The following is a 57,501-nucleotide window of genomic DNA, read 5'->3' as shown; positions in this document are numbered from 1 at the left end:
GCGGCATCACGGCAGGAGCGGTCAAATGAGTTCTTCCGCAAATCCGATCCGCGTGCTCGTCGCGGGCCTCGGTAATATGGGCCGCAGCCATGCGCTGGCGTATCACGAGAATCCCGGCTTCGAGATCGCCGGCCTGGTCAACCGCTCGAAGGTGGAATTGCCGGAAGCGCTTGCCGGTTACGAGATCCTGCCCTCGTTCAACGAGGCGCTGCTCGAACTCCGGCCGGAGCTCTGCTCGATCAACACCTATTCGGACAGCCACGCGGCCTATGCGGTCACCGCCATGGAGGCCGGCTGCCACGTCTTCGTGGAGAAGCCGCTGGCGACGACGGTCGCCGATGCGGAGCGGGTCGTCGCCTGCGCCCGGGCGAACGGCCGCAAGCTCATCGTCGGCTACATCCTGCGCCACCATCCCTCCTGGATGCGGCTGATCGCCGAGGCGCGCAAGCTCGGGCCTCCCTATGTTTTCCGCATGAACCTGAACCAGCAGTCGAGCGGGGCGACCTGGGCGACGCACAAGTCGCTGATGCAGACGACGGCGCCGATCGTCGATTGCGGCGTTCACTATGTCGACGTCATGTGCCAGATCACCGACGCGAAACCCGTCGAGGTACGCGGCATGGGCCTGCGGCTCTCCAATGAGATCGCCGCCGACATGTACAATTACGGCCACCTGCAGGTGATCTTCGAGGACGGTTCGGTCGGCTGGTACGAGGCCGGCTGGGGACCGATGATCTCGGAGACTGCTTTTTTCGTGAAGGACGTGATCTCGCCGAACGGGTCGGTGTCGATTGTCATGGATCAGGCCGCCAAGTCGGACGACATCGACGTCCACACCAAGACCGCGGTCATCCGCCTGCACAGTGCGGCGACCGGGCCGGACGGACGTTTTGTCAAGGCCGACGAGGACCTCGTTATGGAGGGCGAACCGGGCCATCAGGAGCTCTGCGACAGCGAGCAGGCCTTCGTGCTCAAGGCCATTCGCGAAAACATCAATCTCGACCGGCACATGGACGATGCGGTGCAATCGCTGAAGATCTGCCTGGCGGCGGACGAAAGCGTTCGCAGCGGCAGGCCGGTCAAGCTTTAATTTGAAGAGGGCGACACGTGGGATCACTGCAACTCCAATCCATCCGCAAGGCCTATGGCGGCCATGAGGTGCTGAAGGGCATCGACCTCGAGGTGAAGGACGGCGAATTCGTCATCTTCGTCGGCCCGTCGGGCTGCGGAAAGTCGACCCTGCTCCGCACCATCGCCGGTCTCGAGGACGCGACCTCCGGCAGCGTGCAGATCGACGGCGTCGAGGTCGGCCATGTGGCGCCGGCCAAACGCGGCATCGCCATGGTCTTCCAGTCCTACGCGCTTTACCCGCACCTGACGGTGAAGGACAATATGGGCCTGGGCTTAAAGCAGGCCGGCGTGCCGAAACCCGAGATCGAGGAGAAGGTCGGCAAGGCGGCCGGCATGCTGTCGCTAGAGCCCTATCTCGCCCGCCGTCCGGCGGAGCTTTCAGGCGGCCAGCGCCAGCGCGTCGCGATCGGCCGGGCCATCGTGCGCGAGCCGAAGCTGTTCCTCTTCGACGAGCCGCTGTCGAACCTCGATGCGGCGCTGCGCGTCAACACGCGCCTCGAAATCGCCCGGCTGCACCGCAGCCTTAAGGCGACGATGATCTATGTCACCCACGACCAGGTCGAGGCGATGACGCTCGCCGACAAGATAGTGGTGCTGAACGGCGGACGCATCGAGCAGGTCGGCTCGCCGATGGAGCTCTATAACCGGCCCGCCAATCTCTTCGTCGCCGGCTTCATCGGCTCGCCGCAGATGAACTTCATCGACGGCGAGCGGTTCGGCGACGGCGAGGCCAAGACCGTCGGCATTCGCCCCGAACATATCGGCCTGTCGCGCGAGAGCGGCAAATGGAAGGCGAAGGTGATCCATGTCGAGCATCTCGGCGCCGACACCATCGTCTATCTCGAATCCGACGAGGTTGGGCCGCTGACGGTGCGGCTCTTCGGCGAACACCGCTACGCGGCCGACGACATCGTCCATGCCACCCCGGTGATCGGCGGCATGCACCGCTTCGACAGCGAGGGGCGGGTGATCAATTCCGGGCAGTAGGCGCAATCCAAGTTACGCTCGAAAGCGGCTCGGGGTTCAAGAGGGAGGGGCATGCGATACCGCGCTCGCCCCGTTCATGCGGGTCCGCATTCTCGGGGGCCTAAGACGACATTGGCGCGGCAGCAGATGCGTGCCCCTCCTGGGGAGGGTCGCTCTGAAGCAATCACACATGCGTGATCAACCAAGGGCCGAAGCGACGAAGAGCCTGGGGCAATTGGCTTTTCTGCGGTTCCCCGCCTGTCGCCCCAGGCGGTTGCACTGCGCCCGAAATTAACATACATTCCTGTTTGTATATTAGCTTTCCGGTATCTTCCTTCGATTCCGGCTCCGCTTCATCTCCCTGACGGACCGCGCGGCAGGCGCCGCGAGACGGTCCCTTTGCATATTGGACATTGCGATGCATATGACCCGACCGATACTGGCCGCCTCGCTGACAGCCGTGCTGCTTCTCGCCGGCTGCCAGAAGAACGACGAGCAGGCCGCGGCCCCGGCTTTTCCTCCGGCGGCGGTCGCCGTTTTCACGACCGCGGCGGAGCCTTTGCCGATCACCAACGAGCTGCCCGGCCGCATCACGCCGACGCGGATCGCCGAGGTTCGGCCGCGCGTTACCGGCATCGTCGTCGAACGGGTGTTCGAGCAGGGCACGATGGTCAAGGAAGGCGACGTGCTCTACCGGATCGACCCGGCGCCGTTCCAGGTCAAGGTCGACAGCGCCGAGGCGACGCTGCAGCGGGCAATTGCCGTGCGCGACCAGGCCAAGCAGACCGCCGACCGGCAGTCGCGGCTGAAGGAGGCGCAGGTCGCGGCCGTCCAGCAATATGACGACGCGATCGCGACGCTCGCCCAGGCCGAGGCCGACATCGGCATTGCCGAGGCGGGCCTCGCGGAGGCGAAGCTCAACCTCCAATACGCCAATGTGACTGCGCCGATCAGCGGCCGCATCGGCCGGGCGTTGATCACCGAAGGTGCGCTGGTCAGCGCGAGCGACACACAGAACCTCGCAACCATTCAGCAGCTCGATCCCGTCTATGCCGACTTCACCCAGTCGGCGACCGACCTCATCCGTCTGCGCAAGGCGCTTCAGGACGGCCAGCTGATCAGCGGCAAGAACGAGGCGGAGGTGCAGCTCATCCTCGACGACGGCACGCCCTATGGGTTGAAGGGCCGGCTGCTCTTCTCCGAGGCGGCGGTCGACGCGACCACCGGCCAGGTGACGCTGCGCGGCGAATTTCCCAACCCCAACAACGATCTGCTGCCGGGCATGTATGTGCGCGTGCAGATCCAGCAGGGGCTGGAAAAGGACGCGATTACTGTCCCGCAGCAGGCGGTGCAGCGCAACAATGCCGGCCAGTCCCAGGTCTATGTCGTGACCGCCGACAAGAAGGTCGAGTTCCGCAACGTCACGCTCGGGCGAACCGTCGGCGAGCGCTGGCAGGTTACCGCGGGCCTCAGGGCCGGTGAGAAGGTCATCGTCGAAGGCTTCCAGAAGATCGGCCCCGGCGCTCCCGTCGAACCCACCGATTGGAAGCCGGGCGCCAAGCCCGGAACCGAACAGCAGAGTGCGGCGGCCGCCGGCGACAAGTCCGCCACCGCAGTGAAGTGAGAGCCTACCCATGCCCAGCTTTTTCATCGACAGGCCGATCTTTGCCTGGGTGGTGGCGATCTTCATCATGGTCGCCGGCATCATTGCGATCCCGCTCCTGCCCGTGTCGCAATATCCGGACGTCGCGCCGCCGCAGATCTCGATCAACACCACCTATCCCGGCGCCTCGTCGCAGGACACCTATCAGAGCGTCACGCGGCTGATCGAGGATGAACTGAACGGCGTCGAGGGCCTGCTGTACTTCGAATCGACCTCGAGCGCGTCGGGCTCCGTCGAGATCAATGCGACCTTCGAGCCGGGCACCGACCCCAGCCAGGCCTCGGTCGACATCCAGAACCGGGTGCAACGCGTCGAACCGCGGCTGCCCGATTCGGTGAAGCAGCAGGGCGTCCAGGTGGACGAGGCCGGCTCCGGCTTCCTTCTGATCATCTCGCTGACCTCGACCGACGGATCGATGGACGCGATCGGTCTCGGCGACTATCTGAGCCGCAACGTCTTGAGTGAAATCCAGCGCGTTCAGGGCGTCGGCCGCGCCCAGATGTTCGCGACCGAGCGCTCGATGCGCGTCTGGCTCGATCCGGACAAGATGCTCGGCCTCAACCTGACCGCCGCCGACGTGACGGCGGCCATCCAGGCGCAGAACGCCCAGATCGCCTCGGGCTCGATCGGCGCCCAGCCGAACCCGATCACCCAGCAGATCAGCGCCCCAGTGGTGATCAAGGGCCAGCTTTCGTCGCCGGAGGAATTCGGCGCCATCGTGCTTCGGGCGAACGCCGACGGCTCGGCCGTCCGGCTGCGCGACGTCGCCCGCATCGAAATCGGCGGCGAGAACTATTCCTTCTCGACCCGCCTCAACGGCAAGCCCTCGGCCGCCATCGCCGTGCAGCTCTCGCCGAGCGGCAATGCGATCTCGACCTCGCAGGCGATCAAGGCGCGCATGGACGAGCTCGCCGAGTTCTTCCCGCCGGGCCTCGAATATTCAATCCCCTACGACACCTCGCCCTTCGTCGCCGTCTCGATCCAGAAGGTGGTGGAGACGCTCGTCGAAGCCATGGTGCTCGTCTTCCTGGTGATGTTCCTGTTCCTGCAGAACATCCGCTACACGATCATCCCGACGCTGGTCGTGCCGGTCGCCCTGCTCGGCACCTGCGCGGTCATGCTGGCGATGGGGTTCTCGATCAACGTCTTGACCATGTTCGGCATGGTGCTGGCGATCGGCATTCTCGTCGACGATGCGATCATCGTCGTCGAGAACGTCGAGCGCATCATGTCGGAGGAAGGGCTGACGCCGAAGGAGGCGACCCGCAAGGCGATGAAGCAGATCACCGGCGCGGTGATCGGCATCACCCTGGTGCTCGCCTCGGTGTTCATTCCGATGGCCTTCTTCCCGGGTGCCGTCGGCGTGATCTATCGCCAGTTCTCGCTGACCATGGTGGTTTCGATCCTATTCTCGGCCTTCCTTGCCCTGTCGCTGACGCCGGCGCTCTGCGCGAGCTTCCTGAAGCAGGTCCCTAAGGGCCATCATCACGCCAAGCGCGGCTTCTTCGGCTGGTTCAACCGCAGCTTCGACCGGACCTCGCGCGGCTATACCGGCATGGTCGGACGCCTGGTGACGCGCACCGGCCGCTTCATGATTATCTACCTCGCACTGCTCGGCGGCCTCGCCTGGGCCTTCATGCAGCTCCCTTCGTCCTTCCTGCCGGACGAGGACCAGGGCTTCGTCATCGTCATGATGCAGCTGCCGTCGGAAGCGACCGGAAACCGCACGACGGAGGTCATTGAACAGGCGGAGCATATCTTCGGCCAGGAGCCGGCGGTCGACACGATCGTCGCCATCAACGGCTTCTCCTTCTTCGGCACCGGCCAGAACGCGGGGCTAGCCTTCGTGACGCTCAAGGACTGGAGCGAGCGCGACGCCAACAACGCGGCCCAGTCGATCGCCGGCCGCGCAACAATGGCGATGAGCCAGATCAAGGACGCGATCAGCTTCGCGTTGTCGCCGCCGGCAATCCAGGGCCTCGGCACGACCGGCGGCTTCTCCTTCCGGCTGCAGGACCGCGCCGGGCTCGGCGAAGCGGCGCTGGCTGAGGCACGCGACCAGCTTCTCGGTCTTGCCGCCCAGAGCAAGGTGGTGACGGGCGTTCGCTTCGAGGGCATGCCGGACGCGGCCCAGGTCAGCGTCAACATCGACCGCGAGAAGGCCAACACCTTCGGCGTGACCTTTGCCGACATCAACTCGACGATATCGACCAATCTCGGCTCGTCCTATGTCAACGACTTCCCGAATGCCGGCCGCATGCAGCGCGTGACGGTGCAGGCGGACGAGAACGAGCGCATGCAGACGGCTGATCTCCTGAACCTCAATGTCCGCAACTCGAACGGCGGCATGGTGCCGCTGTCGGCCTTCGCCAATATCGAATGGGTCAAGGCACCGACGCAGACGGTCGGCTACAATGGCTATCCGGCGGTCCGCATCAGCGGCGAGGCGGCTCCGGGCTACTCCTCCGGCGATGCGATCACCGAGATGGAGCGGCTGGTGGCTGAGCTTCCGCCAGGCTTCGGCTATGAATGGACCGGACAATCGCTGCAGGAGATCCAGTCGGGCACACAGGCGCCGCTGCTGATCGCGCTCTCCTGCCTGCTCGTCTTCCTGTGCCTTGCGGCGCTCTACGAGAGCTGGTCGATCCCCGTCTCGGTCATCATGGTCGTGCCGCTCGGCGTCATCGGCGCGGTGCTGGCGGTGATGATGCGCGACATGCCGAACGACGTCTACTTCAAGGTCGGCCTGATCGCGATCATCGGGCTTTCGGCGAAGAACGCCATCCTGATCATCGAGTTCGCCAAGGAGCTGCGCGAACAGGGCAAGCCGCTGATCGAGGCGACGCTCGAAGCCGTGCATCTGCGCTTCCGCCCGATCCTGATGACCTCGCTCGCCTTCACCCTCGGCGTCTTGCCGCTCGCGATCGCGACGGGCGCGAGCTCCGGCAGCCAACGCGCCATCGGCACCGGCGTCATGGGCGGGATGATCTCGGCAACGGTGCTGGCGATCTTCTTCGTGCCGGTGTTCTTCGTGTTCGTCATGAAGATCTTCGGGTGGAGAAAAGCAAGGGGCGCGGCACCTGTGGCCGCATCCGAGAGTGCCACACCCGCCGAGTAAGCGTATCAACGGCCCGCCCTCACCGGCGGGCCGTCCAGCAAGGAGAATGACATGCGCCGAACCAAGGCCGATGCCGAGGAAACCCGAAAGAAGATCCTGAGCGCCGCCGAGCGCGTCTTTTACAAGAAGGGTGTTTCGGGCACGACCCTCGACAAGGTTGCCAGCGAAGCGGGCGTGACCCGCGGCGCCATCTACTGGCATTTCGCCAACAAGACCGATCTTTTCCTGGCGCTCTACGATGCGGTGCCTTTGCCGCAGGAAGACATGATCGCCCGCGAGATCGAGACCGAGGCCTCCGACACGCTGGCGATCGTCGAGGCAGCGACCGGCGACTGGCTCGAAATGCTTGCGGTAGACGAGCAGCGGCAGCGCGTTCTCGCAATCATGCTCCGGTGCGACTACGACAATGAAATGTCCGCCGTGCTCGACCGCCAGAAGGAGATGAAGGAGCGCCACACCGCCATGCTCGAACTCGCCTTCGCCCGCGCGCTCGAGCGCGGGCAATTGCGCGACAACTGGACGCCGACTTCCGCCGTCCGCACGTTGCACTGGATGATGACGGGCCTCTGTACCGAATGGCTGCTCTTCGGCCGCCGTTTCGATCTCGCAGCCGAGGGGCGCGACGCCCTCAAGCGCCTCTTCGCCAGCTTCCGGCAGACTCTTCCCGCCCAGTCCGCCGCCTGAAGCGAACAGAAACCTCAGGCCGTCAGCATGCTTGCGGCGGCGCCAACGAGGTCCTGCTGGGTAGCCGGCTTGTCGACCACCACCGCGCCGTCGCATTTCCGTTGCATCGCGTCGGGCAGCGCTTGTCCGCTGTAGAACAGGAAGGGGATGCCGCGTTCGGCCAGCAGATCGCTGACATTCTCAGTCGTCGCATTCCCGAGGCGTATATCAAGCACGGCGAGAGAAAGCGGCTCGTTTCTGGCCGCATCCAAGGCGGCTTCCAGCGTCATGCATGGCCCGACAATGTCGGCGCCGGCGTCGCGGAATGCGGCCTCCATGTCGAGCGCGATCAGAAGCTCGTCTTCGGCGACCAGAATTCTGGCGCCGGCAAGAGGCAGGTTATGATCAGCTTTCCGCTCCATTTTGCGGGCTCTCCGGGAGCTTGATCTCGATTGTGCAGACGACGCCGTCTGGCCGGAAATCACGGTGCACCGTCGCTCCTGGCAAGCTCTTTTCGATCAACACGCCGCCGAAACCCTGTTCGGCCGGCGATTCGACCGGCGGACCACCGCGTTCCTCCCAAGTAACCGCCAGCCGCCGGTCCTTGTTCCCCACCTTCCAGCGGAGGCTGACCTGCCCGTCTGCCGTGGCGAAAGCGCCGTATTTGGCAGCGTTGGTGGCAAGCTCGTGAAGGACGAGACCGAAGGGCGTGGCGATATCCGGCGTCAGCATGACCGGCTCTCCCTCTATCTGCAGCCTGCGCCCGTCGGTGCCCGTGTGGGCCTCGAGCTGGCTGAGCGCCAGGGCGCCGAGCTCGGCCCCGCTCCATTCCGAATCGACGAGAAGCTTGTGAGCGCTCGCCAAGGCGTCGAGGCGCCCTTCAAAACGCTCGACGAAGTCCTCGCTCGAATGAGTGGTGCGCAAGGTCTGGCGCGCCAAAGATTGCACGACGGCGAGCGTTGTTCTTCACGCGATGGCTCAATTCGTTCAGCAACAGCTGCCGGCGCCGTTCCCAGCGCTTGCGATCGGTGATGTCGCGGGTGCTTTCCAGGACAAGCCGACGGTCGCCGAGGGGAACGAGCTCGATCTGGCTTTCCACCGTCAGCACCTGGCCGTCTTTCGTCGTGTGATGCAATTCGCCGCTCCAGCGGCCGGTTTCGAGCAGGGTTTTCCTCAGCTTGTCGAAGGATGAGCCCGGAACGGCAGTCTTGAGGAGCTGTTCTTTCTGCTTGCCGAGGGCTTCCTCGCGCGAATAGCCGTAGAGCTCTTCGCTGCCGCGGTTCCACTGCTTGATGCCGTCGTCGAAGTCCCAGACGAATATTGGCGAGCGAGACAGCTCGACCAGGCGCATTTCCTGGTCGAGGCGCTGTTCGCTTTCCCTCACTGCCGCTTCGGCATGACGGCGCTCGGAAATGTCGACAAAGGTCGCGACGACGCCATCAATCTTGTCGTCGATCGTGCGATAGGGACGCATTCGCACAAGATACCAGCCGTTGTCGTTGCTCTTGATCTCGCGTTCGATCGGCGCAAGGTTCTCTAAGACCGAGCGCGCATCCTCGGCCAGGCCGTCATATTTCAGATGATGGGTAAAGTCGGTGATCGGCCGTCCTTCGTCATTCTGGGTGACGTTGAAAATCTCCATCAGGCGCGGCGTGAAACGCTTGATACGGAGCGACGGGTTGAGGAAGAGCGTCGCGACGTCTGTTGCCGACATCAGGTTCTGCAGGTCGCTATGGGCTCGCGAAACGCTTTCGAGCTTCAGCTTGAGCTCGTTGTTGACGGTCTGCAGCTCTTCGTTGATCGACTGCAGTTCCTCCTTGCTCGTCTCGAGCTCTTCCGCCGTCGACCGATACTCCTCATTCATCGACTGAAGTTCTTCGTTGGCGGCACGCAGTTCCTCCGTGGCCGCCTCCGATTCTTCCCTCGTCGCGCGAAGCCGACTTTGCGCAAGTTGCAGTTCTTCCTGCAGTTGCCGCACGGCCTGCGTGGACGGAGGATGGCCGTCCACCCTCTCGGCGGGACCTGCGGATGGGTCGATCACATCGCCTTCGATGAACAGCACCAGGGCATGCCGGGTCGGGTCGCTTCCGTGGAGGACCGGCTTCACCTGAACGTAGACACGATGCGGCTGCCCGTCGAGTTGGGCGAGGATCGGCATGCTCAGGGTCGCTTCGTTCCGCTCGAAGGCGCGGTGGAGCGCTGCCCGAAGGTCGAATCGGAACTCCTCGCGCACGAGGTCCGTCGCATCGGTACTGACCGGCCCGCCCGATGGCCGTAGAAAGCGACCGGCGTTCTCGGAAAGATGTATGGCGCGATGGCTTTCATCCACGAGCATGCTCGGCGGAGCGATCTTCTCGAGCATCTGCCTGTGCAAAGCGACGTCGCCGATACTGCCGGTCGGCATCGGCGGCCGCGCGCTACTCGGCGCTCGCTCCAGCCCATGGTGGGGACCGACCAGCACGGGTAGAACCGGACGCCGGTCGCCGGCGCCTGGCACCGACCTGTAGATGCGTGCCTCGCGATCGACCATGCGGAAGAGCCCGTTCGGGTTGTCGGCGCTTTCCGACGATCCGAGGAAAAGGAAGCCTCCCGGATTGAGGGCGTAGTGAAAGATGGTGCATGCCTGCTGCTGGAGCTGTCGATCGAGATAGATCATGAGGTTGCGGCAGGAAATCATGTCGAGATGGGAAAAGGGCGGCTCTCGGAGCAGACTGTGGCTGGCAAACAGAACGACATCGCGCAGTTCGCGGCGCACCCGGTAGTGATCGCCTTCACGCTGGAAGAACCGCCGCAGTCTTTCCTCGCTAAGGTCGGTTTCGATCGTCACGGGAAAGCGCCCTTCACGGGCGATCGCGAGAGCGCCTGCATCGAGATCCGAGCCGAAAACCTGAATCTCCGGCGCGAGCTCGCGACGCGCCGCCTCCTCGAGGAGGAGGATGCCAATCGTATAGGTCTCCTCCCCCGTCGCGCAGCCGGGAACCCAGACCCGGATGCTGTCACCGGCCTCCTTTCCGTCAAACAATTGCGGAATGACTTTATTCGCAAGCGATTTGAAGGCCTCCGGATCGCGAAAAAATGTCGTAACCGATATTAGAAAGTCGCTGAACAGCGCCTGCGCTTCCTCCACGTTCTCGCGCATATAGGCGTAGTAATCGGCGAGCGTCTCCTTCCTGGTCACCTGCGCCCGCCGTCCGATGCGCCGAAGAATGGTGGCGCGCTTGTACTGCGAGAAATCATGTCCGGTCCGCACGCGCACATGCGCCAGGATCCGCCCGAGGAGGTCTTCATCGCCGGATAGCACATGGCCGGGAGGAAGGTGGTCGCGGCTGGCCAGCAGTTCGCTGAGCCTCTCGGGAAGTTCGCGGATGGGAAGGACGAAGTCGGCGACTTCCGTGGCGATGGCATTGCGAGGCATCGAAGCATATTCCGCCTCGCGCGGATCCTGCACGAGCACGATGCCGCCGGCCTCCTTGATGGCCTTGACGCCGATCGAACCATCCGCCCCTGCGCCGGTGAGAACGACGGCGAAACCGGTTCCGTGCTGCTCGGCAAGCGACCGAAAGAAAACGTCGATCGGAGCGCGGGCTGCACGGGGCTGCTCGAATGGAAGCGCGGAGATGGAGCCGTCGGCGATCTTCAGCCGCCGATTTGGCGGGATGACATAGACGTGGTTGCTTTCCAGTTCCGCCTGGTCCTCGATCTGCGTCACAGGCATCTGCGTGCGAGACGCCAGGATGCTGGCCAGTTCGCTCCGGGAGCGCGGATCAAGGTGGATGATGACAACGAAGGCCGCACCGGTATCGGTCGACATGTGTTCGAAGAAGGTCTGAAGTGCCTGCACGCCCCCTGCCGAGGCTCCGATGCCAACTATCGGCGGATCGAATTTCTGATCCATGCTCAATCTCCCCGACAACGTTGCCCGATCAGCCACGCTCTTGGCTCGACGTGTCTTCCACTCCGGATTCGGATTTTGCGGCCATTCTACTTCGAAAGGCGACTCCAGTGTAATTTGTTATGACAGCGGATCAAGCGGCCCAACAGAGGTGTTGGGAAAATCTTCCCCCTTACTCTTGCCATGGGGCACGGCACAATCCGACCGTCGAACCTATCCGCACGTGGAACGTTGTGGGAAGAATGGAGCATGCCATGGGCAGCCGCGACGTAATTGCTATTGGAGGGTCGACGGGGGCAATTGGCGCCGTCAAGCAGCTGCTTCGCGCGCTTCCTCCCGAATTCGCCGCCACCCTATTCATCGTCATTCATGTCGGCGCGCGCGGAAAGAACCTGCTCTCAGAGATCTTCAAGGAACACATCGCCGTTCCAGTGACGACGGCGAGCGACGGCGAGCGGATCGAAGCCGGTCATGTCTATGTCGCGCCCGCTGACCATCATCTTCTCGTCGTCGACGGTATCGTCAGGCTCGGCCGAGGACCGCGCGAGAATCTGGCTCGACCGGCGGTCGACCCGCTCTTCAGATCGGTTGGCATGACTTACGGCACCCGAGCCGTCGGAGTGGTCCTGACGGGGATGTTGAACGACGGCGCGGCGGGTCTTGCCGATCTCAAGCGCTGCGGCGGCGTAACCGTGGTGCAGAACCCGCAGGATGCGGCTGCACCCGACATGCCGCTCGGAGCCCTGAAGGCGAGCGACGTCGACTATCGCGCTTCGCTTGCGGATCTGCCTCAGCTGCTCGTCCAGCTCACGAGCGAGGCGGCCGGGCCGCCGGTTGCTATACCGGATGACCTCAGACTCGAGGTCGATATTGCGCTGGGCCGGCAGATCGACCCTGAAGCGATCGCCACCATTGCCGACGCCGTTCCCCTGTCCTGCCCCGCTTGCGGAGGCGTTCTTTCACAGATGAAGAGCTGGCCGCCGCTCCGCTTCCGTTGTCAGGTCGGTCATGCCTATACGTCAGATACGCTGGCGGCCGAGTCGGAGGGTTCCGTCGACGAGGCGATGCGGGTGGCGCTGCGGATCATCGAGGAAAGGGTGACACTCTGCGAAAAGATGGCCGACGATGCGCGGCGCAGCGGTCGAGACGCCGCAGCCGCCGCCAACACCCGGCGGGCCGACGAGGGCCGCGAGCATGCGGAAACCTTGCGCCGTGCCATTCTCGGCAAGACCGCCGGCGCGGCCGACGAGGTCGAGGAAGTCGAATAGTGCCGCTTGCAAGACCCCTCCCCAACCCTCCCCGCAAGTGGGAGGGGCGAGGCCATCGCGAGCGACTTCCATGTCCAACCGCCGGGGATGCACAAGGTTGCTGCAATACTTTGCAGGCGGCGGTCCGAGACGAATGTCTGTGGTGAAGGCAACGCGGCCCGCTAAGCCCCTCCCCCTTGTGGGGAGGGTTGGGGAGGGGTTAACTTAACTCCGTGGTCGCCTAATGCGCCTCGTCCCAATTCTGCGCGGCGCGCGCGTCGACCTTCAGCGGCACCTTCATGTTGAGCGCCGGCATTGCGGCATTCTCCATCACCGAGACGATCACCGGAAGCGTGCGCTCGATTTCGCTCTCCTCGACCTCGAAGATCAATTCGTCGTGGACCTGGAGCAGCATGCGGGCGGAAAGCTTCGCCGCTTCCAGCGCCGGTTCCATCTTCACCATCGCCCGGCGGATGATGTCGGCGGCCGAGCCCTGGATCGGCGCGTTGATCGCCGCGCGCTCGTTGAAAGCGCGGTGCGAGGGATTGGAGGAGCGGATATCCGGGTAGTGGGCGCGGCGGCCGAAGATCGTTTCGACATAGCCGTGCTCGCGGGCAAAAGCCTTGGTGTTCTCCATATAGTCGCGAATGCCGGGGAAGCGCTCGAAATATCTCTTGATGTACTCGCCCGCTTCCGAGCGCTCGATCGAAAGCTGGTTGGCGAGCCCAAAGGCCGAGATGCCGTAGATGATGCCGAAATTGATCGCCTTGGCGCGGCGGCGGATCTCGCTCGGCATCCCCTCCACCGGCACGCCGAACATCTCCGATGCGGTCATCGCATGGATGTCGACGCCATCGGCAAAGGCTTGGCGAAGCTGCGGAATCTCGGCCACATGCGCCAAGACCCGCAGCTCGATTTGGCTGTAATCGGCCGACACCAGCCTGTGGCCCGGGGTCGCGATGAAGGCAGTCCGGATCTTGCGGCCCTCGGTGGTCCTCACCGGAATATTCTGGAGGTTCGGCTCGGAGGAGGAAAGCCGCCCCGTCGTGGTGGCGGCGAGCGCGTAGCAGGTGTGGACGCGCTTCGTCTCCGGATGCACGAAGCCGGGCAAGGCGTCGGTGTAGGTCGATTTCAGCTTGGTGAGCTGGCGCCAGTCGACGATCTTGCGCGGCAGTTCGTGTCCGACGGCGGCAAGCTCTTCGAGCACCGAAGCGGAGGTCGACCATTGACCGGTCTTCGTCTTCGAGCCGCCCGGCAAGCCCATCTTGCCGAACAGGATGTCGCCGAGCTGCTTCGGCGAGCCGATGGTGAAGGTTTCGCCGGCCAGCCGGTAGATCTCGTCTTCGAGCGCTGCGGCGCCCTGCGCCAGTTCGCCCGAAAGGCGCGAGAGGATCTGGCGGTCGACGGTGATGCCGCGCTCCTCCATCTGAGCCAAGACAGCGACCAGCGGCCTTTCGAGGCGTTCATAGACGCGCGTCAGGCCCTTGGCGGCCAGCCGCGGCTTCAATACATGCCAGAGACGAAGCGTCACCTCCGCGTCCTCGGCGGCATAGGCGGTCGCCTTGTCGATGTCGACGAAATCGAAGCTCACCGACGCCTTGCCGGTGCCGGTGACGTCCTTGTAGGGAATAGGCACGTGGCCGAGCCAACGCTCGGAAAGCGAATCCATGCCGTGCCCGCCATTGCCGGCATCGACCACATAGGACATCAGCATGGTGTCGTCGAAGCTCTGCAGGACGATGCCGTGCCGCTTCATGACCAGATAGGCGTATTTCAGGTTCTGGGCGACCTTGAGCACCGACGGGTCTTCCAGCAGGACCTTTAGCCGGCTCAACGCCTCGCGCGCCGGCACCTGGTTTTCCACCATGCCCCCGCCCAGAAGATCGCTTACGCCGTTCCTGTGGATCAGCGGCACATAGGCGGCGCGGATGGTACCGCCCAGGGGATTGTTGCCGTAATCGGCAAACGCCATCGAAAGGCCGACGAGCTCCGCCCGCATCGGGTCGAGCGAGTTGGTTTCCGCATCGAAACCGAGGACGCCCGCCTCACGGGCATCGGCGATCCAGCGGTCGAGGGTTGCGAGATCGCGGATCGTCACATAGGCCGAATGGTCGAAAGGCGCCTTGGCGAAATAGTCGGCGCGCGCCTGCGCCAGCTCCTGGGGCGTCGCTCCGGTGACATAGGCGTCACCCTTGCCCGTGAGGAAGGAAACCGCAGCCTTGGCGGCAGTGCCGCGCGGCGGCGAAGCGCTCGACGATGCCGGCGTCGGCGGCGGACCGGCCGCCTCGCCGACGTCGAGATCGGGCCCGTGCGCCTCGGCGCCCCATTCGACCGGCACATGCGCCGGTTCGATCGCCTCCGCATCCGTCTCGGTCGCCGCGGCGACGCGGCGCGTCAAAGTGTTGAATTCCATCGTCTTCAGGAAGGCGATCAGCCTCGGTCCGTCCTGCGAATCGAGCCGCAGATCCTCGAGCGGCACGTCGAGCGGCGTGTCCTTCTTCAGGGTGACGAGCTCGCGCGACAGGCGCGCCTTCTCGGCATTGGCGATGATCGCCTCGCGCCGCTTCTGCTGCTTGATCTCGCCGGCCCGCGAAAGCAGCGTGTCGAGGTCGCCATATTCTTCGAGGAGCTGGGCCGCCGTCTTCGGGCCGATGCCGGGAATGCCCGGAACATTGTCGGTGGAATCGCCGGTCATCGCCTGGAGGTCGATCATCTTCTCGGGCGGCACGCCCCATTTCTCGATGACGTCAGGAATGGTGATCTGCTTGTCCTTCATGCTGTCGTACATCGACACATTGGCGGTCACCAATTGCATGAGGTCCTTGTCGGAGGAAACGATGGTGACGCCGGCGCCCGCTTCCTCGGCGAGCCGCGCATAGGTGGCGATCAGGTCGTCGGCCTCGTAGCCTTCCTTCTCGATGCAGGGCAGGTTGAAGGCGCGGGTGGCGTGGCGGATCAGCCCGAATTGCGGGATCAGGTCCTCCGGCGGCGCCGTGCGGTTCGCTTTGTACTGGTCGTAAAGCGTGTTTCGGAAGGTCTTGGAGGAATAATCGAAGATCACTGCGAAATGGGTCGGCGTCACGCCGACCGACGTGTCGCGCGCATCGGTCAGCAACTTCCAGAGCATGTTGCAGAAGCCTGCCACCGCATTGACCGGAAGCCCGTCCGACTTGCGGTTGAGCGGCGGGATGGCGTGGAACGCCCGGAAGATGAAGCCCGAGCCGTCGACGAGGAAGAGATGATCACCGTTTTTCATGCGGCCATGGATAGCGCGGGGGGAGGCAAAGGTCCATTGCGGTTTTCGCCCGAAGCCTCACGGAAACGTTACGCATTTGTAATGTGCGGGCGGGCCGGACAATCCTTGAAAAGCCACATTTGAATCCTCAAATCAAGGTGAGCGGCACTGAAACGATGCCGTCGTCTGGTGATTGGCCTGTCCCCCGCCCGCACCAGATGTGGACAAAGGCCTCATCCCCCTCTCCGGGCCTTTGTCCCGCTTTCACGAAGCCGCTACGGCGCCGCCTCCGCGCCGTGGCGGTTTTTGTTTGGGGCTACTGCATGTCTCCTTGGATCGACCGAGGAGAAAGACATGCAGCAATCCAAAGTGCTACAGCGACCTTTGCGCGGCTGATAAGACGCGCGCCGCTGTAGATCCCACTCCATCGCCTGCTTTGTAACTTGTCTTCATGCCGATTCGGGCCTACGCATGGGCATGGCCTTCGATCGTATGGACTCCGCGACATATCTGGCCAGCCTGCTGGCAAGGAGCTTCTCGCGCGCGCTGCAGCAGCGGGCACAGAAGCTCGGTTTCGCCCCGGGGCAGTTTCCCATTCTGCTGGAACTGTGGGCCGTAGACGGGCTGACTCAGAAGCAGCTTCTCGACCGCCTCGACATCGAACAGGCGACCATGGCCAATACGCTCGCCCGGATGGAGCGCGACGGACTCGTCATCCGCCGCAAGCATCCGAACGACCGGCGCTCGCAGCAGATCTTCCTGACGGAGCAGGCCCGGGGCATGGAGGCGGCGGCGAAGGAGGCGGCACTGGCGGCGGAGCAATCCCTGCTCTCCGGTTTCCGGCGCTTCGAGAAGGAGCTCATGCTCGAATATATGCGCATGGCGCTCGCCAATGCGGCGCGCAGCGGCGACGCCTCCTGACTGCCATCCGGACAATTTGTCGTTGCATCAAAAGATTTCGCTTAAAGCCGCCTCCATTCGATTCTAGGTTCGCCCGCGAAACCCACAAAGGATTCGCATGATGGCAGACATCACCCCCGTGCTCGAGCGCGCCGACGCAAACCTTCCTGAGAGCCTTGAGCGGCTATTCGATCTCGTCCGCATCCAGTCCATCTCGACCGACCCCGCCTTCAAGGCCGAGTGCCGCAGGGCGGCCGAATGGCTGGTGGCCGAACTCCAAGCTCTCGGCTTCGAAGCCGCGGTGCGCGACACGCCCGGCCATCCGATGGTGGTCGCCCATCATGCCGCCGCGAAAGCGAGCGCCCCGCATCTGCTCTTCTACGGCCACTACGACGTCCAGCCGGTCGATCCGCTCAACCTCTGGGAGGCTCCTCCCTTCGAGCCGGGGATCAAGGAACTCGAGCCCGGCCGGAAAGTGATCACCGGTCGCGGCACCTCCGACGACAAGGGGCAGCTTATGACCTTCGTCGAGGCAGTGCGAGCCTACAAGGAGACGCAGGGGGCGCTTCCCTGCCGCATCACCATTCTCTTCGAAGGCGAAGAGGAATCCGGCTCGCCCTCGCTGAAACCCTTCCTCGAGGCGAATGCCGCCGAGCTCAAGGCCGACTATGCGCTGATCTGCGACACCGGCATGTGGGACCGCGAGACGCCGGCGATCTCGGCGGGCCTGCGCGGTCTCGTGGGCGAAGAGATCATCGTCAAGGCGGCGGACCGCGACCTGCACTCGGGCCTTTTCGGCGGGGCCGCGGCCAACCCGATCCACATTCTCACCGACATCTTGGCCGGATTGCACGACAAAACCGGCCGCGTGACACTCGACAATTTCTATGACGGCGTCGAGGAGACGCCGGCCGAGATCAAGGCGAGCTGGGAAATGCTCGGCCGCACGGCGGAGAAATTTCTTGGCGATGTCGGTCTTTCCATTCCCTCCGGCGAGAACGGGCGCTCGGTGCTGGAACTGACCTGGGCGCGCCCGACTGCGGAGGTCAACGGCATCACCGGCGGATATACCGGCGAAGGCTTCAAGACGGTGATCGCCGCGCAAGCCTCCGCCAAGGTCTCCTTCCGCCTCGTCGGCGACCAGGATCCGGCAAAGATTCGCGAGAGCTTCCGCGCCTATGTCCGCTCGAAGATTCCTGCGGACTGCTCGGTCGAGTTCCACGGCCATGGTGCTTCGCCGGCTATCCATCTTCCCTACGACTCGGCGCTTCTCACCACCGCCAAGACGGCGCTCTCCGCCGAATGGCCGAAGCCGGCGATCGTCGTCGGCATGGGCGGCTCCATCCCGATCGTCGGCGACTTCCAGAAGATGCTCGGCATGGAATCGCTGCTCGTCGGCTTCGGCCTCGCCGACGACCGCATCCACTCGCCCAACGAGAAGTACGAGCTGACATCCTTCCACAAAGGCATTCGCTCCTGGATCCGCATCCTTGATGCGCTTGCGGCATGACTCTCGTTAGCCGCTGCGAAGGCGTTCGCGGCGGCTGACCCTCAATGAAAGGACATCCAATCAGATATCCGGCCAGCGCTGCTTGACCTCACCGCGCCGGAATGCTTCCCTTTTGGAAAGCACAGAATGGGAATGGGCTGTTGGCAAGGGTGAGTATCGAGGCATCGCGTCTCCAGCGCGATTCTTTCTGCGACGGCGGATATGCCCGTTCTGGCAACGCCCTTCATGCCTGCACAAGCCGCGGTCGATCCATCGCCCTGGCGCCAGCATGACACGGCTAAAGGCATATTTCTGGCCCGCCGTGGGGCTGGCGGCAATCGTTTTTTCGGTGCGTGCGCTGGTCCATGAACTGCGTGGACTTTCACTGAACGAGTTCATTGTCAGTTTCCAAGCGATCTCGATCGGAAGCTGGTCGCTGGCCATAGGCTCGACCCTCGTCGCCTATGCGGCCCTTGCCGCCTATGACAAGCTGGCGCTCGACCATCTCGGCCACCGCATCTCGATCTGGTTCATCACGCTCTGCTCGTTCACGACCTATGCGCTGTCGCACAATCTCGGCGCCTCGGTGTTCTCCGGCGCCGTGGTGCGCTATCGCGCCTACCGTTCCAAGGGGCTGACGCCCGGCGAGATCGGCATTCTCGTCGCCTTCTGCTCCTTCACGTTCACCCTCGGCACGCTGATGCTGTCGGCAATCGTGCTGCTCGCCAAGCCGGACATCATCGAACGCTTTGCCGAGGTGCTGCCGATCGAGATGTCGCTGACGACGGGCGGCCTGCTCCTGACGTTTATCGGTCTTTACATCCTCGGGAGCCTGGTAGGGCTTCGGCCGCTGCGCACCCGATGGTTCCAGCTTCACTACCCGCGGCCGGCGATCGTGCTCCGGCAACTGGTGATCGCCCCGGTCGAACTGCTGGGCGCCGCCGGCATCATTTACTTCGCGCTGCCGGAAGCCGGCAATCCCGGCTATGTCGTCGTTCTCGGCATCTTCCTCGCCTCCTTCTCGGCGGCGCTGCTCTCCCACGCGCCGGGGGGGCTCGGCGTGCTCGAACTCGTCTTCATCGCCGCACTGCCCGAGATGGATCCGGCCGACGTGCTGGCGGCGCTGGCAATCTTTCGGCTGCTTTATCTTTTGATCCCGTTCGTCTTGGCGCTTGTCATCATCTTCGTCTTCGAGCATTCGCGCTTTCTGGAGCAGCGGGACGCGAAGGGTCGTAGCTGAGATCGCCGGATCGGGAGCCTTGCCCCTCATCCCGCTGCCGCGATCTTCTCCCTGCATGCGGGTCGAAGGGGTATGCCGCGCCGGCTTCCGTTCCCTCTCCCGTCATTACGGGTGAGCGGCAAATGCAAGCGCCCTCAAGGCGCGTTGCACTCTCCCGGAATCGCCTCGTCGATCGGTCCCTCTGCCGCCTCGAGGCGCGCCGTCTCGATCTGGTAGGGTGTGAACGGCGGGACCTGCGGCGAGGGATTGCTGATCCGTGCGACATAGCAGCCGGAGAAGAAGCGGATCTTGCCTTGCTGCTCGACCGACTTGATCGCCACCGGCACGGCCGAGTAGATGCTGCCGGCGGCACCCTCGGTCGTCACCTTTCCGATCCGGATGTCAACCGATTCGGTCTTGGCGTAACCATCGGCGAAGGCCTTGAACTCGCCGACCGGCTTCGAATCGCCGAAATAGGCATAGGCCCTGGCATATTCCTTGCGGTTGATGGCGTTATAGAGCGAGCGAACGAGCGCCGCCCCGTCGGAACGGTCGTCGACATAAGGGATGGATTCTTGCGCCCTGACCTCGGCGCTCAACGCCGCCAGGGCTGCTGCCAATAATGGCAGCATGATCGAACGAAGCCTCATCGTCTTCCTTTCGCAAGGATGAACATGGCCGGCCGAATCGCCGACCAAAGGCCCGTAGGATTGGTCATGATCACGACGATTTTGAGTTGACGCGACCGAACCGTCCTATGCCGGCGGCAGTCCCGCCTTGCGCCTTGCGACCACCCGCTCGCGCCAGACGGTGAAGATGCCGGCCGCCGCTACCAGCAGCGATCCGAGGATCATGTTCGCCGTCAGGGTCTCTCCGAAGATCGTCACACCCATGATCGAGGCGAAGACGAGCTGCAGATAGGTGAGCGGCTGCACCGCCACCGCATCGAGCAGGTCGTAGGCGCGGATGAGGAAATAGTGGCTCAGGCTGCCGGTGACGCAGAGGAGGATCATCCACACCCAGTCCGGACCGGACAGCGTCGCCCAGAAGAACGGGCCGACGAGGCTGATCGCCGCGGCGCCGACGACGCCGGTGTAGAAGAAGCTGGTCATCGCCGAATCCTCGCGGCTGACGAGCCGCGTCGTGATCGCATAGACCGCGAACATCAGCGCCCCGGCGAGCGGCAAGAGGAAATCGACGTCGAACGTTCCCTCTCCCGGCTTCAGGATCAAGAGTACGCCGACGAGGCCGGCCGTTATCGCCGACCAGCGGCGCCAGCCGACGCGCTCGCCGAGAAGCGGCATCGACAGCAAGGCGACGAAGATCGGCGTGGCCGCCAGGATTGCCTGCGAATGGGCAAGGCCCACGACCGTGAAGGCGGTGATCACCACGACGATCTGCGCCGGCAGCAGCACGCCGCGCGATATTTGCAGCAGCGGCCTCTTCGTCACCGCGGTGGCGCGGAGCCCTGCCGGCGACCGCCACGCCAGCGTGACGGCAAAGGCGGCAAAGGCCCAGTAGCGGATCATCGCCACGAAGACCGGCGGATAGTTGGAGCCGAGATGTTTGGAAAGCCCGTCCTGGATCGAGAAGATGACGATCGCCAGCAGCGCGAAGACGTAGCCGTTAGCCTTGGATCCCATGGGCTCGTCGATACACGCGTCCAGCAGCTTAAACCACGACTTTCTCGGGGCGCGCGCCACAGTCGCTGCGAGAAGCGGGTGCGTTGACAGAAAAAGACCCCGAGCCGGGAGGAGGTGGCGTCGGGGTCTTTCAAACTTGGCCGGTTCCTGGGAGGAGGAGTGAAACCGACCCGCATCGGGCGCCGCGGGAGGAGGTGCAGCGCTTCGATGAGGATGATCATAAGTCATTCCGGCTGATTTAATAGCGACAATGTTGCATCGCAGCATTGCAGTGAATGCAAGGCGGGCGAATCATCGGCCGCGTGACCGGCGTCTCGGCGCGCTGTTCCAGCCAGCCGCTCCCGGATACGCTCGCGATTGACTGTCATGGCCTCGGAGGTCGGATTCCAGTCATTGCACCATTCCGAGGGGAAACCGCTGAGCAGGTCTTCGGCCTCGCGATAGGTCGGCCGATAGCCACGCCGCTGCATTTCCGCGATCAGGCTCGCCTGCCGCTTGGCGAGGTAGGAAAGCCGGCTGTAGAAGAACCGGACATGGCCCTTGCCGAGCGTATAGGCGGGCGGATTTCGTGGATCGCCCGGGGTCTCGCCGCGCGCGATGGCCGCCCGCACGAGCGCAAAGACGCGCGGCAGTTCGCGATATTCGGCGAGCAGATGCGGGCCACTCAGTTCCGAAGGTGGAATGCAGTTTATTCTGGTCACTGGCGCCGATCCGTTTTCCTGGAACGCCGGGCCGCTGCCGGTCCTCGCATTCCATATCTAGTGTTATGCCTGTCGGGCACAAGGCCGCCGCAGCGGCCCTGCCAATGGCAGGAAGCGCGGCCGGCGCCGCCAAAGTTTTGAAGGCGTTGGGTTTTTCCCAGCGTCAATTCTTAACTCCCCCTTAAATTGCCGCATTTACAGTCGAGGGATCGGCATGGAGCGGAGCGGCAGGACCGGCGCCGCACGACAATCGCGCCGCCGGTGTCGCCTGGAGCGACGATCAACCGGTTCGGCTTCAGGGGACAATCCTTCCGGCATGGCGAGCAGAAACTCAGGGCAGCGGATCGAGCCTTCCTTCGGCGGCGACTACGATGACGACGACGATCTGCGGGTCGATGCGAGCGATCGCGTCAGCGGCAGCGGACGCAAGGCCACGCGTGCACGGCCGAGCGGCAAGGGCGGCCGCGAAACGCGCAGCCGGCGCAGCCGCGGCGGCGGGTCCGGCGGCGGCTTTTTCGCCCCGCTGCGGCGGCTTGCCTATTGGTGCGTCGTGCTCGGCATCTGGGGGGCGATCGGCGTCGGCGGGCTGGTGCTCTATTACGGCGCGCGCATGCCGAGCGCGACGAGCTGGTCGATCCCGGAACGGCCGCCGAACGTCAAGATCCTTGCCGTCAACGGCGACATCGTCGCCAATCGCGGCGCCACCGGCGGCGAGGCGCTGGCGCTCGAGGACATGTCGCCTTACATCCCGCAGGCGGTGATCGCCATCGAGGACCGCCGCTTCTATTCGCATTTCGGCGTCGACCCGCTCGGGCTGGCGCGCGCCATGCTGACCAATCTGACGAGCGGCCGCATGGTTCAAGGCGGCTCGACGCTGACGCAGCAGCTTGCCAAGAACCTGTTCCTCTCGCCGGAGCGGACGCTCGAGCGAAAGGTGCAGGAGGTGCTGCTCGCCTTCTGGCTGGAGCAGAAATACACCAAGGACCAGATCCTGGCGATGTATCTCAACCGCGTCTTCTTCGGCTCCAACGCCTATGGCGTCGAGGCAGCGTCGCGGCGCTACTTCAACAAGTCGGCGCGCGACGTCAATCTCGGCGAGGCGGCGGTGCTGGCCGGCCTCTTGAAGGCGCCGTCGCGGCTTTCGCCGGCGCGCGACCCTCAAGCCGCCGAAGCGCGCGCCCAGGTGGTGCTCGGCGCCATGCGCGAGGAAGGCTTCATCAGCGATGCCGAGATCAAGACGGCGATGTCGCAGACGCCGACCCGGGCGAAGAGCTTCTGGTCGGGCGCCGAGCATTATGTCGCCGACATGGTGATGGACCAGCTTCCCGGCATGATCGGCGAGATCAAGCAGGACCTGATCGTCGATACCACCATCGATCTGACGCTCGAGAAGAAGGCCGAGGAGGTGATCGCCGCCACCCTCGACGGGGAGGGCGGCAAGCTCAACGCCTCGCAGGCGGCACTCGTGTCGATCGACGGCACCGGCGCGATCCGGGCGCTGGTCGGTGGCCGGGACTATGCGGAGAGCCAGTTCGACCGGGCTTCCAAGGCCAAGCGCCAGCCGGGCTCGGCGTTCAAGCCCTTCGTCTATGCGGCGGCGCTCGAAATCGGCCGCAGCCCCATGTCGGTCAGGAACGACGCGCCGGTCAGGATCGGCAATTGGACGCCGGAGAACTACGACCAGAAATATCGCGGCGAGGTGACCCTTGCCGATGCGCTGGCCAATTCGCTGAACACCATCGCCGCCCAGCTCGTCATGGAGGTGGGACCGCCGAACGTCGTCAAGCTCGCGCATCGCCTCGGGATCGATTCCGAAATGCAGGCCAATGCATCGATCGCGCTTGGCACGTCCGAGATCACGCTCGTCGAGCTCACTTCCTCCTACGCACCCTTCATGAATGGCGGCTTCAAGGCGACCCCGCATGTCATCCGCCGCATCTCCACCGCCGACGGCACGGTGCTCTACGAAAACACCTATGACAACCCGCCGCGCGTGCTCGACCCGGCGATCGTCAGCGAGATGAACCGGATGATGGTGCGGGTGCTGACCGACGGCACCGGCAAGAAGGCGCGGCTGCCCGACTGGGAGGCGGCCGGCAAGACCGGCACGACGCAATCCTTCCGCGACGCGCTCTTCGTCGGCTATACGTCGAATTTCACCACCGGCGTCTGGTTCGGCAATGACGACGGCAAGTCGATGAAGAAGGTGACCGGCGGCGGGCTGCCGGCCAAGGCCTGGCACGATTTCATGGTCGCCGCCCATCAGGGACTTTCGCCTTCGCCGCTGTTCGGCACGACCGGTGTCCAGCCGGTCTTCGACGAGACCGGCCCCGTCGCCGGCGGCGAGGCCCTGCCTGACCGCTTTGGTGATCCCGCAGCCTTTCCGGAACGGCCAGCGACAATGGACGGTGCAGTCGCCGCCGATCAGTCCCGCCCGATGGAAGAGCCGGCGGGCGGCCCCATCCCGCCGGCAGGCGTCGGAGAGACGACCGGCGCGACCCGGCGTACCACGCTTTTCGAGCTCCTGACCGGGGGTTGAGCGCGGCGCACACCGCAAGGCCAGCCTGACGGATCGCTGGCGCACCTATCGCGCGCGCCGGTGCCCTGTTCAGGACCGCGGAGAGGCGGCTTGCTTTTGCCCCTGATCCGCCCGCAGAATGCCTTGCAGTCCGAAACGCCGGTCCTTATATACGCCGCATCGGCGCAGCCGCGGCTGCGATGAAATGCAAATGACCATCCCGTTAGGGGCTGTCCCATGAATGCCTGACCGGGTTCCGACAGTCCGCTGCAAGGAGAGAACGACATGGCTAAAGTTATTGGTATCGACCTCGGAACGACCAACTCCTGCGTCGCCGTGATGGACGGCAAGGACGCGAAGGTAATCGAAAACGCCGAAGGCGCACGCACAACCCCGTCTATGGTGGCTTTTTCCGACGACGGCGAACGTCTCGTCGGCCAGCCGGCCAAGCGCCAGGCGGTCACCAACCCCGAAAACACCCTTTTTGCGATCAAGCGCCTGATCGGCCGCACCTTCGAGGATCCGACCACCCAGAAGGACAAGGGGATGGTCCCCTACAAGATCGTCAAGGCCGACAATGGCGACGCCTGGGTCGAGGCGCACGGCAAGAGCTATTCCCCGTCGCAGATCTCCGCGATGATCCTTCAGAAGATGAAGGAAACCGCCGAATCCTATCTTGGCGAGAAGGTCGAGAAGGCCGTCATCACCGTCCCGGCCTATTTCAACGACGCCCAGCGCCAGGCCACCAAGGACGCCGGCAAGATCGCCGGCCTCGACGTGCTGCGCATCATCAACGAGCCGACCGCGGCAGCACTCGCCTACGGCCTCGACAAGAAGGAAGGCAAGACGATCGCCGTCTACGACCTCGGCGGCGGCACCTTCGATATTTCCGTGCTTGAAATCGGCGACGGCGTCTTCGAGGTGAAGTCCACCAACGGCGACACCTTCCTCGGCGGTGAAGACTTCGACATGCGTCTCGTCGAGTACCTGGCTGCCGAGTTCAAGAAGGAACAGGGCATCGACCTCAAGAACGACAAGCTCGCACTGCAGCGCCTCAAGGAAGCTGCCGAAAAGGCGAAGATCGAGCTGTCGTCCTCGCAGCAGACCGAGATCAACCTGCCGTTCATCACCGCCGATGCGTCCGGTCCGAAGCACCTGACGATGAAGCTGTCGCGCTCCAAGTTCGAGAGCCTGGTCGAGGACCTGATCCAGAAGACCATCGCGCCGTGCAAGGCGGCCCTCAAGGATGCCGGTGTGTCGGCTGCCGAGATCGACGAAGTCGTTCTCGTCGGCGGCATGACCCGCATGCCGAAGGTCCAGGAAACCGTGAAGCAGCTCTTCGGCAAGGAGCCGCACAAGGGCGTCAACCCGGATGAGGTGGTCGCCATGGGCGCTGCCATCCAGGCCGGCGTGCTGCAGGGCGACGTCAAGGACGTGCTGCTCCTCGACGTGACGCCGCTGTCGCTCGGCATCGAAACGCTCGGCGGCGTCTTCACCCGCCTGATCGAGCGCAACACGACGATCCCGACCAAGAAGAGCCAGGTCTTCTCGACCGCCGACGACAACCAGTCCGCCGTGACGATCCGCGTCTCGCAGGGCGAGCGTGAGATGGCGGCCGACAACAAGCTGCTCGGCCAGTTCGACCTCGTCGGCATTCCGCCGGCACCGCGCGGCATGCCGCAGATCGAAGTGACCTTCGACATCGACGCCAACGGCATCGTCCAGGTTTCGGCCAAGGACAAGGGCACCGGCAAGGAGCACCAGATCCGCATCCAGGCCTCGGGCGGCCTTTCCGACGCCGACATTGAGAAGATGGTCAAGGACGCCGAGGCCAATGCCGAGGCCGACAAGAAGCGCCGCGAAGCGGTCGAAGCCAAGAACCAGGCCGAAAGCCTGATCCATTCTTCCGAGAAGTCGCTGAAGGAATATGGCGACAAGGTTTCGGAGACGGATCGCAAGGCGATCAGCGACGCGATCGCGGCGCTGAAGACCGCCGTCGAAGCGTCCGAGCCGGACGCCGAGGACATCAAGGCGAAGACCAACACGCTCATGGAAGTCTCCATGAAGCTCGGCCAGGCGATCTATGAAGCCCAGCAGGCCGAAGCGGCGCACGCGGATGCGGCCGCCGACGCCAAGCGCGACGGCGACGATGTCGTCGATGCCGATTACGAGGAAGTCAAGGACGAGGACGACCGCAAGCGGTCGGCATAAGGTTCGCGTCCTCGGACGAACAGGGCCCGGGAGCGATCCCGGGCTTTTCTGTATACCGAGACCTCGCCGTGACATGAAAAGCCGGCCGATGAGGCGGGTAGGCGAAGGCATCACGAGGCGATAAGGACGGGAAATGGTGCGGGAACACCATTATTCCCGTCAAAAAACCACGCGGACGACGTTTGGGCTATGGTATCGCGCTTCAAGGTTTACTAAATCCTGTGGCAAGATAATCAGGGTCGGACCCTTCGCGCTGGCAAGCCTTGTCAACTGGACAACCGTTGAAGCATGAAACGTGATCTTTACGAAACGCTTGGCGTTCAAAAAAACGCGGACGAGAAGGAGCTGAAAAGCGCTTTCCGTAAACTGGCGATGAAATATCACCCGGACCGCAATCCCGGGGACCAGGAAGCGGAAAAATCCTTCAAGGAAATCAACGAGGCCTATGAGACGCTGAAGGACCCGCAGAAGCGGGCCGCCTACGACCGATACGGCCACGCCGCCTTCGAGCAGGGGGGCATGGGAGCCGGATTCGGCAATGGCTTTGCCGGCGGCGGCGCCGGCGGCTTCTCGGACATTTTCGAAGACATCTTCGGCGAGATGATGGGTGGCCGGCAGCGTCGCTCTTCAGGCGGCCGCGAACGCGGTGCCGATCTCCGCTACAATATGGAGATCACCCTCGAGGAGGCGTTTTCCGGCAAGACGGCGCAGATCCGCGTGCCGACTTCGGTCACCTGCGACGTCTGCACCGGTTCCGGTGCGAAGCCGGGCACCAGCCCGAAGACCTGCGCCACTTGTCAGGGCTCAGGCCGCATCCGCGCCGCCCAGGGCTTCTTCTCGATCGAACGCACCTGCCCGACCTGCGGCGGCCGCGGCCAGACGATCACCGATCCCTGCACGAAATGCCATGGCCAGGGCCGGGTCACCGAGGAGCGCACGCTGTCGGTCAACATTCCGACCGGCATCGAGGACGGCACCCGCATCCGCCTTTCCGGCGAGGGCGAAGCCGGCCTGCGCGGCGGCCCGTCCGGCGACCTCTATATTTTCCTGTCGGTCAAGCCGCATGAGTTCTACCAACGGGACGGGGCGGATCTCTACTGCAGCGTGCCGATCTCGATGACGACGGCCGCCCTCGGCGGCAAGTTCGACGTCACCACTCTCGACGGCACGAAATCGCGCGTCACCGTGCCGGAGGGAACCCAGGCCGGCAAGCAGTTCCGCCTGAAGGGCAAGGGCATGCCGGTGCTGCGCTCCAACCAGACGGGCGACCTTTATATCCAGATCCAGATCGAGACGCCGCAGAAGCTCACCAAGCGCCAGCGCGAATTGCTGCAGGAGTTCGAGCAGATCTCGTCGAAGGAAAATAATCCGCAATCGGCGGGCTTCTTCTCTCGCATGAAGGATTTCTTCGATACGCTGAGCGATTAGTTCGCCTCTCACATTTGCCCCTCTCCTCGGGTTTAACCCGGGGACTAGCCCTCTCCCGTCATGACGGGGAGAGGGGACTGGAGGGCGCGGTTTACCCCTTCTCCCCATCAAAATGGGAGAAGGTCGCGGCAGCGGGATGAGGGGCGCCACACACAACACACACCCACTCTCACATGGCAGCGGCAGGCCAGCCCAGCACCGCAGCCAATTGCCAGATACCAGAGATCACAAGCGCCGAACCGGCAATCCGCGACAGGATGCGCCCGGCCAGCAGCAGCTTTTCGGCCAGCACGAAGACAGCGATCGCGGCGATCCATAAGACATTCATGACGCCGCCGACGAACAGGAGGCCCATCAGCGCCCAGCAGCAGCCGACGCAATAGAGACCGTGGCGGAAGCCCAGCTTCACGGCGCCGCCCGGATCGCTTCGGAAGCCGCCGTGCCGCTGCAGGAAAACGATCGGCGCCTGGCATTGGGTCAGGCAGGCGTCCTTGAGCGGCGTCCATTGGTAAAGGCCCGCGACGACCAGCACAATGCCGCTGAAGAGACGACTGGCGCTTGCGAGCGCCGGGGTCAGCAGGATGCCTTCGATCAGCCATTGCCCGAGCGTAGCGACCAGCGCAAAGCCGGCCCAGGCGGCGAGATAGCCGCCGGTGAAGTAGCCAGCCGAAGCGAAAGGCTTGCCGTCGCGTAGGCTCTGCCGTCCGACACGGGCATAGAGAAGGATCATCGGCGACGCCGAAGGAAGCATCATGCCGACCATCATCACCACCCACATGGTCAAGGTGATGCCGGCCTCGACGGTGCCCCAGGGACGTGGCGATATCCCCAGCACCGAGTCGAGCGGACCGGCGCTCGTCCCGCCTCCCATGTCCATGTCCATATCCATGTCCATGCCGGGTTCCATGGGCATGGCTCCGTCGCCACCCGCCGCCGGCATCGGCATGCCGTCCATCCCGGCGGCCAGCCACAGGATGTAGATCCAGGCGATCGCTGCCAGAGCGGCGATCGCCGCCGCGACGATCGCCCGGTCGCGGCGCAACAGGGCTTCGAGCGTGGTGTCGGTCATGGTGTCAATGCACCACGCCGCGTTCGGTCATATGGATCCTGGCGAAATGGGCGTGCGAGTCCGCTAGCGAGAGCGGCAGGACACCGGTCGTGTCGGCCCAGCCCCGCCCCATCTCGCAGGTGTCGTACTCGAACCCGTTCGGCAGGTTGAGGCGGGCGCGATGCGAATCGCCGGTCACCGGATTGAGGATCGGCTCGCCGCGCGCCTCCATCCATCCCGGTACGCGGACGCGCGCCGTCCGCTTCTCGATGTCGACCTCGAAGTCGATCGGCGCGAAGACCGGATCGTGGAACGTCTCGAAGGTCGTCGAGAACACCTGGAAGAAGGTCGCACCGGGTTCGGTGTCCTGGCCGCTCATGATGCGCAGCAGCGCCTCGCGCTGGGCGTCCGAGGCGCGCTCGTCGACGATCGGCACGACTTCGCCCCTGCCCTCGTGGATGGCACCCGGCCAGGCGACGATCATCCCGCACCTCAGGCCGTCGAGTCGCGTATCGCCGTGATGGCCTTCCTCGATCTCGATCACCCCCACGGCGCTGCAATGCCCTTGCGTCGGCAGGGCATTGAACTGGCAGGGGCAGCCATAGGCGCAATTGCAATGAATGAATTCGCGGCCCTTGATCGTCCATTTGACGTCCGTCATCGTCCCCTCCAGAGACAATTCCTCAGGCTACGAATATATACACCCCGCCGGAAATACTGCCAATGTCGCGGCGGCCCCCGAGCGCCGACCATTTCGGGGCGAGTCGGTCAGTACCTGTGCTGGCGGCTGCGCGCGCTCTCTAGCCGACGAGGTCGACCGCGTAATAGGAGAGGGCCGAAATCAGCGCGGCGGCGGGCATTGTTATCACCCAGGCGACGACGATGTTTCCGGCAATCCCCCAGCGCACGGCCGAGACGCGCCGGGCCGACCCGACGCCGATGATGGCGCCGGTGATCGTGTGCGTTGTCGAGACCGGAATGCCGAGCCAGGTCGCTGCAAACAGCGTGATGGCGCCACCGGTCTCGGCACAGAAACCCTGCATCGGATTGAGCTTTGTGATCTTCGATCCCATGGTGTGGACGATCCTCCAGCCGCCGAACAGCGTACCGAGCGCGATCGCCGCCTGGCAGGTGATGACCACCCAAAAGGGCACATGGAATTCCGGCCCGAGATAGCCCTGCGAAAACAGGAGCACGGCGATGATGCCCATCGTCTTCTGGGCATCATTGCCGCCATGGCCGAGCGAATAGAGCGAGGCCGAAACGAATTGCAGGCCGCGGAACGTGCTGTCGACGGCAAACGGTGTCTGGCGCACGAACAGCCAGGAGACGATCAGCACCAGCAGGAGAGCGAGCACGAAGCCGATGCCGGGCGACATGACGATGGCGCCGGCGGTCTTCAGGAGGCCGGACCAGACGATGGAGCTGAAGCCGGCCTTTGCGAGGCCCGCGCCGACAAGGCCGCCGACGAGGGCATGCGAGGAACTCGACGGGATGCCGAAGACCCATGTCAGGATGTTCCAGGCGATGGCGCCGATCAATGCCGCAAAGATGACCTGCGGCGTAACGATGCCGGGATTGATGATCCCCTTCCCGAGCGTCTCGGCCACGTGCAGGCCGAAAAACAAAAAGGCGATGAAGTTGAAGAAAGCCGCCCACATGACGGCATATTGCGGCCGCAGCACCCGCGTCGACACGATCGTTGCGATCGAATTCGCCGCATCGTGCAATCCGTTCAGAAAGTCGAAGAACAGGGCGACTCCGATGAGGCCCACAAGCAGCGGGAAGGCGAGTGTGGCGTCCATCAGACGTTCTCGATCACGATGCCGCTGATCTCGTTGGCAACATCCTCGAAGCGGTCGACGACCTTCTCCAGCTCGCCAAAGATTTCGCTGCCGATGATATAGGCCATGGGATTGGTGCTGCCATGGCGCTTGAAGAGGTCCTTCAGGCCCTGCTCATGCAGCTCGTCGGAACGGCCTTCGACGCGGGTGACCTCTTCTGCGATCGTGCTCAGGCGATGCGCATTGACGCCGATCCGGTTGAGGAGCGGAATGGCCTCGGCGACAAGGTGGGCAGCCTCGACGACTGCGGCGCCCATCGCCTGCATGCCGGGATCGAAGCTCTGCTGCTCGTAGAGCCGGATGGTCTTCACCGTCTTGTGCATCATGTCGATCGCATCGTCCATCGACTGGATGAGATCCTTGATGTCGCCGCGGTCGAAGGGTGTGATGAAGCTGCGGCGCACAGCGAGCAGGACCTCCCGGGTGATCCCGTCGGCCTCGTCCTCGAGCTGGACGATGCGGTCGCAATGACGTTCGATGTCCGGTCCGCCGGCGAGCAACGCCTTCAGCGCCTCCGCCGCCTCCAAGACGGTGCGCGAGTGCTGCTCGAAGAGATCGAAGAACCGGTCTTCACGGGGGAGGAGCTTGCGAAACAGGCCGAGCATCAGCGATCCATACGTTGTCGATTGTCATGCCGCTGTCATATTGTACCTGCACGCCCGTGAAAAGTTCCGAAGCTGCGGAAAAACGGGGCTTTCCCACAGCGGTTTGGCGCAGGGCCCGGCCACGTGACCGGTCCACGCCTCGGGCGAGAGCCTTTCGGCTTGCCTCGGCCGGGCTTTCGTCCTACCTGACAGGCACGTCGAACGCGGACCCGCAATGCCCCATAAGGTCTATCTCAGCCGCCTGAAACTCAGTGATTTTCGCAACTACGCGGCGCTGTCGCTCGAGCTCGACCAGCGCCATGTGGTGCTGACCGGCGAGAACGGCGCGGGCAAGACCAACCTTATGGAGGCGATCTCCTTTCTCTCGCCGGGGCGGGGGCTGCGTCGCGCGGCTTATGCGGATGTCGCCCGGGTGGGCGCGGCGGACGGTTTTTCGGTTTTCGCGGCGGTCCAGGGCATGGACGGGCCGGTGGAGATCGGCACGGGCACGGCGGGTGCGGAGGAAGGGCAGTCGCGCCGCCTGAGGCTCAACGGCACGCCGGCCCGCACCGTCGACGAACTCACCGACCATCTGCGCGTGTTGTGGCTGACGCCGGCGATGGACGGGCTGTTCACCGGTCCATCCTCGGATCGGCGGCGGTTTCTCGACCGGCTGGTGCTGTCGCTCGATCCCGAGCATGGCCGGCGCGCCAGCGAGTTCGACCGAGCGATGCGCAGCCGCAACCGGCTGCTCTCGGAATTCCGGCCGGATCCCGCCTGGCTGACCGCGATCGAGCGCGAAATGGCAGGCTTGGGCGTCTCGATGGCGCTTGCGCGGCTGGAAATGCTTGGGCTTTTGACGGCACTTGTGGAACGCAGCCAAGGCGGCGGCAGCTTCCCGTCCGCCGGTCTTTCGCTTGCCGGCTTTCTCGACGATTGTCACGGCCTGCCCGCCTACGACCTCGAAGAACGCTATCTCTCGATGCTCAGCGACGGCCGCATCCGCGATGCGGCGGCGGGGCGAACGCTCGAAGGGCCTCACCGCAGCGATCTCCTGATTCGCCACCGGGAAAAGGACATGGAGGCGGAACGCTGCTCGACCGGCGAGCAGAAGGCGCTGCTCGTCGGGCTCGTGCTCGCCCATGCGCGGCTCGTCGGCGACCTGACCGGGCACGCGCCGGTGCTGCTGCTCGACGAGATCGCCGCCCATCTCGATCAGGGGCGGCGGGCGGCTCTCTTCGACCGCGTCGACGAGCTCGGCGGTCAGGCCTTCATGACCGGGACGGACCGGGCGATGTTCGAGGCGCTCGGCGGACGGGCCTGCCATCTGACGGTTGCAAACGGCCGCGTTTCGGAGTGACATCCGCCTGCTCCATGGCGTGCTTTAAAAAAAGGCGCCGACAGGCATCCACGGAGACGGACATGACCGCAGCAGCACTCGACTCATCGGAAATCGCCCGTTACGCGCGCCATATCGTGCTCCCTGAGATCGGCGGCGCCGGACAGCAGAAGCTGAAGGCCGCGCGCGTGCTGGTCATCGGCGCCGGCGGGCTCGGCGCCCCGGTGCTGCAATATCTCGCCGCGGCTGGCGTCGGCCGGCTCGGCATCGTCGACGATGACGCCGTGTCGCTGTCCAACCTGCAGCGCCAGGTCATCCACGCCACCGGCGATGTCGGCCGGCCGAAGGTCGAAAGCGCCGCCGCCGCAATTGCCAATCTCAACCCGCATGTGGAAGTCGCGCCGCACGCGTTGCGCCTCGCATCCGAAAATGCAGAGGCGATCTTCCAGCAATACGACCTCGTCGTCGACGGTTCGGACAATTTCGATACGCGCTACCTCGCGGCCGATGCGGCGGAGGCGGCGCGCCTTCCGCTCGTCACCGGCGCGGTCGGGCGGTTCGACGGTTCCGTCACCGTGTTGAAGCCTTACGAGGCGGATGCCGGCGGGCACCCCAATCCGTCTTATCGCGATCTCTTCCCGACGCCGCCTCCGCCGGGCGCGGTGCCGGCCTGCGCCGAAGCCGGCGTGGTCGGAGCGCTGACCGGCGTCATCGGCACGCTTCAGGCGATGGAAGCGATCAAGCTCATCACCGGCATCGGCGAGCCGCTTATCGGCCGGCTGCTGCTCTATGACGGCCTCGCCGCCACTTTCAACACGATCCGCTACCGGCGCGGCCGGGCTTGAGCGACGGAATGGAAACGCTCCGCCTCGACCCGGGCTTCGATCGCTACGAGGAGCTCCTGGCGCTGATCCTGAAATCCTTTGCCTCCATGGACGGGCGGATCGATCCGCCCTCCTCCGCCCATGCGCTGACGGTCGAGTCCCTGCGCCAAAAATCGAGGGACGAGGTCGGTTTCGTCGTCGCCAACGGCGCCGATCTTCTTGGCTGCGTGTTCTTGAAGCCCGAACCGGACTGCCTCTATATCGGCAAGCTCGCCATCGATCCCGGCCATCAGGGCAAAGGTCTCGGCCGACAGCTGCTTACCGCCGCGGAGGAGACCGCCCGAAGCCTCGGACTGCCGGCGCTGAGGCTCCAGACGCGGATCGAACTCACCGAAAATCACGCCACCTTCGCGGCCTGGGGCTTCGTTGAGACCGGCCGCTCCGCCCATCCGGGCTTCACCCGCCCGACATCGATCGAGATGCGGAAGATGCTGCGATAAGGGCGGCGTCCCGTATTGCCGCTCCCCACAACGATCCCCTTGTGGGGAGGCGTTGCGCGGCGGCTGCACCCGAAAACACCCGATAGCCGCCTCAATCCCGCCCCGGCAGCACCCGGTCCGGCGGGCGGTGGCCGTCGAAGAAGGTGCGGATGTTGATCACCACCTTGTCGCCCATGTCGATGCGGCCTTCGAGCGTCGCCGAGCTCATATGCGGCAAGAGAACGACCTTGCCCTCGCCGGCAAGCCGGATGAGCTTGGGATTGACGGCCGGTTCGTTCTCGAAGACATCGAGGCCGGCCCCTGCGATCTTGCCCTCCCGCAGGCTCTTGATCATCGCCGTCTCGTCGATCACGTCGCCGCGGGCGGTGTTGACGATGTAGCTGTCTGGGCGCATCAGCGCCAGCCGGCGCGCCGAGAGCAGATGATAGGTGGCGGGCGTCGACGGGCAATTGACCGAGACGATATCGACGCGGGCGAGCATCTGGTCGAGGCTGTCCCAATAGGTCGCCTCCAGCATCTCCTCGGTCTCCCGCTTGACGCGATGGCGGTTGTGATAGTGGATCGACAGCCCGAAGGCCTTGGCGCGGCGGGCGACCGCCGTGCCGATCCGCCCCATGCCGACGATGCCGATGCGCTTGCCGGCGATGCGCCGGCCGAGCATCCAGGTCGGCGACCAGCCGGCCCATTCGCCCTTGCGGTCGGTCAGCACCTGCGCGCCCTCGGCAAGCCGGCGCGGCACCGCTAGGATCAAGGCCATGGTCATGTCGGCGGTGTCTTCCGTCAGCACGTTCGGCGTGTTGGTGACGGTTATTCCCCGGCGGGCGGCGGCATCGACATCGATATTGTCGACGCCGTTCGAGAAGGCCGCGATGAGCTTCAGTTGCGGGCCCGCCTGCTCGATCAGCGCCGCATCGATCCGGTCCGTCAGCGTCGGAACCAGCACATCGACCCTCTTCACCGCAGCAACCAGCTCCGGCTGGCTGCGCGCCGTATCGTCGATGTTGAGTTCCGCGTCGAACAGCTCGCGCATGCGCGTTTCGACGACTTCCGGCAGTTTCCGGGTGATGTAGACGGTTGGCTTCTTCTTGCTTGTCATTCCTGCGAGCGGCCCTCGTTGACGGGTCCTTAACCAAGTTGGGTGATAGTTCTCCCCTATAGCCGCAATTTCTACCAGACCCGGTGGGGAAGACAATTGAAAGTCGCTGTCCGGGTAAAGGATTCGCGGCGCGCGCCCGGCGAGGCGCGTCTCTGGGTGCTTCTTCGGATCGGAACCGACCCGAGGTTTGGAATATGCGGCAATTCAACGTGCCACGGCGAGCCTTGTGCGCCTGAGAAGGCGAACGGCTCCGCTGAGACACCGCAAGGCTTCGCTTAGGATCGGAACATGGGCTTCGTCATGCGTCACTTCATTTCCAAAGCCTCTCTATTGCTGCTGGCCACGGTCCTCGCAACGGCCAGCATGAATTCCGCCGCCTTCGCCCAGGCGGCCAAGGGTCCGAGCGGTCTGCCGCTCCCCCGCTTCGTCAGCCTCAAGTCCAAGAGCGTCAATCTCAGGATCGGGCCGAGCCTCGACTACGCCGTCGCCTTCCGCTATCTGAAGAACGGCGTTCCCGTCGAGATCATCCAGGAATATGACAACTGGCGCCGCATCCGGGACGCCGACGGCACGGAAGGCTGGGTCAACCAGGCGCTGCTTTCCGGCGATCGCACCGCCGTTGCCGCACCGTGGATGCGCGGCAAGGGCGAAGGCGTCTTCGTCAATCTGCGACGCGACCCGCAGAGCACCGCACCGATCGTCGCCCGCATGCAGCCGGGCGTGCTTTTGCATATCGGCGAGTGCAATGGCGACTGGTGCCATGCCGAGACGCAAGGGGTGGAAGGCTGGATCGCCCAGAGCGAAATCTGGGGCGCCTATCCGGGCGAGGCCTTCAAGTAGCTGTCCAACCCTAGAGAAGAGCGGCTTCCCTTGCGGCACCGGCAAGCGAGACCATTGGGCGCGGGCCGATCTGGCCGATGACGATGCCGGCAGCCAGGTTGCCGAGCTTGCTGCAGTCTTCGAGCGATCTGCCGGTCGTGTAGCCGTAGAGGAAGCCGGCCGCATAGAGGTCGCCGGCGCCGGTCGTGTCGACCACCTGCGCGACGGCCGTCGCGCCGACCCGCACCCTTTCCTCGCCGCGAACGACGATCGAGCCTTCCTCGCTGAGGGTCACGGCGGCGAGCTTGCAGTCCCCGGCGAGCATTCGAAGCGCCTCATCGAAATCCTCCGTCTCGTAGAGCGCCAGCGCCTCCTGCTTGTTGGCGAAAACGATATCGACGGTGCCGGAACGCATCAGGTCGAGGAACTCGTCCCGATAGCGGTGCACGCAGAAGCTGTCCGACAGAGTCATCGCCGTTTCGCGCCCGTGCGCATGGGCAATTTTTGCCGCCTCGCGGATCGCGTCCTTGGCCCGCGGCGGGTCCCAGAGATAGCCCTCGAAATAGGTGACCGTCGATTGAGCGACGACGTCGGGCTCGACGTCTTCCGGACCGAGTTCGACACAGGCGCCGAGATAGGTGTTCATCGAGCGCTCGCCGTCCTTGGTGACGAAGATCATAGAGCGCGCGGTCGGCGGCAGGCTGTCGAGCGGCCTGGTTTGGAAATGCACCCCTTGTGCGCGGATGTCGTGGGTAAAGATCTGGCCGAGCTGGTCGCTGGCGATCTTGCCGAAATAGGCGGCGCGGCCGCCGAGGCTCGCCACACCCGCGGCGGTGTTGCCGGCGCTGCCGCCGGAGGCCTCGACAGCCGGGCCCATGCGCGAATAAAGGAGTTCCGCCCGCTCCGCATCGATGAGGTTCATCGCGCCCTTGATGATGCCGTTATGTACGAGAAAGCTGTCATCGCAGCGCGCAATGATATCGACGATCGCATTGCCGATCGTCAGTACATCGAATTTCGTCATGAGCTCCGTCCGGTTCCTGAATGGCCGGTGTTCGTTAATAGCGGTTTTCCGACCATTTGGAAGAGCCGTACCGCCTTTGAGGCGCGCGAGTAGCGCCGGAGCTCTAACAATGCTGCGAAAATGCCGCCATCACGCCGGCAGCGCCCTTTCATCATAGGCGTCTGCGAAGGCGGCGCTCGGCGGGATCGGCTTGATCACATCGATCATCACGCCGTTCGGATCGGCGGTGATGAAATGCCGCTGGCCGAAGTCTTCGTCACAGAGGGCCTTGAGAATGGGAAGCCCAGCGTCTCGCATCTCGGCATAGAGCCGGTCGGGATCCTCGACTTCGAAGTTCAAAAGCAGACCCTGAACCGGGGCGCGACGTTGCTCCGGAACGGTCTCGTGGCGGTAGTCGAGGACGGCAAGCGTGACATGTTCGTCCTCGCTCGACTGCAGATGCATGTACCAGTCGCTCTCGAAAAGCGCCTCGAAGCGAAAATGCTTCACGTAGAAATCGGCTGTAGCCCGCACATCGGCGGTCATGATCACCGGATAGTAGCTCGTGGTTTTCATGCTTTTCCTCCATCGATCATTATCATACAATCTGTATGTATCTCATTAACATACAGGCTGAATGTATGCAACAGGAAAGAAGCCGCCGGTCGAATCGCGAACGCTCGGACACGACCCGCGCCGCCATCATCGACGCGGCACACGCACTCTTCGTCGACAAGGGCTATGCCGACACGGCGACGCCGGAGATCGTCGCCGCGGCGGGGCTTACGCGCGGCGCGCTCTATCACCATTTCGAGGACAAGAAGTCGCTGTTTCGGGCGGTGATAGAAAGGGAGGCGCGCGAAGTCGCCGCAACGATCGAGCAGTTCGCTCCCGACGGCCTCGCGCCGCGCGAGGCGCTGCTCGCCGGGGCAGCCGCCTATTTCGACGCGATGGCGGTTCCCGGCCGGGTGCGCCTGCTGCTGCTCGACGGCCCGGCCGTCCTCGGCGTCACCGAGATGGCGGCGATCGACGCCGCGCATGGCGGCAGAACTCTCGAAGAAGGATTGAGCGCGGCCATGGCTCCCCACCGCCTCGAGGAGAAGGCGGTCAAGGCGATGGCCTTCCTCTTGTCCGCCGCCTTCGACCGGGCAGCGCTCGAGATCGATGCCGGTGCGGCGCGGGCCGACTATGCCTATGCGATCGACAGGCTGATCGATCGCTTGATCGACCCATGAAGAGCTGGGTCGTCAGCCGGCGACCGGAAGGACCTGTGGCGGCAATTCGACAAGCGGCGCCGGAATGTCGCAACTCTTTTCGGGCGACTTGCAGATGTCGGCGATGATGCAGCGCTCGCATTCCGGCCGGCGCGCCTTGCACACATAGCGGCCGTGCAGGATGAGCCAATGGTGGGCGTGGTAGAGATATGTCTCCGGGATGACCCGCATCAGATTGGCCTCAACGTCGTCCGGCGTCTTGCCGGGTGCGAGGCGAATGCGGTTGGCGATGCGGAAGAGATGCGTGTCGACGGCAATGGTCGATTGGCCGAAGGCCATCTGCAGCACCACATTGGCGGTCTTGCGGCCGACGCCCGGCAGCGTCATGAGCTCCTCGCGCGTCTTCGGCACCTCGCCGCCGAAATCGGCGATCAGCTTTTGGCTGAGCGCGATGACATTCTTTGCCTTGTTGCGGTAAAGGCCAATAGTCTTGATATAGTCGCGCAGTTTGTCTTCGCCGAGCGCCATCATCTTTTCGGGCGTGTCGGCGACGACAAAGAGCGGCCGCGTCGCCTTGTTGACGCCGGCATCCGTCGCCTGCGCCGAAAGCGCCACCGCCACCAGCAGCGTGAAGGCGTTGACATGTTCGAGCTCGCCCTTCGGCTCCGGCCGCTGGACCGAGAAGCGGCGAAAGATTTCCTCGATCTCCGCCTTGCTATAGACACTGCGCTGCCGCGTGGATCGGCGGGCAGCCGTTGCCGCGCGCGGTTTCGCGGGTCCCGGCGACAATTTGCGTTTCACGTTTTTCATGCTGCATCTATAGTCATTGGTTATGACCGAAGGCAACGCCGAGACACACATCAACGACGCGCCGATCTTTTCGGCGGAACTCACCCCCTACCGCTCGCTCGGCCTCAAAGGGTTCAAGATCCTGCTGATGATCGCGGCTGCGATGAGCGCCGTGCATGTCCTGGTGTTCCTGGTCATCGGCGCCTGGCCGATCGTGTTCTTCTTCGGCCTCGATTTCGTGCTGCTCTTCGGCGCCTTTTGGCTCAACTACCATTCGGCGCGCGCCCGCGAGGAGGTCAGCGTCTCGCGCACCGACGTGTCGGTGAGGAAGTTCGCGCCATCGGGAAACATGATCGAGCATCGCTTCAACCCCTTCTGGGCGCGCTTCAGCATCAAGCGCCACCAGGAGATCGGCATCGTCTCGATGAGGATCAGCGGCGACGGCCGGCAGACGGACGTCGGTTCGTTTCTCAACCGCGACGATCGCGAAACCTTCGCCGTCGCCTTCTCCCGGGCGCTCGCCACGGCGCGGTCGAGATGAATCAAGAATCGGGTGGTTATCCGGTCTCCGGCATGGTTTCCTGCGGCATGACAGGAGATGATCCATGAACGTCGTCACAACCATTCCCATCGACATCACCCCGGACGGCACCGATTACGACACGGTGCGCCACGTCATCGAGATGCTGACCGAGGATTACCGCGACCAGCCGTCGCTGGAAACGATCGCCCGCCGCCTCAGCCAGTCGCCGACGCAGCTCCAGAAGGTCTTTACCCGGTGGGCCGGTCTTTCGCCAAAGGCCTTCCTGCAAGCGGTGACGCTCGACCATGCCAAGCGCCTTCTGCGCCAGGAGGAGATGCCGCTGCTCGAGACCAGCATCGAGGTCGGGCTCTCCGGCCCCGGCCGGCTGCACGATCTCTTCGTCACCCATGAGGCGATGTCGCCCGGCGAGTGGAAGGCGCGCGGCGCGGGGCTGACGATCCGCTACGGCTTCCACCCTTCCCCTTTCGGCACGGCGCTGGTGATGGTGACCGAGCGCGGCCTCGCAGGCCTTGCCTTTGCCGACGCCGGCGAGGAGCGGGCGAGCTTCGAGGACATGGCCCGGCGCTGGCCGAACGCCAATTACTTCGAGGACAGCGCGGCAACGGCACGCTATGCCGCCCGCATCTTCAACCCGGAGCGCTGGTGCGCCGACGAGCCGCTCAACATCGTGCTGATCGGCTCGGACTTTCAGATCCGGGTCTGGCAGGCGCTGTTGAACATTCCGCTCGGCAAGGCGACGACCTATTCGAAGATCGCCGGCGAAATCGGCCAACCGACCGCGTCGCGCGCCGTCGGAGCGGCCGTCGGCCGCAACCCGATCTCCTTTGTCGTGCCCTGCCACCGGGCGCTCGGCAAGGGCGGCGAACTCACCGGCTATCATTGGGGGCTGACGCGAAAGCGGGCGATCCTCGGCTGGGAAGCGGGAAAGGCATGAAACAAAATGGGGCGCCGCGGCGCCCCTTTTGCTTCGATCGAGGATGTGGGCGCTCAATGCGCGGCCGACATGTCGCCGAGCACTTCCTTGGAGGCGACGGTGGAATCCGCCTTCAGCTTGTAGACCATCGGCACGCCGGTCGCGAGGTTGAGGTTCAGGACCTGTTCCTTGGTCAGGCGATCGAGCACCATGACGAGCGAGCGCAGCGAGTTGCCGTGGGCGGCGACCAGCACCTTCTCGCCGGCGAGCACGCGCGGCAGGATTTCGGTCAGGTAGTACGGCCAGACGCGGGCGCCGGTGTCGCGCAGGCTTTCGCCGCCGGGCGGCGGCACGTCATAGGAGCGGCGCCAGATATGCACCTGCTCCTCGCCCCATTTGGCGCGGGCATCGTCCTTGTTAAGGCCGGAGAGATCGCCGTAGTCGCGCTCGTTGAGCGCCTGGTCGCGGATCGTTTCCAGCGACGACTGGCCGACGGCGTCGAGCACCATCTGGCAGGTGCGCTGGGCGCGGACGAGATCGGAGGTGAAGGCGATGTCGAACTTGATGCCGTATTCGGCGAGCGCCTTGCCGCCTGCCTTTGCTTCCTCGACGCCAAGCTCGGTCAGGTCCGGATCGCGCCAGCCGGTGAAAAGGTTCTTCAGGTTCCATTCGCTCTGGCCGTGCCGGACGAGGACGAGAGTGCCGCTCATTTCGATTTCCCTTCAGCAGTTTGACGTGTCAGTTGAGCCCGAGAACATCGAGCATGGAGTAGAAGCCGGGCTTCTGGCTGCGCGCCCAAAGAGCCGCCGTGACGGCGCCACGCGCGAAAATCGAGCGGTCCGTGGCGCTGTGCGACAGCGTCACCAGTTCACCTTCGCCCGCAAGAATCACGGAATGCTCGCCGATGACCGAGCCGCCGCGCAGGGTCGCAAAGCCGATCGTACCTTGCGCGCGGGGGCCGGTATGGCCGTCGCGCACACGGACGGAATGGTCCGCAAGATCGATGCCGCGTCCCTTCGCCGCTGCCTCACCGATGAGGAGCGCCGTGCCCGAAGGCGCGTCGACCTTGTGCTTGTGGTGCATCTCGACAATCTCGATGTCCCAATCGGCAGGGCCTAGCGCGCGCGCCGCCTTCTCCGTGAGCACGCCCAGGAGATTGACGCCGAGGCTCATATTGCCCGACTTGACGATGCGTGCATGGCGGGCGGCCGCGCGGATCTTCGCCTCGTCGTCTGCGGAGCATCCGGTCGTGCCAACGATATGAACGATGCGCGCCTGTGCCGCGAGGCCGGCGAATTCGACGCTAGCCGCCGGCGCGGTGAAATCGAGCACTCCCTCCGCCTCGACAAAGGCTTCGAGCGGCTTGTCGGTGACGGGGACGCCGATCGGTCCGAGGCCGGCAAGCTCGCCGGCGTCCCGGCCGATGAAAGGCGAATTCGAGCGCTCGATCGCGGCATGCAGCCGCACGCCGGCCGTCTCGTGAACGATCCGGATCAGCGTCTGGCCCATTCGACCGGCCGCGCCGACCACCACGAGCTTCATGTCCGTTTCGCTCATCGCCAGATTTCCTCGTATCTACAGGATTTTCGCTTCGTCAGGCAGGTCCGCGCCGTTGCCCTGGAGGTTGTGGAGGCGAGCGTAGAGACCGTCCGGCCGCCGCGCAAGCTCCTCATGCGATCCCTCCTCGACGACCTTGCCGTCCTTCATCACGACGATCTTGTCGGCATTGACGACGGTCGAGAGCCGGTGGGCGATGACGATCACGGTACGCCCGCTCATCGCCTGATCGAGCGCCTTCTGCACGGCGGCCTCGGATTCGGTGTCGAGCGCCGAGGTGGCCTCGTCGAGAAGCAGGATGGGCGCGTTGCGCACCAGCGCCCGGGCGATCGACAGGCGCTGCCGCTGGCCGCCGGAGAGCGTCACGCCATGCTCGCCGACCGGCGTGTCGTAGCCCTGCGGCTGCGCCAGAATGAAATCGTGCGCATAGGCAAGCCGTGCGGCCTCCTCGACTTCCTGATCCGTGGCATCGGGACGGCCGTAACGGATATTGTCGCGGATCGAGCCTTCGAAAAGATACGGCTGCTGCGAGACATAGGCGAGGCCGTTGCGCAGCGACTGCTTGGTAACGCCGGCGATGTTCTGGCCGTCGATCAGGATCTCGCCCGACTGCGGATCGTAGAAGCGCGGAATGAGGCTGATGATGGTCGACTTGCCGGCACCGGAGGGTCCGACGAGCGCCGTCGTCTTACCGCCCTCGGCGCGGAAGCTCACACCCTTAAGGATCTCGTCGCCATTGGCATAGGAAAAGCGGACATCGCGCAGTTCGACGGTCGCCCCACCGAGCTTGAGCTCGGTCGCATCGGGGCGATCGCGCTGATGCGGTATCGTGTCGAGGATCTCGTAGATCATGCGGGCATTTACGGCGGCGCGCTCCATCGACACCTGCAGCCGCGCGAGGCGGCGGGCCGGATCATAGGCCATCAAGAGCGCCGTGACGAAGGCGAAGAAAGCACCCGGGGGCACGTTGCCGTAGATCGTCCGGAAGGCGGCATAGGCAAGCACGCTGGAGATGGCGAGGCCCGCGAAGGTTTCGGTCATCGGCGCCGTGCGTTCGCTCAGGCGTGCGATGCGGTTGGCGCGGTTCTCGGCCCGATCGATGATCGTCTCGACCTTGCGGCGGAGCTCGTTCTCCATCGTGAAGGCCTTGATGATGGTGATGCCCTGGATCGTTTCCTGCATCGCCCCGAGAACCCGGCTGTTGACCTCGATGGCCTCGCGTGTCGCCAGACGCAGACGTCTGGATATGTAGCGCAGGCCGAGAAACAGCGGCGGCGCGACGAAGAAGACGATCAGCGACAGCAGCCAGTCCTTGCTGAACATGACGCCGATCAGGCCGATCAGAGTCAGGAAGTCCCGGGCGATCGACGTGACCGTCATGTTGAGCACGTCACGTATGCCACTGACGTTCTGGCTGATCTTCGCCGCAAGCTGCGCCGAGCGATGCTCGTGAAAATAGCCGACGCTGAGCGCCATGATGTGGGAGTAAAGCCGGCGCTGATAGCGCGCCACGATGTTGTTGCCGATCTTCGACAGCGCGACGGCTTGACCGTAGGTCGCCAGGCCGCGCAGGACGAAGGCGGCGAAAATGGCCGCGCAGATCACCAGGACGATATCCGCCCGCCTGTTGGCGAAGGCCTCGTTGACAACCGTTTCCATGATCCAGGCGGTGAAACCGGTCGTTGCCGCGACGACGATCAGGCAGGAAATGGCGAAGGCATAGCCCCGGATGTGGTCGCAACCGTTCTCAGCGATGACGCGCCGCAGAATTCCGGTGATCGTCTCGGAATCCATCGCGCGCTGTTTTCTGTTCGTGGCGTTCAAGAAGCCCGTTTTCCCTGGCCTGCTGTGGCACGTCGGCGCCACGTGTCGGGGGTCTATAGTGGTTTGAAGCTGCTTTGGCGAGTCCTTGCATCGGTCCGCCGCTCAGCTTCGCCAGCGCCGTCCCTCCATTGCAACACCGAAGTCTCTTGACGCGCGTGCGAAGGCGGCAAGCCCGGAAAGCGCCGCCATCGGATGGACGACCGCAAAGGTCGGTATTGTTTGCATCAGCGCCGAATGCGGTGCCTTATTCTCGAAGGCGGCGCGGAATTCCGGCTTCATCAGCGCCGGCAAGATCTTCTGCGAAATGCCGCCGGCGAGATAGACGCCGCCGCGCGCCATGAAGACCAGCGCCATGTCGCCGGCGACGCGGCCGAGATAGGTGCAGAACAGCGACACCGTCTCGACCGCCGCCGGATCCTGCCCGGAAAGCGCGCTGGTCGTCACTTCCGCCTGATCCTTGAGCGACGGCTCCAGGCCATCGGCCGCGCAGACGGCGCGGTAGAGATTCATGATGCCGCGTCCGCAAAGGATCTGCTCCCCCGCCATGCGGCCTCCGATCGGCTCGAGGAACGGCCATATGCGGAAATCGCGCTCGCTGCGCGGACCGATATCCACATGCCCGCCTTCGCCCGGTACGGGGATCCAGGTGTCCTGGGCGAAAACGAGACCGGCGACGCCGAGGCCAGTGCCGGGGCCGAGCACCGCGCGGGAACTCCGCGGCCGGGCGCTGCCGCCGCCGATCTGCACGACATCCTCTTCGGCCGGAGCGGCGATCGCGAGCGCCTGCGCCTCGAAGTCGTTGATGACCAGCACGTCCTGCAGCCCGAGCTTCGCCAGCATGTCCTTCGGCCGGATCACCCAGCCGGCATTGGTCAGCGGGATCTCGTCGCTCTTGATCGGCCCCGCCACGGCAAGGATCGCCGAACGGGGTCTTTCGGAGACATGATCGAGAATGCTCTTCTTGAGCGCCTCCTCAATCGTCTCGAAGTCTCCCGTCTTGATCGGCGGCAGCTGCAGCGGCTCGGCGAACGGGTCGGCGAGCAGTGCGAAGCGGGCGTTCGTGCCACCGATATCACCGATCAAGATCGGAAAGGAGAAGCTCTGGTCATTCGCAGTCAGCATGGCAGATTCGTCCCGGCTCGCGCGTACAATTTCCGAAGATGTATCAGTTGCGCCTGATTCCGAAGATGTATCAGTTGCGCCTGAAGTCGATCAACTGCTCGGCGGTCGCCCGGTTGAGCGCCATCGGAATGTCGTAGACGATGGCTAGACGCATCAGCGCTTTGACGTCGACGTCGTGCGGCATGGCGGTCAGCGGGTCGACGAAGAAGATCAGGCAGTCGATGTCGCCGGTCGCGATCAAGGCACCGATCTGCTGGTCGCCGCCGAGCGGCCCGCTTTTCAGCCGCGTCACGTCGAGGCCGGGGCAGGCGTCGAGAACGCGGCCGCCGGTCGTGCCGGTGGCGACGATCTTCCAACTAGAAAGCGTGGCCTCGTGCGCCTTGGCGAATGCGGCGAGATCATCCTTCTTCTGATCGTGGGCGATCAGGGCGAGACATCTGCGATCGGCCATGCGGCGTCCTCGGCAAGCTCACGGGGCCAGAGTGGAGAGCACGGCGCAATCCCACTTCGATCCCGATTTAAATCGATTTGAACGGCTATACAGGAGTGCCGTGAAATTGCAAAGACACTGCTGCATGTTTCCTTATTGCAGCGCCGGACGCGGCAGCGGCACGGGGATCTCGGCAAACGGCGTCTCGGCCGCGGCCCCAATGACGGCTTCGATGCTCGTCGCGGCGGCGGGAATGGCGGCCGGAGCATGGTAGGCCGTTCCGAAGGTCGCCTGCTGCTCGGAGGCTGGAGCCGGGCCGTTCAGCACCAGCGCGCAGGCCTTCGGCAGGTCGGCAAGCGTCGCAAACCTCGGCTTCGGCGGCTTCTCGCCGGGTTTTTTCTTCGGCTTCGCCCAGGGTGCCTCGGTAAACCACCAGGCGAGCGACTTGTCGCAGCCGTCGCCGGCGGGCACTGCGGCCTGGTCCTTGCAGCCTTGCGAGCCGGCCGGGCATTTGATGCGGATATGGAAATGGTAGTCGTGGCCGTAGATCGGTCGCACCTTGCCGAGTGCTGCGCGATCGCCGCGCCAGGTGTCGCAGAGTTTCTTCTTGATCGCCGGATTGACGAAGACGCGCTCGACTTCGGGGTAGCTCGCCGCCAGCATGATCAGCCGCGCATGGGACGGCGTCCAGACGGAGCGGTCGATCGTCAGGAACTTGCTCTTGTCGAGCATCGAGGTCGCGGAAATCGATTCGCGCTCCTCATAGCTGAGCGTCTTCTGCGGCATCGGCGTCAGCCAGATGTCGGCGTCGAGGCCGATCTGGTGCGAGGCATGGCCGGACAGCATCGGGCCGCCGCGCGGCTGCGAGATGTCGCCGAGCAGCAGCCCTGGCCAGCCGATTTTTTCGGCCGCGTCGTTGGAGAAGCGCTCGATCAGAGCGATCATCTCGGGGTGCCCCCAGCGCCGGTTGCGCGACAGGCGCATGGCCTGCCATGTGGGGCCGTCGGTCGGAATGGCGATGCCGCCGGCAAGGCAGCCCTTGGAATAGAAGCCGTAGGACGTCGGCGCCGCCGCGGTCGGCAAGGCCCTGGCACCGAAGAGCTCCTTGGCAGGCGTGCCGTCGGCGGAGGCGGCATCGGTCGCGAGAAGACCCGTGCTCGTCATCAGCGCCAGCAGTGCGGAGCCGCAGCGTCGAAGCGCGGCACGCGTGTCAAATCCCATTCCATTCCCCCATCGGCAGCGACGCGCAACAGGCGGGCTCGATCCCGCCGATACTATCCTGATTCGCCGCGGTTGCATCAGCCTTGCGACTCACCCGGATGTGACTGAAAAATTTCGCCTGATTTTGGGCAAGTCCTGTCAATTGCCCAGATTTGGCCTATTCTCTCAAAAAAGAAGATTGAAATATAAGAGGTACCGGCTAGATGCCAAACTCCCGCAGGACCTTGAAACTTGGCCTTCCTGCCACGCTTTTCACAGCAGCGCTTCTTCTCCTCTCTCCTGCGTCGCGGGCCGAAGAACAGCCCGTCTGGCGCCATGGCACGTCGTCGATCGATGAGCCCAAGTACAAGGCAGGCTTCCCGCACTTCGACTATGTCAATCCGGATGCACCAAAGGGCGGAGAGCTGCGTCTCTCGGAAAACGGCACGTTCGACACGTTCAATCCCATCCTCGCCAAGGGCGAAGCGGCGACCGGCGTAGCATCCCACGTCTTTGAAACGCTCCTGAAATCCGCCGAGGATGAGATCACCACATCCTACGGATTGCTAGCCGAGGGAGTCTCCTATCCCGACGATATTTCCTCAGCCACATTTCGTCTGCGCGCGGAGGCCAAGTGGGCCGATGGAAAGCCAGTGACGCCGGAGGATGTCGTCTTTTCCTTCGACATGGTGAAGGAGCACAATCCACTTTTGACCAACTATTACCGCCACGTGGTTTCAGCGGAAAAAACGGGCGAGCGCGATATTACCTTCCGCTTCGACGAGAAGAACAACAAGGAACTGCCGAACATTCTCGGCCAGTTCCCGATCGTGCCGAAGCACTGGTGGGAAGGGCAGGACGCCAAGGGCAACAAGCGCGACATCAGCCGCACAACGCTGGAACCGGTCATGGGCTCCGGACCCTACAAGATCGCTTCGTTCCAGCCGGGCGGCTCGATCCGTTTCGAATTGCGGGACGACTATTGGGCCAAGACCCTCAACGTCAATGTCGGTCAGTACAATTTCGGCGCGATCACCTATGCCTACTTCAGCGACAGGAACGTGCAGTTCGAAGCCTTTCGCGCGGGCAACATCGATTTCTACCAGGACAACAGCGCAAGCCATTGGGCGACGGCCTATGACTTTCCGGCCATGAAAGACGGGCGCGTGATCCGCGCGGAGATAGAGAACCCCCTGCGCGCGACCGGAATTATGCAGGCCTTCGTGCCGAACATGCGCCGCGAAAAATTCAGGGATCAGCGGGTGCGCGAGGCGCTGAATTACGCCTTCGACTTCGAGGATCTGAACCGCAGCCTCGCCCATAACGCCTTCCAGCGCGTCGACAGCTATTTCTGGGGCACCGAGCTTGCCTCCTCCAACCTTCCCGAAGGCCGCGAGAAGGAAATCCTTGAGGAACTGAAGGACAAGGTTCCTGCCGCCGTCTTTACCACGCCCTATAAGAACCCCGTAAATGGCGACCCGCAGAAGGTGCGCGAGAACTTGCGCAAGGCTCTCGAACTGTTCAAGGACGCAGGTTACACGCTCAAGGGCAACCGATTGGTGAACGCCAAGACCGGCGAGCCCTTCAGCTTCGAACTCCTTCTGTCCAATCCGTCTTTTGAGCGCACGGTCACGCCGTTCGTCAACAGCGTGAAGAAGATCGGCATCGATGCTCGCATACGGACCGTCGACGACTCGCAATACACCAATCGCATCAGAAGCTTCGACTACGACATGATCTATGGCATCTGGGCGCAAACATTGGTGCCCGGCAACGAACAGATCGACTACTGGGGCTCGGCCTCGGTCGACCAGCCGGGATCACGGAACTATGCCGGCATTGCCGATCCGGCCATCGACGAACTCATACGGAAAATCATCTTCGCTCCGAACCGCGAGGAACTGGTTGCAACGACACGGGCACTCGACCGCGTTCTTCTTGCCCATCACTACGTCGTGCCGCTGTTCTACTCGAAGTCGGTGCGCGTTGCCTATTGGAACCATCTCGCCCGTCCCAAGGAGCTTCCGTACTACGGGACAGGCTTCCCGGATGCCTGGTGGTCGAAAAACGCCGCTGCCAAATGAAGTCCTTGCACTTCGATGGCGTCTCGATTCCAAATGCAAAAAACGAATCATTGAAACAAGCCCACAGGCACGATCCGGACTTGACAGCCGCAAGGAGACGCAAGGGTTGAGACACCATAGACGGCATGCCGATGCTTCGCGGGTGCGGGCCTCCGCCCATACGTCGATCCAGAGGTTCGCCTGATGGGTGCCTATATCCTGCGCCGGCTGCTCCTGATGATCCCGACGATCATCGGCATCATGGCGATCTCCTTTGCCGTCGTGCAGTTCGCGCCGGGCGGCCCGGTGGAGCAGGTGATTTCGGACCTCACCAATGCAGCCGGCTCCGATCGGCTTTCCGGCAGCGGCGGCGATCTCCTGCAGGGAGGCGGCGACGAGGGCGGGCGCTATCGCGGCGCGCAGGGGCTCGATCCGGAATTCATCGCCAAGCTCGAGAAGCAGTTCGGCTTCGACAAGCCGCCGCTCGAGCGCTTTCTCGGCATGATGTGGAACTATGCCCGCTTCGATTTCGGCGAGAGCTTCTTCCGCAACACCTCGGTCGTCGACCTCATCATCGAGAAAATGCCGGTGTCGATCTCGCTCGGCGTCTGGATCCTGATCTTCTCCTACGCCATCTCGATTCCCCTCGGCATCCGGAAGGCGGTCTCCGACGGTTCGACCTTCGACGTCTGGACCTCCGGCATAATCGTCATCGGTTACGCGGTGCCGAGCTTCCTCTTCGCCATCCTGCTGATCGTGATTTTCGCCGGCGGCTCCTTCTTCGACTGGTTCCCCCTGCGCGGCCTCGTCTCGGACAATTTCCACGAGCTTCCCTGGTACCAGAAGATCCTCGATTACTTCTGGCACATGACGCTGCCGCTGATCACGCTGCTGCTTTCGGCCTTCGCGACGACGACGCTGCTGACGAAAAATTCCTTCATCGACGAGATCAAGAAGCAATATGTGACGACGGCACGCGCCAAGGGGCTCAGCGAGCGCAAGGTGCTCTACGGCCACGTTTTCCGCAATGCGATGCTGATCATCATCGCGGGCTTCCCTGGCGCCTTCATCTCCGCCTTCTTCACCGGCTCGCTGTTGATCGAATACATCTTCTCCCTCGATGGGCTCGGCCGCCTCGGCTACGACGCCGTCGTCAAGCGCGACTATCCGATCGTCTTCGCCACCCTCTACATCTTCTCGCTGATGGGTCTCATCGTCAGCCTCATCTCCGACCTGATCTACACCTGGGTCGACCCACGCATCGACTTCGAGCGGAGGGACGTCTGATGAGCACCGTCGCGACCTATTCACAAGCGCCGGAAAAGGGCTGGCTGACGCCGATCGGCCGGCGCCGCTGGCAGAATTTCAAGGCAAACCGGCGCGGCTACTGGTCGCTCTGGATCTTTCTCGTGCTTTTCGGCCTCAGCCTCTGCGCCGAGTTCATCGCCAACGACAAGCCGATCGTTGCTTCCTACAAGGGCGAGATCCTGTTTCCGGTGCTGGTGGATTACCCGGAAGAGAAATTCGGCGGCTTCCTGGCCGAGACCGACTTCCGCTCCGATTTCATCCGCGACGAGATCGAGGCGAATGGCTGGATGATCTGGCCGCCGATCCGCTATTCCTATCAGACCGTCAACTCCAATATTCCGCATTCGGCGCCGACTGCGCCCTTCTGGCTGATGAGCGAGGAGGAGCGCTGCTCGGCCTATCCGCAAGGGTCGGCGGATCGCGGCTGCATACTCGGCAATTTGAACTGGCTGGGTACGGACGATCAGGCGCGCGACGTCATGGCGCGCATGATCTACGGTTTCCGCATCTCGGTGCTGTTCGGCCTGGCGCTCACTCTCGCCTCGGCGGTGATCGGCGTTTCGGCCGGGGCAGTGCAGGGCTATTTCGGCGGCTGGACGGACCTTTTATTGCAGCGCTTCATCGAAATCTGGTCGTCGATGCCGGTGCTCTACATCCTGCTGATCATCGCCGCCATCCTGCCGCCGGGCTTCTTCATCCTGCTCGGCATCATGCTGCTCTTTTCCTGGGTCGGCTTTGTCGGCGTGGTGCGGGCCGAATTCCTGCGCGCCCGCAATTTCGAATACGTCAATGCGGCCCGCGCGCTCGGCGTCGGCAACGGCACGATCATGTACCGGCACCTCTTGCCGAACGCGATGGTGGCGACGCTGACCTTCCTGCCCTTCATCCTGTCGGGCTCGATCACAACGCTCACCTCGCTCGACTTCCTGGGTTTCGGCATGCCGCCCGGCTCGCCCTCGCTCGGCGAGATGATCGCCCAGGGGAAATCGAACCTGCAGGCACCCTGGCTCGGGCTTACCGCCTTCTGCGCCATGTCGGTCATGCTGTCGCTCTTGATCTTCGTCGGCGAGGCAACGCGCGACGCCTTCGACCCGAGGAAGACATTCCGGTGAGCGCCACGACGATGACAGACACCCTCCTCTCCGTGCGCGATCTCTCCGTCGCCTTCCACCAGGGCGGCAACACCTCCATCGCCGTCGACCACATCTCCTTCAACATCAAGCGCGGCGAGACGGTGGCGCTTGTCGGCGAATCCGGCTCGGGCAAGTCGGTCTCGGCGAATTCGATCCTGAAGCTCCTGCCCTACCCGGCTGCGAGCCATCCGAGCGGCGAAATCCTCTTCAACGGCAAGGATCTCCTGAAGGCGAGCGATGCCGAATTGCGCCATGTGCGCGGCAACGACATCACCATGATCTTCCAGGAGCCGATGACGTCGCTCAATCCGCTGCACACGATCGAGCAGCAGATCGGCGAAATCCTCGAATTGCACCAGGACGTGAAGGGGCCCGCGGCGCGAGCGAAAACGCTGGAGCTCCTCGATCAGGTCGGCATCCGCGAGGCAGAAAAGCGGCTCGGCGCCTATCCGCACCAGCTTTCCGGGGGCCAGCGCCAGCGCGTGATGATCGCCATGGCGCTCGCCAACCGGCCGGAACTCCTGATCGCCGACGAGCCGACCACCGCGCTCGACGTCACCGTCCAGGCGCAGATCCTCGAACTCCTGAAGTCGCTCAAGGACCAGCACGGCATGTCCATGCTGTTCATCACCCATGACCTCGGCATCGTCCGCAAGATCGCAGACCGGGTCTGCGTGATGACCAAGGGCAAGATCGTCGAGACCGGCCCGACCGCCGAGATCTTCGCCAATCCGCAGCATGCCTATACACGGCATCTGCTCGCCTCCGAGCCGAAGGGCGAGCCGCCGCCTTCCGACCCATCGAAGCCGATCGTCGTCGAAGGCAAGGACGTGAAGGTCTGGTTCCCGATCAAGGCCGGCTTCCTGCGCCGTGTCGTCGATCATGTGAAGGCGGTGGACGGCATCGATCTGACGCTGCGTGCCGGCCAGACGCTCGGCGTCGTCGGCGAATCCGGTTCGGGCAAGACGACGCTCGGCCTGGCGCTGACGCGGCTGATCTCGTCGAAGGGACGGATCGCCTTCGTCGGCCAGGACATCGACGCCTATAGTTTCCGCGAGATGCGGCCGCTCCGGAACCGCATGCAGGTGGTCTTCCAAGATCCTTACGGCTCCCTCAGCCCGCGCATGTCGGTCGCCGACATCATCGGCGAGGGGCTGAAGATTCATGAGAGGGCGCTCTCCGACGACGAGCGCGATGCACGCGTTGCCGCAGCGCTGCAGGAGGTCGGGCTCGACCCGGCCACCCGCTGGCGCTACCCGCATGAATTCTCCGGCGGCCAGCGGCAGCGCATCGCGATTGCACGGGCAATGGTCCTCAAGCCGCAATTCGTCATGCTCGACGAGCCGACCTCGGCCCTCGACATGAGCGTCCAGGCGCAAGTGGTCGACCTCCTGCGCGATCTGCAGCGCAAGCACAATCTCGCCTATCTGTTCATCAGCCACGACCTGAAGGTGGTGCGGGCGCTCGCCAACGAGGTGATCGTCATGCGGCTCGGCAAGGTGGTCGAACAGGGACCGGCCGAACGGATCTTCGAGGCGCCCGTCGAAGACTATACCAAGGCGCTGATGGCCGCCGCCTTCAATCTCGAGGCCGTCAACCTTTCCGCCATCCGTCAGTAGAGCGTCCGAATGCCTGCCAAGAGCCCCATCATCGTCGACCTGAAATTCATTCCGGAGGAAGTGGGCGCCGCCCTTAAGGGCGCCTTTTCCGGACGCGAGGTGATCAACCTCGCGGATCCGTCCCATCGCGGCCGGGACCTCTCGGCGATCGATTATGCGGTGGTCTGGAAGTCGGCGCCCGACCTCTTCTCTCGCGCACCGGACCTGAAGGTCGTCTTTTCCGGCGGCGCCGGTGTCGATCACGTTCTGACGCTGCCGGGCCTGCCCGATGTGCCGCTGGTGCGCTTCGTCGACCGGACGCTGACGACCCGGATGAGCGAATGGGTGGTGATGCAATGCCTCCTGCATCTGCGCCAACATCGCGCCTATGAGGCGCTGGCCAGCAATCGCGAGTGGCGGGACCTAAGCCAACCGGAAGCCGCCGACGTTACCGTCGGCATCATGGGAATGGGCGTGCTCGGCCAGGACGCCGCCCGCAAGCTCGCGGTGATGGGCTTCGAGGTCATCGGCTGGTCGCGAACCAAGCGAACCGTCGAGGGCATCGACACCTATGATGCCGCCGGCCTCGACTCCTTCCTCGGCCGGACGGATTTTTTGGTCGGGCTGCTGCCGCTGACGCCGGATACGAGGGGCATTTTCAACGCAGCCCTCTTCAGGAAGCTCAGCCGCAAGGGACCTTTCGGCGCACCGGTTTTCATCAATGCCGGCCGCGGCGGCAGCCAGGTCGAAGCCGACATCCTCGAATGCCTCGATTCAGGCGTTCTGGGTGGAGCCTCGCTCGACGTCTTCGAAAGAGAGCCGCTGACGCCCGAAAGCCGCTTCTGGGACATGCCGAACGTCTATGTGACGCCGCACGTCGCCGCCTCCTCCGACGTCAAAGCACTCTTTGCCCATGTCGAAGAGCAGATCACCCGCTTCGAAAGCGGCCTGCCGCTGGAGCATGTGGTGGATAAGGTAGCCGGCTATTGAAGCTGAGAATGACGGGCATGCGGGCCGGACGGTGCAGCTTGGGCCGGCGCGCAAGGCGTCACTCCCCTACAGGAGCGCATCTATGCAAACAGTTCAAGGTCGTCGATACCCTGTCGGCTCTCCGTAGAGCCAGCCGATGCGGCGGATCGCATCGTCGAGCCCCTCGCGCGCCACCGTCATCGTATGGCCGTTGGCATGCACAAGGGTCTCCTCGTCCTCCATGATGGCCACATGGCCCTTCCAGAAGACGAGATCGCCCCGGGCGAGCTCGTCGCGGCCGATCGGCTGACCGAGAGCGAGCTGCATGTCGGTGTCGCGCGGCGCCTCCCGCCCCGTCATTTGCATCGCCAATTGCACGAGGCCGGAGCAATCGATGCCGAAGCCGGAGCGGCCGCCCCAGAGATAGGGGGTTTCCATGAAACGGGTGGCGATCGCGACATAGTCGTCGCCGATCGGCGCATCGGCCGGCGTGCAATGGTTGGCAACCACCGCCAGACCACCGTCGAGCAGGACATAGCGGGTGCCGCGTGTCTCCGCTTCGCCGACGACATTGATCCGGCTTCCCATGGAAAGTGCAAAGGCCAGCGGAAAGCGCAGGTCCGCGCCGCGATAGGCAAATGTTCGCGGCACGGTGACGATATGGGTTGCCGCCGCACCAACCTGCCCCACCGTGTCCTGCGGCACGTAGCCGACATAGCCGTCGCGTTCCGACTTGACCCAGGCCCATCCGTCGGCTGCGTCGAGCACGCGAACCGTTTCGCCATAGAGCACTTCCGTGTCGGTGCCGCAGGCAAGATCCGGCCTCGCCCTCAGCGGCACCACGGGCACGGACACGACAGCCGGCGTCCCTTCGACGAAGCGCTTCGCTTCAACGAGGCCGCGCAGGCGCTCCTCCGCGAGGTCCTCGCGATAGGCATTGAGACGGCGATCGAGCACTTCGGGCATGGCTGAACTCACAATTTGCGGCCCTGATTGATGATCAGATCGCCGAATTTTTCAAGATAGAGCGCGCCCTCGACGGTCCGCTTGATGACCACATTACGCCTGTCGCGCTCGTCGCGCACCCGATCGACGAGGCCGAGCGCCCCCATCGTATCGAGAGCGCGGGTGATCACCGGTTTCGTCACGCCGAGCTTGGCAGCAAGACCGCGCACCGTGTGCGGCGGCGGCACGAGATAGATTTCGAGCAGGATCGCCATCTGGCGGAGCGTCAGATCGCGGCTGTCGACCCGGACCTGCTCGATCGAGACGGCATGCCAAAGCCCCAGCGCTTGCGAGGGTGTCAGTTCGACCGGCAAGGCAAACTCCTGCGTAAGTCACGTTCCCGCACCATAGCCAGAGGATCGTTACGCAAGCGTTTCTTTATCGCCGGGCCGCAGGGGCAAGCCGCGCACCCCCTTCGGCGTCGCGGGAAAGAGGCGCCGCACATCCCTTCTCCCCATCAAAATGGCGAGAAGGTCGCGGTAGCGGGATGAGGCGCAGGCGACGACAGCAAGGCTACCCCGCCAACCGCCCGATATGGTGATAAAGCGCCCGGATCGCCTGCGCCTCGCCGCCGACGGGCGAATGCGGCCGCTCGGATTGCGCCCAGGCGTAAATATCGAAATGCACCCAGCTCTTCGCATTGGTGACGAAGCGCTTGAGGAACAGCGCCGCTGTGATCGAGCCGGCCATGCCGCCCGAGGGAGCGTTGGTGAGGTCCGCGATGCGGGCCGAGACGTCCTTGTCGTAGCCCATGTAGAGCGGCATACGCCAGAGCGGGTCGTCCACAGTCAGGCTCGCCTCGAAAAGGTCGCGGGCGAGATCCTCGTCGTCGGTAAAGAAGGGCGGCAGGTCTGGGCCGAGCGCCACGCGTGCCGCCCCGGTAAGCGTCGCCATGTCGACCATCAGGTCGGTCTTCTCCTGGTCGGCATAGGCGAGCGCGTCGGCAAGAATCAGCCGGCCCTCGGCGTCGGTGTTGTCGATCTGCACCGTCAGGCCCTTGCGGCTCCGGTAGATGTCGCCGGGGCGGAAGGCGTTGGAGGAAATGGAATTCTCGACGGCCGGTACGATGACGCGGAGCTCGACCTTCAGCTTCGCGTCCATGATCATCAGCGCCAGGCCCAGGACGTTTGCGGCGCCGCCCATGTCCTTCTTCATCAAATGCATCGAGGCGGCCGTCTTGATGTCGAGGCCGCCGGTGTCGAAGCACACGCCCTTGCCGACGAGCGTCACCTTCCGGTGCCCTTTCTTGCCCCAGCGCAGCTCCAGGAGCCGTGGCGCCTCGGCGCTGGCCCGGCCCACCGTATGCACCAGCGGGAAGTTCTGGGTCAGCAGGGCCTCCCCGGAGATCACCGAGACATCCGCCTTATAGTGCGCGGCAAGCGCTCGGAAAACCGATTCCAGCGCTTCCGGCCCCATGTCGTTGGTCGGCGTGTTGATCAGGTCGCGCGCCAGGAAGACGCCGGCGAGCTGCCGTTTGATATCGGCCGCGTCCGCGTCGGCCGGGATCATCAGCGTCGGCGCCTCGGGCCTGGGGGACTTATAGCGCTCGAAACGATAGGAGCCGAGACCGTAGCCGAGCGCCAGGCGATTGGCGGTCAGCGGCGCCGTTTCGATGTGCCATTTGCCGGGCGGCAGGCTGCGCGCGAGCTTGCCGGTCAGGAAGGGGGCCTCCGACGGCCTTGAGCCGAGGCCGAACAGTGCACCGCCGAGATGACCATCGGCAGAAGGAATGAGGAGGACGGCACCCGACTCCGCCTTGAACCCGGCCTTCCTCGCCCAATCGAGAGCGATCGGGTCGATGCTCCCCGTATCGATATGCGCCGGCGTCACCGCAAAGATGGGCAGCGTCTTGCCGGCACTGGTGTTGAAGGGCGACGGCCGCTCGATGAACTGGAAGGGAGCCATGAATGTCCTCGACTGACGGATAGGGATGGCGCAATTAACGCTCTGTTAGGGTTAACAGATTATTGCTGGAGTGAAAGTTGCGCCGTTGATGTTCGGAGTTCCGGTGCCAATCGCATTCTGGGGCACCACTCGATGACGACGAAAAACATCCTCTCCTCCTTCATGCAACGCCTGTCAGCCGGAGCCGCGGTTGCGCTGATGGCGCTGGCGCTCGGCGGCTGCGCCGGGCAAGAGGGCAGGAAGGAGCTGACGACCGGCTCGATCCCGAAGCTCTCGAAACCGGTGCAATCGATGAACGCCACCGAGCTCGCGGCAGCCGCGGAAAGTATCGGCCAAGCCTATGAGCGCGATCCCAAGAACCGCGAGGCGGGCTTGAACTACGCCAATCTGCTGCGGATGACGGGCCGCAACGAACAGGCGCTCGCGGTGATGCAGCAGGTGGCGATCAACCATCCGACGGACCGCGAGGTCCTCGGCGCCTATGGCAAGACCCAGGCCGCCGCCGGGCAGCTCGAACAAGCGCTCGCGACCATCGGCCGGGCGCAGACGCCGGATCGCCCCGACTGGAAGCTGAAATCGGCGGAAGGCGCCGTGCTCGACCAACTCGGCCGTGCCTCCGAGGCGCGCCTGCGCTACCGCGAGGCGCTGGATCTTCAGCCGAACGAGCCCACCATCCTGTCCAATCTCGGAATGTCCTATCTTCTCACCAAGGACCTCAAGACCGCCGAGACCTACCTCCGCTCCGCCGCAGATCAGCCCGGCGCCGGCAGCAGCGTCCGCCAGAACCTCGCCCTTGCCGTCGGTCTGCAGGGCCGTTTCCAGGAGGCCGAAACCATTGCCCGGCAG

The 57,501-nt window shown here is 64.1% G+C and carries 48 protein-coding genes and 1 pseudogene (2 of these 49 running past the window's edge); 26 read left to right on the top strand and 23 right to left on the bottom strand.

Annotated elements, in window-relative coordinates; genetic code table 11:
• From NXT3_RS00885 to NXT3_RS00860, 6 genes are all read left to right on the top strand, one after another.
• Positions 1-29, top strand: partial view of a carbohydrate ABC transporter permease gene (locus NXT3_RS00885; RefSeq protein WP_097537646.1) — the final stretch only. Its footprint begins 811 nt before the window's first position; the window shows 29 of its 840 coding nt (coding positions 812-840); the start codon falls outside the window, past its left edge; it ends in the stop codon at positions 27-29.
• The gene (locus NXT3_RS00880; protein ID WP_104838654.1) at positions 26-1,090 is read left to right on the top strand and encodes a Gfo/Idh/MocA family protein; all 1,065 of its coding nucleotides are present in this window, start codon (positions 26-28) and stop codon (positions 1,088-1,090) included. Before NXT3_RS00885 ends, NXT3_RS00880 begins: the two co-directional genes overlap by 4 nt.
• 17 nt (positions 1,091-1,107) lie before the next feature.
• Entirely contained in the window at positions 1,108-2,118 is a 1,011-nt protein-coding gene (locus NXT3_RS00875; protein ID WP_037422535.1) for an ABC transporter ATP-binding protein, read from the top strand.
• A 397-nt stretch (positions 2,119-2,515) separates the two neighbouring features.
• Entirely contained in the window at positions 2,516-3,721 is a 1,206-nt protein-coding gene (locus NXT3_RS00870) for an efflux RND transporter periplasmic adaptor subunit (protein ID WP_097525649.1), read from the top strand.
• Between the two features lie 10 nt (positions 3,722-3,731).
• A complete protein-coding gene (locus tag NXT3_RS00865) occupies positions 3,732-6,878 on the top strand; it encodes a multidrug efflux RND transporter permease subunit (protein WP_097525429.1) in 3,147 nt (1,048 codons plus the stop codon).
• A 51-nt stretch (positions 6,879-6,929) separates the two neighbouring features.
• Positions 6,930-7,562: a TetR family transcriptional regulator gene (locus tag NXT3_RS00860; RefSeq protein ID WP_037422541.1), complete on the top strand. Its 633-nt coding sequence runs from the start codon at positions 6,930-6,932 to the stop codon at positions 7,560-7,562.
• 14 nt (positions 7,563-7,576) lie between these two features.
• On the opposite strand, the gene NXT3_RS00855 is transcribed toward NXT3_RS00860, so the two are convergent.
• Together NXT3_RS00855 and NXT3_RS00850 are read right to left on the bottom strand one after the other, a co-directional pair.
• Positions 7,577-7,963 (bottom strand): response regulator, encoded by a 387-nt coding sequence (locus NXT3_RS00855; RefSeq protein ID WP_037422544.1) that lies wholly within the window; start codon positions 7,961-7,963, stop codon positions 7,577-7,579.
• Positions 7,947-11,436, bottom strand: a pseudogene (locus NXT3_RS00850) (chemotaxis protein CheB). Before NXT3_RS00850 ends, NXT3_RS00855 begins: the two are co-directional and overlap by 17 nt.
• Before the next feature lie 251 nt (positions 11,437-11,687).
• On the opposite strand from NXT3_RS00850, the gene NXT3_RS00845 reads away from it, so the two are divergent.
• On the top strand, positions 11,688-12,701 hold the full coding sequence (locus NXT3_RS00845) for a chemotaxis protein CheB (protein ID WP_104839907.1): 1,014 nt from the start codon (positions 11,688-11,690) through the stop codon (positions 12,699-12,701).
• 220 nt (positions 12,702-12,921) lie between these two features.
• Here NXT3_RS00845 and polA read toward each other — a convergent pair whose 3' ends face one another.
• Positions 12,922-15,936: a DNA polymerase I gene (gene polA / locus NXT3_RS00840; protein ID WP_104838653.1), complete on the bottom strand. Its 3,015-nt coding sequence runs from the start codon at positions 15,934-15,936 to the stop codon at positions 12,922-12,924.
• Between the two features lie 456 nt (positions 15,937-16,392).
• Here polA and NXT3_RS00835 point away from each other — a divergent pair, with 456 nt between their 5' ends.
• From NXT3_RS00835 to NXT3_RS00825, 3 genes are all read left to right on the top strand, one after another.
• The gene (locus tag NXT3_RS00835; protein WP_097525647.1) at positions 16,393-16,836 is read left to right on the top strand and encodes a MarR family winged helix-turn-helix transcriptional regulator; all 444 of its coding nucleotides are present in this window, start codon (positions 16,393-16,395) and stop codon (positions 16,834-16,836) included.
• A 97-nt stretch (positions 16,837-16,933) separates the two neighbouring features.
• Positions 16,934-18,325, top strand: coding sequence for a M20/M25/M40 family metallo-hydrolase (locus NXT3_RS00830; protein WP_097525426.1), 1,392 nt, complete (start codon positions 16,934-16,936; stop codon positions 18,323-18,325).
• Positions 18,326-18,593: 268 nt separating this feature from the next.
• Complete coding sequence (locus NXT3_RS00825) at positions 18,594-19,544, top strand: lysylphosphatidylglycerol synthase transmembrane domain-containing protein (protein WP_037422550.1); 951 nt, start codon at positions 18,594-18,596, stop codon at positions 19,542-19,544.
• A gap of 134 nt (positions 19,545-19,678) precedes the next feature.
• On the opposite strand, the gene NXT3_RS00820 is transcribed toward NXT3_RS00825, so the two are convergent.
• From NXT3_RS00820 to NXT3_RS00810, 3 genes are all read right to left on the bottom strand, one after another.
• Positions 19,679-20,173 carry a hypothetical protein gene (locus tag NXT3_RS00820; RefSeq protein WP_104839906.1) on the bottom strand — a complete coding sequence of 165 codons (495 nt, stop codon included), beginning with the start codon at positions 20,171-20,173 and terminating at the stop codon, positions 19,679-19,681.
• 105 nt (positions 20,174-20,278) lie between these two features.
• On the bottom strand, positions 20,279-21,166 hold the full coding sequence (locus tag NXT3_RS00815) for a DMT family transporter (protein ID WP_104838652.1): 888 nt from the start codon (positions 21,164-21,166) through the stop codon (positions 20,279-20,281).
• A 224-nt stretch (positions 21,167-21,390) separates the two neighbouring features.
• Complete coding sequence (locus NXT3_RS00810; RefSeq protein ID WP_097525423.1) at positions 21,391-21,867, bottom strand: pyrimidine dimer DNA glycosylase/endonuclease V; 477 nt, start codon at positions 21,865-21,867, stop codon at positions 21,391-21,393.
• 316 nt (positions 21,868-22,183) lie between these two features.
• Here NXT3_RS00810 and NXT3_RS00805 point away from each other — a divergent pair, with 316 nt between their 5' ends.
• The 3 genes from NXT3_RS00805 (at position 22,184) to dnaJ (ending at position 28,024) form a co-directional block, all read left to right on the top strand.
• Entirely contained in the window at positions 22,184-24,406 is a 2,223-nt protein-coding gene (locus tag NXT3_RS00805; protein ID WP_104838651.1) for a transglycosylase domain-containing protein, read from the top strand.
• A gap of 264 nt (positions 24,407-24,670) precedes the next feature.
• The gene (gene dnaK, locus NXT3_RS00800; RefSeq protein ID WP_064241760.1) at positions 24,671-26,596 is read left to right on the top strand and encodes a molecular chaperone DnaK; all 1,926 of its coding nucleotides are present in this window, start codon (positions 24,671-24,673) and stop codon (positions 26,594-26,596) included.
• 288 nt (positions 26,597-26,884) lie between these two features.
• A complete protein-coding gene (gene dnaJ / locus NXT3_RS00795) occupies positions 26,885-28,024 on the top strand; it encodes a molecular chaperone DnaJ (protein ID WP_037422559.1) in 1,140 nt (379 codons plus the stop codon).
• A gap of 169 nt (positions 28,025-28,193) precedes the next feature.
• Here the strand turns inward: dnaJ and NXT3_RS00790 are convergent, their stop codons facing one another.
• The 4 genes from NXT3_RS00790 to NXT3_RS00775 form a co-directional block, all read right to left on the bottom strand.
• The gene (locus NXT3_RS00790; RefSeq protein ID WP_104838650.1) at positions 28,194-29,093 is read right to left on the bottom strand and encodes a DUF2182 domain-containing protein; all 900 of its coding nucleotides are present in this window, start codon (positions 29,091-29,093) and stop codon (positions 28,194-28,196) included.
• A 4-nt stretch (positions 29,094-29,097) separates the two neighbouring features.
• Positions 29,098-29,733 carry a DUF1326 domain-containing protein gene (locus tag NXT3_RS00785; protein WP_037422565.1) on the bottom strand — a complete coding sequence of 212 codons (636 nt, stop codon included), beginning with the start codon at positions 29,731-29,733 and terminating at the stop codon, positions 29,098-29,100.
• A 139-nt stretch (positions 29,734-29,872) separates the two neighbouring features.
• Positions 29,873-30,877, bottom strand: coding sequence for an inorganic phosphate transporter (locus NXT3_RS00780; RefSeq protein ID WP_037422568.1), 1,005 nt, complete (start codon positions 30,875-30,877; stop codon positions 29,873-29,875).
• Positions 30,877-31,521: a DUF47 domain-containing protein gene (locus tag NXT3_RS00775; protein ID WP_037422571.1), complete on the bottom strand. Its 645-nt coding sequence runs from the start codon at positions 31,519-31,521 to the stop codon at positions 30,877-30,879. Before NXT3_RS00775 ends, NXT3_RS00780 begins: the two co-directional genes overlap by 1 nt.
• A gap of 214 nt (positions 31,522-31,735) precedes the next feature.
• On the opposite strand from NXT3_RS00775, the gene recF reads away from it, so the two are divergent.
• The 3 genes from recF (at position 31,736) to NXT3_RS00760 (ending at position 34,163) form a co-directional block, all read left to right on the top strand.
• A complete protein-coding gene (gene recF / locus NXT3_RS00770; RefSeq protein WP_104838649.1) occupies positions 31,736-32,860 on the top strand; it encodes a DNA replication/repair protein RecF in 1,125 nt (374 codons plus the stop codon).
• 62 nt (positions 32,861-32,922) lie between these two features.
• Positions 32,923-33,684 (top strand): molybdopterin-synthase adenylyltransferase MoeB, encoded by a 762-nt coding sequence (gene moeB, locus NXT3_RS00765; RefSeq protein WP_104838648.1) that lies wholly within the window; start codon positions 32,923-32,925, stop codon positions 33,682-33,684.
• 8 nt (positions 33,685-33,692) lie between these two features.
• Complete coding sequence (locus NXT3_RS00760) at positions 33,693-34,163, top strand: GNAT family N-acetyltransferase (protein ID WP_097537630.1); 471 nt, start codon at positions 33,693-33,695, stop codon at positions 34,161-34,163.
• Between the two features lie 91 nt (positions 34,164-34,254).
• Here NXT3_RS00760 and NXT3_RS00755 read toward each other — a convergent pair whose 3' ends face one another.
• Positions 34,255-35,259 (bottom strand): 2-hydroxyacid dehydrogenase, encoded by a 1,005-nt coding sequence (locus NXT3_RS00755; RefSeq protein WP_104838647.1) that lies wholly within the window; start codon positions 35,257-35,259, stop codon positions 34,255-34,257.
• Positions 35,260-35,547: 288 nt separating this feature from the next.
• Between NXT3_RS00755 and NXT3_RS00750 the strand changes: the two genes are divergently transcribed.
• A complete protein-coding gene (locus NXT3_RS00750; RefSeq protein WP_086022776.1) occupies positions 35,548-36,099 on the top strand; it encodes an SH3 domain-containing protein in 552 nt (183 codons plus the stop codon).
• 10 nt (positions 36,100-36,109) lie between these two features.
• Here NXT3_RS00750 and NXT3_RS00745 read toward each other — a convergent pair whose 3' ends face one another.
• Together NXT3_RS00745 and NXT3_RS00740 are read right to left on the bottom strand one after the other, a co-directional pair.
• A complete protein-coding gene (locus tag NXT3_RS00745) occupies positions 36,110-37,102 on the bottom strand; it encodes an adenosine kinase (RefSeq protein ID WP_104838646.1) in 993 nt (330 codons plus the stop codon).
• A 129-nt stretch (positions 37,103-37,231) separates the two neighbouring features.
• Positions 37,232-37,657 carry a VOC family protein gene (locus tag NXT3_RS00740; RefSeq protein ID WP_097525416.1) on the bottom strand — a complete coding sequence of 142 codons (426 nt, stop codon included), beginning with the start codon at positions 37,655-37,657 and terminating at the stop codon, positions 37,232-37,234.
• A 65-nt stretch (positions 37,658-37,722) separates the two neighbouring features.
• On the opposite strand from NXT3_RS00740, the gene NXT3_RS00735 reads away from it, so the two are divergent.
• Positions 37,723-38,316, top strand: coding sequence for a TetR/AcrR family transcriptional regulator (locus NXT3_RS00735; RefSeq protein ID WP_097525415.1), 594 nt, complete (start codon positions 37,723-37,725; stop codon positions 38,314-38,316).
• A gap of 12 nt (positions 38,317-38,328) precedes the next feature.
• On the opposite strand, the gene nth is transcribed toward NXT3_RS00735, so the two are convergent.
• On the bottom strand, positions 38,329-39,105 hold the full coding sequence (gene nth / locus NXT3_RS00730; protein ID WP_104838645.1) for an endonuclease III: 777 nt from the start codon (positions 39,103-39,105) through the stop codon (positions 38,329-38,331).
• 22 nt (positions 39,106-39,127) lie between these two features.
• Here nth and NXT3_RS00725 point away from each other — a divergent pair, with 22 nt between their 5' ends.
• Together NXT3_RS00725 and NXT3_RS00720 are read left to right on the top strand one after the other, a co-directional pair.
• Positions 39,128-39,625, top strand: a complete 498-nt coding sequence (locus NXT3_RS00725; RefSeq protein ID WP_104838644.1) for a DUF2244 domain-containing protein — start codon at positions 39,128-39,130, stop codon at positions 39,623-39,625.
• A 64-nt stretch (positions 39,626-39,689) separates the two neighbouring features.
• Complete coding sequence (locus NXT3_RS00720) at positions 39,690-40,562, top strand: methylated-DNA--[protein]-cysteine S-methyltransferase (protein WP_097525413.1); 873 nt, start codon at positions 39,690-39,692, stop codon at positions 40,560-40,562.
• A gap of 53 nt (positions 40,563-40,615) precedes the next feature.
• Here the strand turns inward: NXT3_RS00720 and NXT3_RS00715 are convergent, their stop codons facing one another.
• From NXT3_RS00715 to mepA, 6 genes are all read right to left on the bottom strand, one after another.
• Positions 40,616-41,251, bottom strand: a complete 636-nt coding sequence (locus NXT3_RS00715; protein ID WP_037422635.1) for a 2,3-bisphosphoglycerate-dependent phosphoglycerate mutase — start codon at positions 41,249-41,251, stop codon at positions 40,616-40,618.
• Between the two features lie 28 nt (positions 41,252-41,279).
• On the bottom strand, positions 41,280-42,098 hold the full coding sequence (gene dapB, locus NXT3_RS00710) for a 4-hydroxy-tetrahydrodipicolinate reductase (protein ID WP_037422638.1): 819 nt from the start codon (positions 42,096-42,098) through the stop codon (positions 41,280-41,282).
• 18 nt (positions 42,099-42,116) lie between these two features.
• The gene (locus NXT3_RS00705; protein ID WP_104838643.1) at positions 42,117-43,922 is read right to left on the bottom strand and encodes an ABC transporter ATP-binding protein; all 1,806 of its coding nucleotides are present in this window, start codon (positions 43,920-43,922) and stop codon (positions 42,117-42,119) included.
• 102 nt (positions 43,923-44,024) lie between these two features.
• Entirely contained in the window at positions 44,025-45,044 is a 1,020-nt protein-coding gene (locus NXT3_RS00700; RefSeq protein ID WP_037422644.1) for a glucokinase, read from the bottom strand.
• Positions 45,045-45,114: 70 nt separating this feature from the next.
• On the bottom strand, positions 45,115-45,495 hold the full coding sequence (locus NXT3_RS00695; RefSeq protein ID WP_104838642.1) for a methylglyoxal synthase: 381 nt from the start codon (positions 45,493-45,495) through the stop codon (positions 45,115-45,117).
• Between the two features lie 132 nt (positions 45,496-45,627).
• Positions 45,628-46,695: a penicillin-insensitive murein endopeptidase gene (mepA, locus tag NXT3_RS00690; protein ID WP_097525410.1), complete on the bottom strand. Its 1,068-nt coding sequence runs from the start codon at positions 46,693-46,695 to the stop codon at positions 45,628-45,630.
• A 203-nt stretch (positions 46,696-46,898) separates the two neighbouring features.
• Here mepA and NXT3_RS00685 point away from each other — a divergent pair, with 203 nt between their 5' ends.
• From NXT3_RS00685 to NXT3_RS00665, 5 genes are all read left to right on the top strand, one after another.
• Entirely contained in the window at positions 46,899-48,758 is a 1,860-nt protein-coding gene (locus NXT3_RS00685; protein WP_104838641.1) for an extracellular solute-binding protein, read from the top strand.
• A gap of 183 nt (positions 48,759-48,941) precedes the next feature.
• Positions 48,942-50,024 carry a microcin C ABC transporter permease YejB gene (locus NXT3_RS00680; protein ID WP_104838640.1) on the top strand — a complete coding sequence of 361 codons (1,083 nt, stop codon included), beginning with the start codon at positions 48,942-48,944 and terminating at the stop codon, positions 50,022-50,024.
• Positions 50,024-51,157 (top strand): ABC transporter permease, encoded by a 1,134-nt coding sequence (locus NXT3_RS00675; RefSeq protein ID WP_104838639.1) that lies wholly within the window; start codon positions 50,024-50,026, stop codon positions 51,155-51,157. The genes NXT3_RS00680 and NXT3_RS00675 overlap by 1 nt, the downstream gene beginning before the upstream one ends.
• An 11-nt stretch (positions 51,158-51,168) precedes the next feature.
• The gene (locus NXT3_RS00670) at positions 51,169-52,797 is read left to right on the top strand and encodes an ABC transporter ATP-binding protein (protein WP_104839905.1); all 1,629 of its coding nucleotides are present in this window, start codon (positions 51,169-51,171) and stop codon (positions 52,795-52,797) included.
• A 9-nt stretch (positions 52,798-52,806) separates the two neighbouring features.
• Positions 52,807-53,766 (top strand): 2-hydroxyacid dehydrogenase, encoded by a 960-nt coding sequence (locus tag NXT3_RS00665; RefSeq protein WP_104838638.1) that lies wholly within the window; start codon positions 52,807-52,809, stop codon positions 53,764-53,766.
• A gap of 93 nt (positions 53,767-53,859) precedes the next feature.
• Here NXT3_RS00665 and NXT3_RS00660 read toward each other — a convergent pair whose 3' ends face one another.
• The 3 genes from NXT3_RS00660 to NXT3_RS00650 form a co-directional block, all read right to left on the bottom strand.
• The gene (locus tag NXT3_RS00660) at positions 53,860-54,711 is read right to left on the bottom strand and encodes a C40 family peptidase (protein WP_097527791.1); all 852 of its coding nucleotides are present in this window, start codon (positions 54,709-54,711) and stop codon (positions 53,860-53,862) included.
• Positions 54,712-54,719: 8 nt separating this feature from the next.
• Positions 54,720-55,064: a MarR family transcriptional regulator gene (locus NXT3_RS00655; protein WP_097527790.1), complete on the bottom strand. Its 345-nt coding sequence runs from the start codon at positions 55,062-55,064 to the stop codon at positions 54,720-54,722.
• Between the two features lie 199 nt (positions 55,065-55,263).
• Positions 55,264-56,655 carry a leucyl aminopeptidase family protein gene (locus tag NXT3_RS00650; RefSeq protein WP_104838637.1) on the bottom strand — a complete coding sequence of 464 codons (1,392 nt, stop codon included), beginning with the start codon at positions 56,653-56,655 and terminating at the stop codon, positions 55,264-55,266.
• Between the two features lie 132 nt (positions 56,656-56,787).
• On the opposite strand from NXT3_RS00650, the gene NXT3_RS00645 reads away from it, so the two are divergent.
• Positions 56,788-57,501: the 5' portion of a tetratricopeptide repeat protein gene (locus tag NXT3_RS00645; protein ID WP_037422673.1), read on the top strand. 111 nt of this gene lie beyond the right edge of the window; 714 of the gene's 825 nt are visible here — the first part of the coding sequence; its start codon is at positions 56,788-56,790; the stop codon falls past the right edge of the window.

Source organism: Sinorhizobium fredii (assembly GCF_002944405.1).
Taxonomy (GTDB): domain Bacteria; phylum Pseudomonadota; class Alphaproteobacteria; order Rhizobiales; family Rhizobiaceae; genus Sinorhizobium; species Sinorhizobium fredii_C.
The sequence above is the reverse complement of the archived record's forward strand: the minus strand, read 5'-3'. Positions and strand labels throughout refer to the sequence as shown.

Bases quoted from the DNA above. Each gene is read 5' to 3' on its own strand.
- NXT3_RS00750 (WP_086022776.1), top strand. From the start codon at position 35,548: ATGGGCTTCGTCATGCGTCACTTCATTTCCAAAGCCTCTCTATTGCTG.
- NXT3_RS00670 (WP_104839905.1), top strand. From the start codon at position 51,169: ATGACAGACACCCTCCTCTCCGTGCGCGATCTCTCCGTCGCCTTCCAC.
- NXT3_RS00700 (WP_037422644.1), bottom strand. From the start codon at position 45,044: ATGCTGACTGCGAATGACCAGAGCTTCTCCTTTCCGATCTTGATCGGT.
- NXT3_RS00660 (WP_097527791.1), bottom strand. From the start codon at position 54,711: ATGCCCGAAGTGCTCGATCGCCGTCTCAATGCCTATCGCGAGGACCTC.
- NXT3_RS00790 (WP_104838650.1), bottom strand. From the start codon at position 29,093: ATGACCGACACCACGCTCGAAGCCCTGTTGCGCCGCGACCGGGCGATC.
- dnaJ (WP_037422559.1), top strand. From the start codon at position 26,885: ATGAAACGTGATCTTTACGAAACGCTTGGCGTTCAAAAAAACGCGGAC.
- NXT3_RS00835 (WP_097525647.1), top strand. From the start codon at position 16,393: ATGGCCTTCGATCGTATGGACTCCGCGACATATCTGGCCAGCCTGCTG.
- nth (WP_104838645.1), bottom strand. From the start codon at position 39,105: ATGAAAAACGTGAAACGCAAATTGTCGCCGGGACCCGCGAAACCGCGC.
- NXT3_RS00665 (WP_104838638.1), top strand. From the start codon at position 52,807: ATGCCTGCCAAGAGCCCCATCATCGTCGACCTGAAATTCATTCCGGAG.
- NXT3_RS00830 (WP_097525426.1), top strand. From the start codon at position 16,934: ATGATGGCAGACATCACCCCCGTGCTCGAGCGCGCCGACGCAAACCTT.
- NXT3_RS00870 (WP_097525649.1), top strand. From the start codon at position 2,516: ATGCATATGACCCGACCGATACTGGCCGCCTCGCTGACAGCCGTGCTG.
- NXT3_RS00865 (WP_097525429.1), top strand. From the start codon at position 3,732: ATGCCCAGCTTTTTCATCGACAGGCCGATCTTTGCCTGGGTGGTGGCG.
- NXT3_RS00805 (WP_104838651.1), top strand. From the start codon at position 22,184: ATGGCGAGCAGAAACTCAGGGCAGCGGATCGAGCCTTCCTTCGGCGGC.
- dapB (WP_037422638.1), bottom strand. From the start codon at position 42,098: ATGAGCGAAACGGACATGAAGCTCGTGGTGGTCGGCGCGGCCGGTCGA.
- NXT3_RS00715 (WP_037422635.1), bottom strand. From the start codon at position 41,251: ATGAGCGGCACTCTCGTCCTCGTCCGGCACGGCCAGAGCGAATGGAAC.
- NXT3_RS00675 (WP_104838639.1), top strand. From the start codon at position 50,024: ATGAGCACCGTCGCGACCTATTCACAAGCGCCGGAAAAGGGCTGGCTG.
- polA (WP_104838653.1), bottom strand. From the start codon at position 15,936: ATGAAAAACGGTGATCATCTCTTCCTCGTCGACGGCTCGGGCTTCATC.
- NXT3_RS00725 (WP_104838644.1), top strand. From the start codon at position 39,128: ATGACCGAAGGCAACGCCGAGACACACATCAACGACGCGCCGATCTTT.
- NXT3_RS00825 (WP_037422550.1), top strand. From the start codon at position 18,594: ATGACACGGCTAAAGGCATATTTCTGGCCCGCCGTGGGGCTGGCGGCA.
- NXT3_RS00880 (WP_104838654.1), top strand. From the start codon at position 26: ATGAGTTCTTCCGCAAATCCGATCCGCGTGCTCGTCGCGGGCCTCGGT.
- NXT3_RS00650 (WP_104838637.1), bottom strand. From the start codon at position 56,655: ATGGCTCCCTTCCAGTTCATCGAGCGGCCGTCGCCCTTCAACACCAGT.
- NXT3_RS00860 (WP_037422541.1), top strand. From the start codon at position 6,930: ATGCGCCGAACCAAGGCCGATGCCGAGGAAACCCGAAAGAAGATCCTG.
- NXT3_RS00775 (WP_037422571.1), bottom strand. From the start codon at position 31,521: ATGCTCGGCCTGTTTCGCAAGCTCCTCCCCCGTGAAGACCGGTTCTTC.
- NXT3_RS00685 (WP_104838641.1), top strand. From the start codon at position 46,899: ATGCCAAACTCCCGCAGGACCTTGAAACTTGGCCTTCCTGCCACGCTT.
- recF (WP_104838649.1), top strand. From the start codon at position 31,736: ATGCCCCATAAGGTCTATCTCAGCCGCCTGAAACTCAGTGATTTTCGC.
- NXT3_RS00760 (WP_097537630.1), top strand. From the start codon at position 33,693: ATGGAAACGCTCCGCCTCGACCCGGGCTTCGATCGCTACGAGGAGCTC.
- dnaK (WP_064241760.1), top strand. From the start codon at position 24,671: ATGGCTAAAGTTATTGGTATCGACCTCGGAACGACCAACTCCTGCGTC.
- NXT3_RS00745 (WP_104838646.1), bottom strand. From the start codon at position 37,102: ATGACGAAATTCGATGTACTGACGATCGGCAATGCGATCGTCGATATC.
- NXT3_RS00695 (WP_104838642.1), bottom strand. From the start codon at position 45,495: ATGGCCGATCGCAGATGTCTCGCCCTGATCGCCCACGATCAGAAGAAG.
- NXT3_RS00845 (WP_104839907.1), top strand. From the start codon at position 11,688: ATGGGCAGCCGCGACGTAATTGCTATTGGAGGGTCGACGGGGGCAATT.
- mepA (WP_097525410.1), bottom strand. From the start codon at position 46,695: ATGGGATTTGACACGCGTGCCGCGCTTCGACGCTGCGGCTCCGCACTG.
- NXT3_RS00785 (WP_037422565.1), bottom strand. From the start codon at position 29,733: ATGACGGACGTCAAATGGACGATCAAGGGCCGCGAATTCATTCATTGC.
- NXT3_RS00720 (WP_097525413.1), top strand. From the start codon at position 39,690: ATGAACGTCGTCACAACCATTCCCATCGACATCACCCCGGACGGCACC.
- NXT3_RS00855 (WP_037422544.1), bottom strand. From the start codon at position 7,963: ATGGAGCGGAAAGCTGATCATAACCTGCCTCTTGCCGGCGCCAGAATT.
- NXT3_RS00680 (WP_104838640.1), top strand. From the start codon at position 48,942: ATGGGTGCCTATATCCTGCGCCGGCTGCTCCTGATGATCCCGACGATC.
- NXT3_RS00755 (WP_104838647.1), bottom strand. From the start codon at position 35,259: ATGACAAGCAAGAAGAAGCCAACCGTCTACATCACCCGGAAACTGCCG.
- NXT3_RS00780 (WP_037422568.1), bottom strand. From the start codon at position 30,877: ATGGACGCCACACTCGCCTTCCCGCTGCTTGTGGGCCTCATCGGAGTC.
- NXT3_RS00815 (WP_104838652.1), bottom strand. From the start codon at position 21,166: ATGGGATCCAAGGCTAACGGCTACGTCTTCGCGCTGCTGGCGATCGTC.
- moeB (WP_104838648.1), top strand. From the start codon at position 32,923: ATGACCGCAGCAGCACTCGACTCATCGGAAATCGCCCGTTACGCGCGC.
- NXT3_RS00740 (WP_097525416.1), bottom strand. From the start codon at position 37,657: ATGAAAACCACGAGCTACTATCCGGTGATCATGACCGCCGATGTGCGG.
- NXT3_RS00820 (WP_104839906.1), bottom strand. From the start codon at position 20,173: ATGAGGCTTCGTTCGATCATGCTGCCATTATTGGCAGCAGCCCTGGCG.
- NXT3_RS00735 (WP_097525415.1), top strand. From the start codon at position 37,723: ATGCAACAGGAAAGAAGCCGCCGGTCGAATCGCGAACGCTCGGACACG.